The following is a 57,671-nucleotide window of genomic DNA, read 5'->3' on the forward strand; positions in this document are numbered from 1 at the left end:
TTTAAAAATACTGAAGATATGATGAAGAGATTTTTTGGTGTAGCAGAATCATTATTTATAAATGACACTTACCAATTTGATGATTATTCAAAATATGTTTCATCAATGTTTGATGAAAAACATAAAGCCCAAATAAGAGATGAACAATTTCCAAAAGACTTAAAAAAAGCTTTTGAATTAGGTACACGATTAGTTCAACAAACTCTCTAAAAACCTCATTATACCTATATATAAGCAAAGTTGTTATTTTATAAACTAAAGACCATGAATAAGTTAGGAATAGTTTTCCTTTTATTCATGGTCTCTTAATTTCAATATTTTAGTCTTTATAAATAACCCCATCAATTATCTTTCTTGCTAAAGAAAACTTCTCTGGCAAGTTTGGTAAACTATCCTTTTCAAACCAATCTGCATATAATATTTCTTTTCCATCTACCTTTATCTCCCCAGATTCATATTCTGCTATGAATCCAAGCATTAGTGAGTTTGGGAAAGGCCATGGCGAACTATTATGATATCTTATGTTCTTAATATGTATACCTACTTCTTCAAGAACCTCTCTCTTAACTGCACTTTCTAGATCTTCTCCTGCTTCTACAAAGCCTGCGATTAAGCTATACATATTGTTCTTGAAATTGCTATTATGAGCGAGTAGGATCTTATCTTCCTTCATCACTGCAACTATTATTGCTGGACAAATTACAGGGTAAATTACATGATTACATTTTGTGCAAGCTTTAGCCATTTCATCTTCTTTAATGACTGTTTTAGCCCCGCATTTTCCACAAAACATATTAGTTCTATTCCAATGTAGGATTTGATTAGCTCTCCCTGCTGCAGAAAATAAACATTCATTTGTTGCTGCTGCAAAATCTCTTAAAGTCATTAATTCAAAACCTTCAGTTAACTTGAATTCTGAATAAGTTTCTGTAGCAAAACAGCTAATTTCATTGATTTCGCCAATAAAAAACTGTTCATCATATTTTATATTTAATTGCTTTAGTTCTTTTAGCAAAGGTATTTTTATAGAATTCTCCTCTATTTTAACTAATATATTTCCATTGAAAAACGCAAACATAAAATCATTCTCTGTGCTTTTTTTAGTCACATCAGATACTATTTTAAAATACTGTTCCATATTTAGAAATCCTTTCTTTTATGCCTTATGTTCTAAGTTGACAGGCTTAGTTATTTGATATCCTCTTATATTTTAGAAACTCCTTTATTACATATATAGGATACCCTATAGCTACAAATTGAAATACAATTATAAGGAATATATAGAAGTAGGCATTTGATATATATTTAGAAACAAAGTTTATTGCAGGCACTAAAATAAGTATGAAAAACATAAAAAGATAACTTAAATCTTTTGTTTTCTTTCCTTGTTGTGAATTAACAAAATCAATAAAATTTTTCATAACAAATCTCCAAATTTTAAGTATTTTATCTATCCTATAATTATACAGCTTATAATTGTGTATATCAATTTTTTTACTTAGCTATATTTACGAATAAATATAAAGAAATTTACAAATTAATATAGTTTATTTTTATTAATCATTTTAGAAATGGCAGTAAAATAATTAGGCTATGTTTAAGAACACAGAAACAGAAGAAAACCAATGAACTTTAAATGCTCATTGGTTTATCTCAATTATCTTATTTAAAAGCTTTCTTAAATTGTCTGTTTTTAGCTTCTTCTCCTATTACACTTATTAAGCCTTGTCCAAAGAAAGAAGTTTCATTTAATACTATACGATTTACCATGATAAATTCTCCTCCCAAAATATCTTTTATAACTTATGTGCACTACCTTATTTCTTAACTCTTAAAACTATTTCTTGCTGTTTCATAGTTACAAGCTGTCAAAATTCCAAGGTAGTGCACTTTAACAACAATATACTTTATTTATTATTGTAAATATTTCTCATCAATTTCAATATTAAAACCTTTTGCTAAATCTCTGAAATCATCTGATGTTATTGTTTGTCTCTTACCACCCATAGATAATACCTTAACCAGTATTTCAGCTGATTTTTCAACAGTATCCATAAGTCCAAAGGTTAAGTCTAAATCCTCTCCTGAACAGAAGGTTCCATGATGAGCCCATATAACAATGTCATGTAACTTCATAAGTTCACCTGTAGCTTCAGCAATTTCTGTTCCACCTGGTACCATCCAAGGAACTACACCAATACCACTTGGAAATACCACTGGACACTCTGTGGCCATCTCCCATAATTCTCTTGTAAACACTTGTCCATCTAGAGGAAGAACAAAAGTTAATGCTATTAAGTTTGTAGTATGTGAATGCATTATAACTCTATGTTTTCCATTTGTTGCAGCTTTCTTTATCGAATGACTGTTAAGATGCGAAGGAAGCTCACTTGTTGGTCTTGCTCCATTTACAAGCCCCCATAATATTTTATAATTTTCGCCTTTTTCATCTATTTTGATAAGTCCAACATTTTCTTCTAAATTCACTGATATATTTCTTATAAACTTTCCGCTTCCTGTAACTAAAAAATATTCATTAGCTAAGTTTTCAACTTTTATTCCTATCGGAGTATATTCTCTTGAGTCATCTATATATTCCTGTACTCCATTAGTTTCTTCTTCTGTTAATCTATAAGTTATATTTCCACCATTTCTTTCATGCCAGCCCTTAAGCCATGCATCGTGAGTTATCTTAGTAAATGTTTTTATAAAGTTCATATCATGTAAAGCCATAGTTATACCTACTTTCTGTTTTCTAATATTGTTTTTTCGTATTGTCTAACTTCTTTTACCCATTCTTCTTTAACTGGAACATTGTTTATCTCACAGTAGTAGTTCCATATATCACCTAATGGATAAGTCTTTAATTCTTCCATCAATGCTAATCTTTCAGTGAAGTTCCCTTCTTCTTGAAGCTTTATTAATTCATCATGTGGAATTAACATTGCTGAAAGTAATGCTTTAAGCATGTTACGTGTTCCTATAACCCAAGCAGCTATACGGTTTATGCTTGCATCGAAGAAATCTAAACCTATTATTACTCTATCTAACGCATCATTTCTAACTATTTCTTTAGCTATTTCTTTAAGTTCGTCATCTAATATAACAACATGGTCACTATCCCAACGTACTGGACGACTTACATGAAGAGCAACTTTTTCAGAGAATAATAGCATTGATGATATCTTATCTGAAACAACTTCTGTTGGATGGTAATGTCCTGTGTCTAACAATGATAGAATTCCATTTTTAGCTGCATAGTTTATATAGAATTCACTTGACCCTACTGTATAGGATTCTGCACCTATTCCAAACACCTTTGATTCTACTGCATCTAAGTTATAATTTGTGTCTAGCTTTTCAGCAAATATCTGATCTAAAGAGTCTTTAAGTCTCTTTCTTGGCCCTAAACGATCACTTGGAATATCTTTGTATCCATCTGGAATCCAAAGGTTTGTTAAACAAGTTTGTCCAAGTTCCTTGCCAAAGTATTCTCCAATTTTTCTTGAAGCCACTGCATGTCTTATCCAGAAATCTCTTATTTCTTTGTCTGGATGTGACAAAGTTAATCCGTCACTAGCCTTTGGATGAGAGAATATAGTTGGATTAAAATCTAATCCTAACCCTCTTTCTTTAGCCCAATTTACCCAGTTTTCAAAGTGCTCTGGTTTAAGTTCATCTCTTTCAACTGCTTTGCCATTAGTTTCTGCATATATAGCATGTAAATTAACCTTATGCTTTCCCGGTATTAGACTTAATGCTTTATCTAAATCTGCTCTTAATTCTTCAGGATTTGTTGCTCTACCTGGATAATTTCCTGTAGCTTGTATTCCACCTGATAACTCATTTTGACTTACTTCAAAACCTGTTACATCATCACCTTGCCAGCAGTGTACTGAAACTTTAACTTTTTGAAGCTCTTCTAACACCTTATCTACATCAATACCAAATTTTGCATACTCTTGTTTTGCAGCTTCGTATTTTTCTTTTATATCCATGATAATTCTCCTTTTTTATTGTTAATTAATTCTCTATTTTCATTAATCCATGTTTTTATTACTATCCCTAATACTTTTAACCAGTCTTACAAATATTTATATAAACTGTATAGTCATATAGTCTTCAACTAATGCTTATTCCCTAATCAAGCATATCCTATTTTTTGCACAGCTTTTAATAGACTCAAACGTCACATAACCTAAGGTGTGTACGTCTTTATCTCGAAGGATTTTGCTATAAGCTTTCTTGCTTCTTCAAGGTTTGCTACTTTTTTGTAGCTTAAAAGCTGAGCAACTATGTTTCCGATAGCAGTAGCTTCCACCGGGCCTGCTAATACTTCTTTTTGTGTCACCTTTGCAAGCAGTTCATTGAGAAGTTCGTTCTGACATCCTCCGCCAAATACATTTATCCTTTTATATTGCTTTTCAAAGATTTCCTCAAGCTCTGCAATTGATTCTTTATAACTTGAGCTTAAGCTATTATAAACACAGTAAGCCACTTGTCCCACCGTTTCTGGAACTGGTTGGTTCGTTTCTCTACAATAAACTTTTATCTCTTCAATCATATTTTCAGGATTCAAAAACCTATCATGATTAATATCTATAATTGAATCAAAGCTTTCTGATTCTCTAGCTTTTATTACTAGCTCAGCAAAAGAATATTTATTTTCATAATTTCTTCTTACTTCTTGTATAATCCAGAGCCCCATTATATTCTTTAAAAATCTAAATCTATAATCTATTCCACCTTCATTAGTGAAGTTATAATTCATAGATTGAGGTACGCATATAGGAAAGTGGTTCTCTACTCCCATGAGCGACCATGTTCCTGAGCTTAGATAAACGCTGTCATTATCATTACATACTGAAGCTATAAAAGCTGAACCTGTATCATGAGTAGCAGGAAGTATAACCTCCATATCAAATCCAAACTCTTCTATTAATTCTTTTCTAAGATTTCCAAGACTAGACTTAGGAAGCTTTATTTCTTGGAATATGGATTTATCAATTCCAAGTTGCTCTAAAATTTTATGATCCCAAGTTCTATCAAAAGAATTTACCAACTGTGTACTTGTGGCGTTTGTATACTCATTTACTTTTACTCCAGTTAAGAGGAAGTTTAAATAATCAGGAACCATCAAAAATGCCTTTGCATTTTCTAAAACCTCTGGTTTTCTATTCTTAATTGCCATTAACTGATATATTGTGTTGAATCTTTGAAACTGTATTCCAGTATATAGATAAAGCATATCTTTAGGTATTATCTCAAACACTTCATCCATTACGCCTTCGGTTCTATCATCTCTATACGCAACAGTATTTCCTAAAACTTTATCTTCTTCGTCAAGCAACACAAAGTCTACAGCCCAAGTATCTATTCCTATGCTTTTAGGTAGTTTCCCCAGTTCCTTACACTTGTGAATACCTTTTTTTATTTCTTCAAATAAGCCCTTTAGGTCCCAGCAATATTCATCATCTATTTTTCTTATTCCATTTTCAAACCTATAAACTTCTTCTATCTTCATTTTTCCATCTTCTATATATCCCAAGATGTGTCTTCCGCTAGAAGCTCCTATATCAATGGCTAAATGATATTCCATAATTTATCCTCCTTAGCTTCGAAATCATTTACACAAGTAAATTATAGTTTTTGTGTGGGGATTATATAATGTCTAGGTTTGTTTAATTTATTATCCTTATTTGCACTTTGTTTATAAATTAAAATTTATTATAAAAACCTTTAGATACGAAACTCTAGATTGTTCAATGCTAAATTATCTTATTTAATAAATAGCAAAAGGAGAGCTTACGCTCTCCTTTTAAATCTAGTAAATCTATCTCTTCGATTTTGAAAATACGTCAAAAGCAACTGCCATCAATAAGACAAATCCTTTTATAGTCATCTGCATGTCACTTCCAACACCCATTATAGACATACCATTATTTAATACACCCATTACTAGAGCTCCTATTATTGCACCTATTACTGTACCTACTCCACCATAGGCAGAAGCTCCTCCTATAAAACAAGCTGCAATAGCATCAAGTTCAAAGTTTGTTCCTGATTGAGGTGCTGCAGCATTAAGTCTTGAAGTAAAAGCAATACTAGCTACAGCGCTTAATACTGCCATATTTACATATGAGAAAAATAGTACTCTATTTGTATTTATACCTGAAAGCTTTGCTGCCTTCTCATTTCCTCCCATAGCATAAAGATATCTTCCTTGAATAGTATTATTTGCGAAGAACGAATAAACGAATACTAATATACCAACTATAACAAATATTACTGGAATCCCCTTATATTTTGCAAACCAATAAAACACTAAATTCGTAGCCAAAACCACTACTGCAATTTTACCGATTAAAATGTATAAAGAATTATTTTCATACTCATTATTTTTACTTGCAGACCACTTCTTTACTTCTAAAAATATATAAACTATAGAAATTATTATTCCAGCTATAATTGCTGTTAGGTTTAATCCTGAAGCACCTTTGAAAATATCTGGTATATATCCTCCACTTAACTTTTGAAAACTCTCTGGGAATGGAGATAGAGTAAGACCTTTAAGCATAGTTATTGTAAGTCCTCTAAATATAAGCATACCTGCAAGGGTTACAATAAATGCCGGTATTCTTACATATGCAATCCAAAATCCCTGCCATATCCCAATTATTAAACCAGCTACTAGACAAAATACTATGGCCAACCATATATTCATTTTCATACTAACTATAAAAGTTCCAAGTAATGCACCTATAAAAGCACACACTGACCCAACAGAAAGGTCTATATTTCCACCAGTTAAAATACACAGTGTCATACCAATTGCTAAAATAAATACATAGCTATTTTGAAGTATCAAATTTGCTACATTCATTGGAACCAATAATATTCCATTGGTTAAAATCTGAAATATGATTATAATAACTACCAATGCTATAAGCATTGCATATTGCCTTACATTACTCCTGAAGGTACTTTTAATTACATCTAATAAGTTTTGCTTAATATTATCTCCAGATTTCTGAACTGTTTGCATTTATATAACCTCCCTATTACTATTCATTATGCATTTCATTATGGACTCCTGAGATGCATCTTTTTTATCTAGCTCGCCCACTATTTTTCCCTCATTAATAACATAAATCCTATCACAAACCCCTAGTATTTCGGGCAATTCAGAGGAAATGAATATAACTGACTTTCCACTATCCGCCAAGTCATTTATAATCTTATATATTTCATACTTTGCTCCTATATCTATTCCCCTTGTAGGCTCATCCAATATAAGAACGTCAGGTTCAGTAAATATCCATTTACTAAGTACAACCTTCTGTTGATTTCCTCCCGAAAGATTTCCTACCTCTTGTAATATTGTTGGAGTTTTTATATTAAGCTTTTGCCTATATTCTTCAGCAACATTAACCTGCTTTGTTTTATCTATAACAAAATTTTTACTTATTTTAAATAAATTAGCTATAGTAATATTATTCTTTATATTATCTATAAGGTTTAAACCTGCAGTTTTTCTATCCTCTGTAGTATAAGCTATGCCGTGTTCTATAGCCTGCCTGATGCTATTAACAGTAATTTCTTTACCATCTTTAAATATTTTCCCAGTTATATGAGTACCGTAAGCCTTTCCAAAAATACTCATAGCAAATTCTGTTCTTCCTGCTCCCATAAGACCTGAAAGTCCAACGATTTCACCCTTTTTAACTTTTATATTCATATCCTTGATAACTTTTCTTTGAGGTATCAATGGATCATTTACATTCCAATCTTTAACTTCAAAAACTACATCTCCAATATTAGGAGTATGTTCTGGGAATCTGTGAGTAAGGTCTCTTCCAACCATTCCTTTTATTATTCTATCCTCACTGATATCACCGTCGTTTTCTAATGTTTCTATAGTAGCTCCATCTCTTATTACTGTTACTCTATCAGCTACCTTCACAACCTCATTGAGTTTATGAGAAATAAGTATTGAAGAAATACCTTCTTTCTGTAGTTCCAATATCAAGTTCAATAAATGATCTGAATCTTCTTCATTTAAAGCGGCAGTAGGTTCATCTAATATTAAAAGTTTAACATTTTTAGCTAATGCCTTTGCTATTTCTACAAGCTGCTGTTTTCCTACCCCTATATCTATTATCTTCGTGTTAGGATTTTCGCTAAGACCTATCCTCTTTAGCATTTCTGCAGCCTTATCATTAGTCTCACGCCAGTTTATAAAATTATTTTTCGCCCTTTCATTTCCTAAAAATATGTTCTCAGCTATTGATAGATATGGTATTAATGCTAGTTCTTGATGAATTATTACTATACCCTTCTTCTCGCTATCCTTTATATTAGTGAATCTGCACTCCTGTCCTTCATATATGATATCCCCTGTATAAGTTCCATAGGGATATATTCCACTTAGGACATTCATTAAGGTAGACTTACCAGCTCCATTCTCTCCTATAAGAGCATGAACTTCTCCTTTTCTTACATTTATATTTACATTATTTAAAGCCTTAACCCCTGGAAAGAGTTTTGTTATATCTTTCATTTGAAGAATATAATCCTCCATCTTTTTCCCTCCCATATCGATACTTTTCTTTCTGCTGTCGTAATATGTTTATAAAGCCGAGCACCTTAGCCTTGTGCTCGGCTAAACTTATTTTTTATATTTTACTATTTCAAATCAGATTCCTTATAGTATCCGCTATCTATAAGTATTGATTTATAGTTTGAAGCATCAGCATAAACTGGATCGCATAGGAAGGATGGTACAACTTTGCTTCCATTGTTATATGTCTTTGTATCATTTACTGAAGCTTCTTTACCTTGTACTAAACTGTCAACCATTTCAACTACTTTTGAAGCAAGAGTTCTAGTATCCTTGAATATTGACATAGATTGTTGCTTGTTTATCATAGCTATTACATTTGGCTTATCGCAGTCTTGACCTGTTAATACTGGATATGGCTTATCACTAGTTCCATAACCAGCATTTTTTAGAGATGCAACTATACCTATTGCTAAGCTATCATTTGGAGAAAGTACTACATCAAGCTTTTTGTCTTTTGCATAGTTAGCTGTAATTAAGTTATCCATTCTTGCTTGAGCCTTAGCTGAATCCCAACCTTGAATTGCAATTTTAGTAAACTCTTTTTGTCCACTTGCAACAACTAACTTTCCATTATCAATATAAGGTTGTAATATGCTCATAGCACCATTAAAGAAGAAAGTTGCATTGTTATCATCTGGTGAACCACCAAATAGTTCTATATTAAATGGGCCTTTTCCATCCTTTAAGCCTAGTTGCTTTTCTATATATTGTCCTTGAATTACTCCAACCTTGAAATTATCAAAAGTTGCATAGTAGTCAACATTAGGTGTCTTCATTATCAATCTATCATAAGCTACTACCTTTACGTTATTATCTGCTGCTTTTTTAAGAACATCTGTCATTGCTGATCCGTCTATTGCAGCTACAACTAAAACCTTACAACCTTTGGTTATCATATTTTCTACTTGTTGAGTCTGTGTATTTACGTCATTATTAGCATATTGAAGCTCTACCTTATATCCTTTCGATTCTAGAGCTGATTTCATGTTGGATCCATCTTGATTCCATCTTTGAAGTGATTGAGTAGGCATAGCTACTCCAATTAATTGTTTGCTAGCAGTGGATGAGTTTGGGTCTGCAGCTTTTGTCCCCGAATTACCACAACCTGCTAAGGTTGCCATTAACCCTAAAGCTAAAATGGTAGTAAGTACTTTTTTCATTTTTATTCCCCCTTGAATTTTATTTTGACCACAGACTCATTATAGTTTTTGAATACGTTTAACTAAAGGTTTTTACTTGCTTTCTATTGGTAAACTCTTGCGGAAGTTTTTACTGCAAAAAAATACCCATATGGTAGTATCATTATAAATACACTACTATATGGGTTCATGCTTTATTTTCTATATTCTGTAGGACTTCGTCCTTCATACTTTTTAAATACTTTGCTAAAGTAATTTGGATCATTATAACCAACAGAAAAACAAACCTCTTTTATGCTAATAGAGTTATCCCTAAGAAGTTCTTTAGCTTTCTTTATCCTAAGAATATTTATATAGTCAGAAAAATTATAGCCTATAATTTCTTTAAAAGTTCTGCTAAAGTAATAACAACTTAGGTTAAATTTTGCTGCAACAGTGTCAAGATCTAATTCCTCTACCATATTATCAACTATATACTTCTCTATATCCTTAAAAAGTACTGATTTACTGCTATCTATATTGTGATTATTTTCATTAGCATTGTCTTTTATATTATCTATATGAATTATATTATTATCGCATCTCTTTTCCAGTGAAATAGTCGCTTCTTTATATGATGTATGCATAGCTGCTAGACCAGTGTAACACCTTCCTATCCCTACATTTATAGATATGTCAAATATTCGTTGTACATCTTTTCTTATATCAACAGCCAATTTTACTATGGTAATCTTTTTATCTTCATCACTATGATCTACTGGAGCCTCTATAAAATACACTAATTCTTGAATAGATTTAAATGTTCCTATTGCCCTATACTTTAAGTTTATATAGCCTTTTATATATTCTCCTACTTTTCTTTTAATTTGATTGTTAAAAAGCTCTGTATCTCTACCTTCGAGCTCTATCACCATTGAACATGTATTTTCAAAGGTTAAATTCAAGTAATTTTTATACATCTGTTCATCTATAGCCTCAAAGGTATTATTTAGTATATAATAGCTCAATTCATTTTCCATAACTGAAATTAAGTTATTGAGTTTTTCAGCATTCTCAATTTCACTTTTTCTTTTAGCTTTCTCTTTATCTACACAGGATACTGCTTTTCTGATCTTTTCAATTAGTTCTAATCTTCCAAATGGTTTTAGTATATACTCTTTTACATTATTTTTCACAGCCTCCACCGCAAAGTCAAAATAATCATATGCTGTCAATATAATAAAGTAAGTATTAGGAAGGGATCTCTTTATCTCTTCAATAGCTACCAAGCCATTTATACCCGGCATTTTTATATCAGTAATAACAATATCTGGTCTAGCCTGTTCTGATATTTCGATAGCTTCTCTTCCATTACGAGCTTCAAGCACCTCCAATTTATCACCAAACTCCCAGCTTAGTATACTTATAATAGATTCTCTTTCATACTTTTCATCATCAGCAATAAGAAGTCTTACCATGTCTACATCAACACCTTTTTAGGAATTTTTAAATAGATTTTTGTTCCAAGCCCCTTTTTACTTTCTATGGAGAATAAATTTTTCTCATCATATAGTAGCTCTAACCTATTAATCGTGCTCCTAATCCCCATTCCAGTAGTATGTCCTATGTGCTCGCTAGAATTATCTTCTGAGCTTATTTTACTAAGAGTTTCCTCATCAAATCCGCAGCCACTATCTTCAATGAGCACAATTGTATAACTTCCTTCTTCATATATATTTATCCCTATTTTTCCGCCCTCTTCCTTTGGTTCTATGCCATGTATAAAAGCATTTTCTACAAAAGGTTGAAGCGTCATTCCTGGAACCTTTACTTTTGTCAAATCAACCTTTAAATCTAACATAAAAGTAACTCTTTCATCATAACGAACCTTTTGTATAAATATATATTGCTTTACTACATCAATTTCTTCTTTCAATGTTGCATTTCGCTCCATCATTGTTAAGCTATATCTTAAAATTCCAGATACAGATTTTATAAGCTCTTCTGTGGTAGAAGCATTTTCTTTTATGGCTGTTTGATTTATACAATTTAAAGTATTAAATAAGAAATGTGGATTTATCTGGGATTGAAGTACCTTCAATTGACTTAACTTTAATGCATTTTCATATTTTAAAATAGTAATCTCATCATCTATTACTTTTCTTTCAAGCTCAGCATTTCTCTTTAGTGAATTTATATATACTTTTATATTTTTAATCATGCTGTTAAAGGCTTCTGATAACAAATCTAATTCATATATATCAGTTTTCTCTCCTCCAACCATCTCAAAATCACCATTTGAAACCTTCTTTGATGCCTTTACCAACTGCTTTAGTTTTAAGCTTATATTTCTAATAAAAACTAGTGTGGAAAGTATGCTCATTAATAGTGCCGCTGCAATATATATCATTATAATCTTATTTATATTGCGTTCTTTAATTTCATAGCTTTTATACAAAGTATCATTATAACTAATATAGCTATCTGTTAAATTCGTAATGTAACTATTACAATAAGTCTGAATTTCCTTGGTAGACACATAATGATCATAATAAGTATCAATAGGTCCTCTATTGTCATAAAGCTCTATTGTCTTCTCTCCTTCAGCTCTATAACTGTAAAGAGTATTTATTAAATCCCTTAGGATATATTGGCTTTCAACATCAGAAATATCTCTAAGCGAATTTACCTTATTTAACGCGCCATCTAAATCTTTTCTATAGTTATCTCTACATTGAGTAGTATTAGTTTGTATATATTTATTAAAATTATCTGATGCATCATTAAGCAGATTTTTGATTTCGTTTACATTGTTTAGTTTACTTAGCATGATAGAATAATTGTCATTTATTTTTCTATTTGTCAGTACTGCAGTAATATTACTAGTAGCTAACGGGATTATAATAATGAGGGCAAAAATAATGAACTTCCTTCTTAAACTATTTTTCATCCTCTACTCTCCCTGTTTTTTCTTGTACTCATTTATATTATTTTTATCAACAACTTGTACATCTGTTAAATTTATTTTATCTACTTTCTTACCTTGAGATATGTCCATTATCATATTTACAGCATTATATCCCATAAGGTATGGTCTTTGAACAATAGTGGAAGAAATTACCCCTGATTCGATAAGTTGTAGGGTTTCAGGTAAATCATCAAAAGCAACAATCTTAACTTTTCCTACAAGTCCAAGACTCGATACTGCCTTAGCTGCCCCTACTCCATCAAGTGCTGATGTACAAAATAGAGCTTTTATATTATAGTTTTTAGTTAGTATTTTTTTAGCTGCAAGTTCTGCCTCAAGCAGATATGAATCAGAAGATTCAACACTAACTATAGAGATCTTTGAATTGCTACTTATATAATCTTTAAACCCCTGCACTCTTTCAGTTTGATTAGTTACATCTTTACCACCTATGACAATACCTATATTTCCTTCAGTTCCAATCTGCCTTATCATTTCCTTAGCACCTTCAGTACCTGCACCTATATTATCTGTACCAACATATGCTAAACGTTTACTTTTATCTGCATCTGAATCTATTGTAATAAGAGGTATTCCATTGTCAACAACATTATTAATTACTGAGTTATATTTACTTTCCTCCTGCACATATGTAATTATCCCACTAACCTTAGCTGCATATGCCATATTAATAAGTCTAAGCCCGTCATCAACATTAGCATAGTCTGGACCCTCAACCTTTACAACAGCATTCCTTTGTTTAGCAGCTTTTTCAGCTCCAGCCTTTATATATTGCCAATATGGATTTGATTTTACATGGCAAATAAGTACTATCTCTGGTTTTATTTGCTCTTTAACATTGACAGGTTCTTTAAAAATTCCAAAAAGGATGAAAGTGAAAATCCCAAAAATTAAAATTGTAGCTATATATTTCAGATTATAAAGTTTCTTCATTTCTTTCCCCCTCAATGATAACTTCTACTATACACTTTTATGCTTTAATATACATGCTTATTATATAATATATTACAAAATATGTATATTAAAATTATAACTTCTTATCAAAATATTACCAGTAATTATTTGCTGTGATTCTTTGTTGTTTTAGTATCAAATTATTCTAAATCCTTTCCTTTTAGCTTAATTTCAACACGGTGCTTTAAACTTGCCAAATATATAAAGAACACTATTATTTTCTAGATATTCTGATTTTTTCTTCTTTAATGTAACTTTTTGTAGTAAAATAAGAATATAAACATATTTGAGGGAGATGATATCATGAACATTGGTAATATATTAAAGAGTAATCCTATCACTCTAAAAGTAAACGATAACATAGATAAAGCTTTGAAACTCATGGCTGAGTTTGGCTTGAATGGTATGCCAGTTGTAGATAATAACGATGTTTTAGTTGGAATGGTTGTTAAAGCAGATATATTTAGATTCATGGTAACCCCAGGCCACTATGAAGATTGTCCAGTTGATTGGGTTATGTCTAAATCAATAATTTTAGCTCAAGCTAATGAAGATATTATTGTTGTAGCAAAACGTTTAAGAAAAAACAATATTATTTCTATGCCAGTTGTAGAAAACGAAAAGCTAGTAGGAATTATAAGCATTGAAGATTTGTTAGATTATTATATCGGATTAGAATAAAATTTAGGCTATGTTTAAGAGAATTATTGAAATTAAGTGGTTATAGAGGAGATATTAGTAGTTTTATACCACTAAATATCTTCTTTTTATTCTTATGTTATTTATCTAATCCTCGTATAGCTTCTTTCCTCTATATTCCTTTGGTGTAACTCCATACTTTTCTTTAAATATCTTATAAAAATAAGTAGGATTCTCATAACCTATTAAATCTATTATTTCAATGATAGAGTACTCAGTAAGCTTTAACAACTCTATTGCCTTACTTAGCTTTTTCTCTTGAAGAAGCCCTTTAAACGTCATTTTTGTATGTTTTTTTATTAGTTTACTAAGTTTATAATGTGGTTGATTTAACTTTTTAGCAAGTTCAAATAAATTTGCATCTTTATAATATTTATCAATATATTTGAAACTTTGAATTATAAGCAGCTTATCATAATTATTGGCTGAATAAGTCTCTATATCCTTAGATCGCTTTACTAATTCAACTAAAAGTAATCCTACTAATAATTTAATGGTTGCTTTACTCATTATAGAAGGTTCGTAAAGCTCTGTTATTATTTTTTCTGAAAGCTCTTGTATATAGCTTTTATCAGCTACTTTGAAATATAAATATTCTCCCTCACTATAATCCTTATATAAGGTAGTTAGTAAAAACTTACTTATTAGGTTTTCATCATCTAAAAGAGTTATTATATAATCAAAAAACTCCGGTTTAATTATAAAATTTATTATTATATCCTCTTCTCCAGAGGCTTCTATTTCATGTGTTATATACTGATTTAAAAAAATCAGTTCCCCTTGCTTTAAAGTAATTTTCTTTTCATCTATAGTTTGAGTTAGTTGTCCTGAATATACATAATTGAATTCTATATAATTGTGTTTATGTTTCGGAAAATTTACAAATCTAGTATGTCTTCTTATATCAATTAATTCCCCTGTTTGTAGGAGCTTTTTGCTATCTACTATAAATTCACCATTATCAGTATATAAGCTTTTATTAACATTTTCTTCCCCACTTAATATTTTTTCTTCTTCCTCTGTTAATGCTATGAGTCTTTGATATATATCTTCTCTCATAGGTCCTCCTAAAAACTTTGTCTTAATTTAATCTTCAATTAATAATTTAATTATAGCACGCTTTAAAGACCTTCTCCTTAAATGCAGTAATTATTTTTTACGCTCTTTAAAGCAATGGTAAAAATCTAAAAAACAAATCTAGTACGAAGCATCACATATATAAATAAAGTACATTTTTACACTTTTCTTAGCTAAACATCTCCTTATTCTCCTAAAATCACTATTTTAGCTTCACATAATGTATTTTTATGTTATAATTGTAAGGATTATGCCTAATTATAATAAATAACATTCTAAGGGGGAGTTTTTAATGTTTTGTAGCAATTGTGGCAATGAAATAAATGATAATGCAGATGTTTGCATTCATTGTGGAGTTTCAGTGTCTAAAAAAAATAAGGACAATCCATCTCATCTTGCTGGAGCCGTTTCTTGTTGCTTTCCAATTGTAGGCTTGATTCTTTATTTCTTATGGAAAGATGACAAGCCAAAAAGCTCTAAGTTAGTTTGTCGTTGGATGATAGCTGGTATAGTACTTTGGATTCTATTCTACGTAGTTATGTTTTTACTTGGATTCATAGGGGCTATGTCTGATTCTAGTTACTCATCAATTACATATGTACTCTAATTTAGAGAAACTTTTACACTATATGTTCTTATGCCACAGACGGCCAGATAGATCATTTTTTTATAAGGGGAAACAATTTCCTATTTGTGCTCGTTGTACTGGTATACTAGCAGGATATTTTATAGGAATATTTTACTTATTTTTTATTCCAAATCGCAATCATCTTATCGAAATTTTATTTATGCTTCCATTGATTATAGATGGCACTGTACAATATTTCGGAAAATGGGAAAGTACCAATATGCGAAGATTTTGTACAGGTATTTTAGCAGGTATCTCTACTGTATGTTTATTTAGCATAGCAGGAGCATATGGATACAATCATGGAAAACATGTGGCGGATATTCTTATAAAATTTTTGCAAAAATAAAGGAAACCCACTTCTATTTTAACGGAGTGGGTTTCTTTTAATAAATAATTATTTTATATAAAAAACTCAATATATTTAACTACTAACATTATATTTTATAAATATTAGTATTCAGTTACTTCAATAATTCTAAACTAAAGTTGTATATCCTTCTAAGAACTTATCTACTTCTCTTGCACAAGCTCTTCCTTCATTTATAGCCCATACTACAAGACTTTGACCTCTTCTAACATCTCCACAAGCAAAAACTTTAGATAAATTAGTTTGGAACTTTCCGTACTGAGCATTTACGTTTGTTCTTGCATCAGTTTCTACCTCAAAGCTATCAGTTACATACTTCTCAGCACCTACAAATCCCATTGCAAGTAGTACCATATCTGCTTTCCATACCTTTTCACTGCCTTCAACTTCCTTTGGAACAAAAGCACCATTTTCATTCTTTTCCCAGTTTACATTCACTGTCTTTACTGCAGTAAGATTGCCTTCTTCATCACCTATAAACTCTTTTACAGTGATTAAGAATTCTCTAGGATCTTTACCATTTAAATCAATGAATTCTTCTTGTCCGTAGTCAACCTTATGAATTCTTGGATATTGTGGCCATGGATTAGCTTCTGTTCTGTCTTCTGGCTGTTTTCCCATGATTTCGAATTGAACTAAGGAATTGCAGTTATGTCTTAGGCTTGTAGCAACACAGTCGGTTCCAGTGTCTCCTCCTCCTATTACAATAACATCTTTTCCTTCTGCAGATATATAATTCTTATCCTCTAAGTTTGAATCTAAAAGACTCTTAGTAGTTGCTTTTAGAAAATCTACTGCGTAGTGTATCCCCTTAAGTTCTCTTCCCTTCGCCTTTAAATCTCTAGGATTTGATGAACCACAAGCTAGAACTACTGAATCATATTTTTCTAGAAGCTCCTTAGAGTCAACATTAACTCCTACATTTGCGTTAGTTACAAAGTTTACGCCTTCTTCTTTCATGATATTTACTCTTCTATCAATTACAGCCTTATCCAGCTTCATGTTAGGGATACCATACATCAAAAGTCCCCCTACACGGTCATTTCTTTCATAAACGGAAACATTATATCCTCTTTTATTAAGCTGATCAGCACAAGCAAGTCCAGCAGGACCAGATCCTATTATTGCTACTTTTTTATCTAATCTTACCTTTGGAGGATTAGGCTTAATTAAGCCTTCCTCAAAAGCTCTCTCTATAATAGATCTTTCATTTTCTTTTATAGATATTGCTGGTCCATTAATTCCAGCAGTACATGCTGATTCACAAGGTGCTGGACAAACTCTTCCTGTAAACTCTGGGAAGTTATTAGTCTTTAGAAGTCTTTCAATAGCCTTCTTCCAATTCCCTTTATATATTAAATCATTCCATTCAGGTATAAGATTATTAACAGGACATCCTGACACCATTCCGTTTATCATTATTCCTGACTGACAGAATGGTATCCCACAGTCCATACATCTAGCACCTTGAACTTGTTGTTCCTCTTTGGAAAGAGGAGTTACAAACTCGTTGTAATCTTTTAATCTTTCCTTTGGTTTTTTCTTAGCTGCAACTTTCCTATCATATTCTAAAAAACCTGTTGGCTTTCCCATAATACTCCTCCTCTTTCCTACTTTCTTACTCCTTTTATTACATCAAAGGCCATTCTTTCTGCATCTTCTTTTGAAGCTCCTGAAGCCACATATTCTTTAATTAAGGTAGTTATATTCTTATAGTCCTTAGGCATTACCTTAATAAAGCCTTTCTTATATTCTTCAAAGTTTGAAGCTATCTTCTTTGCTTCAGCTGAAGCAGTATATTTCTCATGCTCTTCTAGAAGCGAAAGTAAATCTTTTTCATCTGATGAATCTAACTCTTCTATATGAACCATGCTTTCATTTATATTTTTTCTCTTTGTTCCTTCAGAATCAAGAATATAAACTACTCCTCCTGACATACCAGCTGCAAAGTTTCTTCCTACTGGACCCAGTATAACAACAGTTCCGCCTGTCATATATTCGCAACCATGATCACCAACACCTTCAACCACTGCCGTAGCTCCAGAGTTTCTAACTCCAAATCTCTCTCCAGCAACCCCTCTTATGAAGGCCTTACCACTTGTAGCTCCATATAAAGCTACGTTACCAATCAATATATTTTCAGTAGGGTTAAGAGTTACAGTGTCTGGCTCATATACTATGATTTTACCTCCTGAAAGTCCTTTTCCTATATAGTCATTAGCATCACCTTCAAGCTCTAATGTAAGTCCGTTAGGTATAAATGCTCCAAAACTTTGTCCTCCTGCACCTTTTGTTTTTACCCAAATAGTGTCTTCTGGAAGTCCTTTTTCTCCATATCTTTTAGTTATTTCACTTCCTAATATTGTTCCAAATACTCTATCAGTGTTACCTACATTAACTTCTAACTTAACATTGGACTTACCTTCAAGAGCATCTAAAGAGTTTGGTACTAATACCTTTGAATCTAAAACATTGTATAGCTTATGGTCGTAGCTTGCTTGATATTTATAGATCCTGTCGTGTGGAACTTCTGGATTGAATAGTAATCTTGATAAATCTACTTTCTTAGCTTTCCATCCACCAATAGATCTTTGTACTAACTTATCAGTACGTCCAATCATTTCGTCTATAGTTCTGAAGCCAAGTCTCGCCATGTATTCTCTTAGTTCTTCAGCTATAAAGTGCATGAAGTTTATAACATGTTCTGGCTTTCCCTTAAATCTCTTTCTTAGTTCTTCATTTTGTGTTGCTATTCCAACAGGACAAGTATCAAGATTACATACTCTCATCATCACACAACCCATAACCACTAGTGGTGCTGTTGCAAACCCAAACTCTTCTGCTCCTAGAAGTGCTGCGATAGCAACGTCTTTACCTGACATAAGCTTACCGTCTGTTTCTATTACTACTCTTTCTCTTAAGCCATTTAAGATTAGAGTTTGATGAACTTCAGCAAGACCAAGTTCCCAAGGTAACCCTGCATGTTTTATAGAAGTTCTTGGTGATGCTCCTGTGCCTCCATCATATCCACTTATTAGAATTACATCAGCTCCACCCTTTGCAACACCAGCTGCAACTGTACCAACTCCAGCCTCAGAAACTAGCTTTACACTTACTCTAGCTCTTGAGTTTACATTCTTAAGATCATATATTAACTCCGCCAAATCTTCAATAGAATATATATCATGATGTGGTGGTGGTGATATTAAACCAACTCCAGTAGTTGAGTGTCTTGCCTTAGCTACCCATGGATAAACCTTAGTTGCTGGAAGCTGTCCACCTTCTCCTGGTTTTGCACCTTGTGCCATCTTTATCTGTATTTCTTTTGCATCGACTAGGTATTCTGAAGTAACTCCAAATCTACCTGATGCTATTTGTTTTATTGCAGAAGATCTTAAATCTCCATTTTCATCAACAACAAATCTTTCTCTTTCTTCTCCACCTTCACCAGTATTTGATCTTCCACCAATTCTGTTCATTGCTATAGCTAAACATTCATGAGCTTCCTTACTGATTGAACCGTAAGACATAGCTCCTGTTTTAAATCTCTTAACTATGGATTCAACTGATTCAACTTCATCTATAGAGATACTTTCGTTATCTAAATTTAAATCTAATAAGCTTCTTAGCGTTAAGTTATTTTTTTCATTGCTAACTAAAGAAGTATATTCTTTAAATTCTTTATAATTGCCAGTCTTACATGCATTTTGAAGTTTATGAATTGTAAGAGGATTATATAAATGTTCTTCTTTATTACTTCTAAACTTATGAGCACCTTCAGAATCAAGAGTAAAATCTATAAGTCTTGCATCAAAACCTTGTGTATGTCTTATTACAGCTTCTTTCTCAATATCTAGAAGATCAATTCCTTCTATTCTAGATGGTGTCAATGCAAAATATTTGTCTACTACTTCCTTTGATATTCCAATAGCTTCAAAAATTTGAGCTCCGTTGTAGGATTGTATTGTTGAAATTCCCATCTTAGAAATTACTTTAACAATTCCTTTTAAAGCACCCTTATTGTAGTTATAAACTGCCTTATCAAAGCTTAAATCCACAGTACCTTCTTCAACTAAAGTTCTAATTGATTCATATGCCATATAAGGATTTATGGCATTAGCACCGAAACCTAAAAGTAGCGCAAAATGATGAATTTCTCTAGGTTCTCCAGATTCTACAACTATACTAACCTTAGTTCTCTTTGCTTCATCAACTAGATGATGGTGTAATGCTGAAACAGCAAGTAAAGTCGGAATTGGCACATTATTTTCATCAACAGTTTTGTCTGAAAGAACTATAATTGAAGTTCCATCTTCTATAGCTTCATCAGCTTTTATTAGTATACTTTCTAAAGCCTTTTCAAGATTTCCTTCTTCTTCGCTCTTATTGAATACTGTTGGTATAACAACATTCTTAAAGCCTTTATTTTCAATGGATAATACCTTATTAAAATCTTTATTTGATAATATAGGATTATCTAACTTCACTCTCCTACAGTTATCCTCACCTTCAGAAAGTATATTTGACTCTGCACCTAGATACACTCTCATAGAAGTTACTATCTCTTCTCTTATTGCATCTATAGGTGGATTAGTAACCTGAGCAAATAATTGTTTGAAATAATTATATAATAACTGTGGTCTATCACTTAAAACTGCAAGTGGTGTATCAACTCCCATAGATACTAGTGGATCATCTGCATTTACACACATAGGAGTTATTGTAGATGTAACATCTTCATAAGTGTATCCAAAAGCCTTTTGTAATCTAACTAATTTAGCTTCCTCTAATTTCTCTTCAGATACAGTAACTTCTGGTATTTCTCTAAGCTTCAGCAAATTATCCTTAACCCAAGTTCCATATGGTTTTAAAGTAGAATAATTTTTCTTTAAATCATTGTCATCTATAAGCTCACCATTAACTGTATCAACAAGAAGCATTCTACCTGGTGTAAGTCTGCCCTTATACTTTACATTTTCACTTTCAACATTCATAACTCCAACTTCAGATGATAGGATTAGGTAATCATCTTTAGTTACATAATATCTTGAAGGTCTGAGACCATTTCTATCTAAAGTTGCTCCTAGTATATCTCCATCAGTAAATGCTATTGCAGCAGGTCCATCCCAAGGTTCCATCATTGTTGAATTATATTCATAGAAGGATTTCTTATCTTTATCCATTTCATGATTCTTGCTCCAAGGCTCTGGTATAAGCATCATCATTATGTGAGGAAGAGTTCTTCCATTCATATATAGAAACTCTATTGTGTTATCAAGCATTGAAGAATCTGAACCATTTTTATTGATTACTGGAAGGACTTTATTTAGTTCATTTCCAAATATATCTGACTTAAGTTCTGATTCTCTTGCGTTCATCCAATTTACATTACCTCTAATAGTGTTAATTTCACCATTATGAATGATGTATCTATTAGGATGTGCTCTCTCCCAGCTTGGGAAAGTGTTTGTACTAAATCTAGAGTGAACAAGAGCTATAGCTGTATCCATCAATTCATTTTGTAAATCCGGATAAAATTTTTCTACCTGAACTGCCGTAAGCATTCCCTTGTAAACTAAAGTTTTTGAGGAAAGACTAGCAACATATGCCTCTACTGCTTCTTTTTCAAATAATCTTCTAATTACATAAAGTTCTCTTTCAAAAGTCTTTGAATCGAAGTTATCACTATTTGAAGCAACAAAGCCCTGCATTATAAAAGGCATTGCTTCTCTAGATGCGTCTCCTAAATCCTCTGGATTAACAGGAACTTCTCTCCATCCCAAAAAGCAATGCCCTTCATTAAGAACAATATTTTCAAAAAGCGCCTTTGCTTTTTCTCTCTTTTCTTTATTTTTTGATAAGAAGAACATTCCTACACCGTAGTGTCCTTCCTTTGGTAATTCAAACTCACATACTCTTGTAAAGAAATTGTGCGATACTTGAATCAATATTCCTGCTCCATCTCCTACATTAGGATCAGCACCAGCGCCCCCTCTGTGCTCTAACTTAACAAGAATATCTAAGGCATCCTTTACGATAGCATGGTTCTTTTTGCCTTTAATATGTGCGATTGCCCCAATACCACAGGCATCTTTTTCAAAACTTGGATCATACATCCCTTGCTCTTTCGGAAAGTTACAAAACATAGCCAGTCCCCCTTTAATATTACTTTTGCTATATTAGATAAAATTGCTACATTTACTCAATAAACAATTCTTAATTCTATCATTTAAGTATTTTTATATCTCATAAATATATAATTTTTATTTCAATACAACATATCTCTTATATTATTTTTTATTATGGTAAATTTAATATACCATATGATTCATTTAAAGATGTAAAAAAATTTATATTGTGAAATAATAATATCACTAAAGTGTCAAAAAAATCAATATAATAATTAAATTTTATAAGAAAATATTAAAATTATGCAATAAAATCATAAACAAACTTCACTTTTATTACAATATACGTAATTCAACTCCTTTTGATACTAAAAACTGTAAATTGCAATTTTGCTTACCAATACTTTCAAAATCAAGTTAATAAATTATTTCAAAACATGAAAACCATTTCTAGTGATGTACTACTTCTATAAGAAATATATTTTAAAATTCTCTCACAAAATTGTAAATCCACGAAACTATTTAGCCCTTTAAATTGAAATATTCAAAAGTTACAATTATAGATTAGTTTATATGAATATATATCTATGATAAAATGATATATAAATATTTATTAACACTTCACGAGGTGATATATTTGAATAAAATTCAATGTGAAAGTTGTAAAACCAAACTTTGTGCTAGCAAAGTTCCCATATTTGCATCACTTGACAGAGATCATTTATCTAAGGTTGTTTCTAAAATAAGTCACCTTAGCTTTAATAAAGGTGAAGCAATTTGTGTTGAAGGAGATCTTTCTAACTCTTTAGTAATTATAAATCAAGGTCAGGTAAAACTCACAAAGGTCACAAAAGAGGGAAAGGAACAAATAATACGAGTTTTATCTCCAGGTGATTTTTTCGGAGAACTTAGCCTCTTTAATGAAAAAGAGAAATACAATTTCTCTGCATACGCTCTATCTTCAGTAAAAATATGTTCTTTAAGTAAAGAGGCAATGCACACTATACTTATAGAAAATCCTGAAATATCAGTAAAAATATTGACTGAAGTTTCTAAAAGACTTATGGAAGCCGAAAATCTTGCACAAAATCTTGCAACCAATGATGCTGACATAAGAGTTGCTAGTCTTATTTCTGAATTTGGAGAAAAATACGGACACAATACTGATTTAGGAATTGAAGTTAACTTACCTATGAACAGAGAGGATATGGCTAACTATATAGGGGTTACTCGCGAAACTATAAGCAGAAAGCTCACTAAGCTACAGGACTCTGGTGTAATATCTTTAGTAGGAAACAAAACTTTAATCATTCGAGATTCTAGCAGGCTAAATGATTTTATGTAAAAAATCTTATAATTTAATATTGTTGTTTAAAGCTCCTGTTTTATTTACAGGAGCTTTAGTATTTTTATATCGATGTTTTTTTATTATTTTTTAAAATTTGATTTGAATCATATTTTTAAAATCCTAATGCTCATATAATTAAGCCATAGCAAACGAAAAAATAATTTGATATAAAATTTAGGAGGCTTAATTATGATAAATAAAATGATGATTGCAGATAACATATATAGCGTAAGTAAAGTGGATGATAGAGATGTTCCATTCCATAGACTTACATTAACAAAAGGCACAACATATAACAGCTACTTACTAAATACAGAAAAACCAACCATTATAGATACTGTAGATATAAGTTTTGGAAAAGAATTCGTAGATAACTTAAAAGAAACTATAGATTTAATGAGGATTCAATATATTGTTATAAACCATACTGAACCTGATCACTCAGGGGGACTTGGAAGTCTTGCAGCTCAAGCTAAGAATGCTACTATAGTTTGTACAGAAAAAGCAGTTGAAGAATTAAAAGAAATGTATAAACTTCACAAAAGAAACTTCTTAGTAGTTAAAGATGGAGATAAATTAGATATAGGTGGTAAGACTTTATTATTCTTAGAAACACCATATCTTCATACTGAAGAAACTATGATAACTTACTGCATTGAAGATAAAATATTATTCCCTTGTGACATATTTAGCACACATATTGCTAATACAGAAGTATTTAATGATTTAGCTAAAGAAGACATATTTGAAGACTTTAAGGTTTACTACACATTAATCATGCACCCACATAGAAAGCATGTTCAATATATGATAAATAAGATAAAACATCTTGATATTAAGATGATTGCTCCATCTCATGGATATATATTAAGAACTGAAACAGAAAAATTTGTTAAGTTATACGCAGAACTAAGCAAGAATACTACAACTAATAAATCAGCAGCCGTAATCTATTCCACTATGACAAGCAACACAAAAAAACTTTCACAAAGTATCGCTGATTTCCTTAGCGCTGAGGGAATTACTGCTGTAACTGTAGATGTAAATAAAACTCCAAAGGAAGAAGTACTAGATTATATAAACAACTCTGATATAGTACTTTTCGGTAGCTCAACTAGATATGGAGATATGATAGGTGCTTTAGAAGATGTTTTAAAAGAATTGAAAGCCATGGACTTATCTAATAAAATAGTTTCAGCCTTTGGTTCTTACGGTTGGAGCGGCGAATCTATAGAAGTAATACAAGATTATCTACTTGATACAAATGCTAATGTATTAGAAACTTCTAAGGTAATAAAATCCACAGGTATGTCAGATGTAGCTTTTCCTATAAGAATAAGATTTGCTGTAAAAGAAGAGTCTCTTCATGAAGTAGAAAGAGCTTGTGAATATATTGGTAGTCTTGCACTTAATGCAATATAAAAATTTGGAGGTATATGATGATAAACAAAATAGATAAAAAAGATACTTTAGGTCAAATAGTTTCTAATTTCCCTTTAGCAAGTGAGATATTTAATAAATATAAGATTGATTATTGTTGTGGTGGACATGATAACTTGGAATCAGCTTTACTTGAAAAAAATCTGAATGTTGATAGTATTTTAAAGGAACTTAATGAAGCTTATGAGGTATTTTTACAGTCTAATAATGAATATATTGACTGGAGAAAGGAATCACCAATCAATATCATAAATCATATAGTAAGAACACACCACGCTTACACAAAAAGAGAATTACCTAATATTGATTTACTTATGATGAAAATTTTGAAAGCTCACTTTTCTCATCATCAAGAACTTCTATTAAAACTACACAAGCTATTTGGACTTCTAAAAATAGAATTAGAAGAACATTTAATAAAAGAGGAAGAAGTATTATTTCCTTTGATAGAAAAGTATTCTAATGATAAATCTAGTACCACCCTTACAAAGGTAACTGAATTTATAAAAGAAACTGAGTCTGAACATGATGCTGCTGGGGACATACTTAAAGAAATAAGAGAACTCACAAATGATTTTTCTGCACCAAAAGACACTTGCACTACATTCAGACTTGTATATGCTCAAATAGAAGCTCTTGAAAAAGACCTATTTACTCATATACATTTAGAAAACAGTGTACTATTTTCATTAGTTTCATCTGAAAAATAAAAAAGTTCCAATTATCATTGCTTTTTAAATTTGTATTAATCAATTTATAAACAATGTTAATATATTTAAACATATTGATCTCTACCCCTCTGCAAGAGAAGATAAGCCACTTCATTATTTAAATTTGAAGTGGTTTATTTTTATTTAAAGATGAAACACTTCAATCCGAAATTTATTTTCAAAACTCCTCTGGGTTCTAAGAGGAGAATTTGAAAATATAAATTTAATTATGAAGTGATTCATCTATAACATATGACATATTATTACATATAATGTATCGATGTACAATTGTTGTTAAAGTATATTGTACATGAAAGGATGATAACTATGGCTGTAAGACATTATGTTTTGCTAGCTACTGATGGAAAAACAAAATTGCCTACATCTCCAGAACTTCCTCCTAATCCTACAACAGAAGTTGAGGTTCTTATATACGGATTTGTTGGGGGATTGTATAAGGTTGATGACAAAGTAGTAGATGAAAAGCTTAATTGGGAAAACTCAGAAAACTGGAACTATTTATACGGGCTAAAAGGAAGTGCTTCTCTTCCATCTCCTATTATATGGGGAGAAGTTGGTGACAAAATCTATATTACTTTAATTAATCTTGGTATGTTGTATGTTAATATAATGGATCCTCATACAGTTCATATGCACGGTGCACATGTAGCCACTCAGTTAGATGGCTTCCCTGAACTTTCATTTGCGGTTCCTATGTGGGAGTTTAACGGAAGTAACAAACCCGAAACTTTGACCTATTATTTCTATCCAGAAAATCCTGGAACACTTATGTATCACTGCCACCAGGAAGCTTCAGAGCATGTTCAAATGGGTATGTATGGAGCATTAATAATATATCCATCTTATAAGAGTCTTGAAGAGAATGGCATAAGAAAAGATAAGCGTGGAAGATGGCTTAACAATGGAGAAATTGTTCCTAATATACCTTGCTCTGCTACAAATAGAAATTTTGCTTATAACAACATTCATTCTTTTTTCAATAAGGAATATATAATGTTATTATCAGACATCGACCAGACCTGGCACGATAGTATATTAAATGGTACTGATTTTAATCCTGTAGACTACAAACCTAATTTCTGGCTTGTAAACGGAAGACCTTTCCCTTATTCTTTACTTCCACATCCACAAACACCTACAGATGGTAGTGATACTGATTTAGCACAATTAAATTACGAGTCATATGTTCGTGTAAAAACTGGGGAAGACTTTTTACTCAGAATGATAAATATGGGTTACCAAGTAATACCTTGGCATATACACGGATGGCACTTTAAAGTTATAGGCAAGGATTCGCATGTAAGTCCATTTTTAGAGATGAATCATCCTTCAAAGGATATGGGACATATGGGACACCCTATAACTGAAATGGGCTTTACCTGCACGATTGGCTCTGGTGAAACCTATGATCTTTTGATAAATGCCGAAAACAAGAGTCCTATATACAGAAAATATATTGTTAAAGGACAGAATTCTATCCCTTCTGTTTGTAGACAAATTCATGAACTTAAAGCATATGATCCTTCACTTATAGCAGAAATTCCTACAGAGCCTATAAATGTATTAAATATTAATACAACAAATTATATAGATATCTGCGATGAATCAGAAGAAAGTCCAAATAGTAACTTCTTCCCTCAATTTTATCCAATGCACAATCATGACGATTATAAAGTCACAAACAATGGAGTTTATCCTGGAGGACAGTTGACTTATATACAAGTAGACGCTCCTGAATCCGGTGGTTTGATGGGAAGTTATTATGCCAATAAAAACTTTACTGATCTTAGGTTAAAGAGACTAGATGAAAGTATTAGCTTTAACTGGAAAACTGATAAACCTCAAGATTTAGGTGAAAGCTTCTCAGCGAGATGGACTGGAAAGCTAAAGCTTCCTATCTCTCAAAGATACAAACTACAGTTAGTTTGTGTAGGTGATGGCACCGTAAAGCTAAATGGGAAAGAAATTCTAAGAGTAAAAGATTATTATTCTCTACCAATAGATTTTGAAATGGTTGATTTTGAAGGTGAAAAGTCATATGAAATCGAAATTGAATATGTTGGAACCTCGAAAGGGGCTATTGCATTACTTTGGACTTCCTCAACAAAGGTAAGAGAAACAATTCCTCCTTATAACTTATACCCACTTTAAAATATTGGCGCTGTTAAAGTATTGTGCTGAAATTAAATGGCTAGCAATCAGATGCTTTAGTCAAGTTCTTGTATAGGAACCTTTTAGAAAAACCTCCAATAGAAAATCTGTAAAGATGTTCCATTGGAGGTTTTTGCATATTTAAATATGTTCAATAAATTACTTTAACTCTATAGATACAGGACAATGATCTGAACCAAATACCTCAGTCAGAATATCTGCTCCTTTAAGCTCTTCTAGCAGGTTATTAGATACAAAGTGGTAGTCTATTCTCCATCCCGTGTTTCTTTCTCTTGATTTGAACATATAACTCCACCAAGAGTATTTTATAGTTTCTGGATTAAAATGTCTAAAGGTATCTGTATATCCGTTAGCAATAAACTTATCCATCCATTCTCTCTCCATTGGTAAGAACCCTGAAGTCTTTTCATTGGACTTTGCATTCTTAATATCCATCGGTGTATGGGCAGTGTTATAATCACCACAGATTATAAGCTTCTTCCCTTCCTTTACTCTCTCATTACAATATTCAAGTAAAGCGTCATAGAATCTCATCTTATAATCTAATCTTTCCTCACTACTCTGTCCATTTGGGAAGTATATATTAAACAGAGTAAATCCTTCAAACTCTGTTATTAAAATTCTTCCTTCACTATCGAATTCTTCAATTCCAATACCATGACTAACACTTATAGGTTCAACTTTAGAATATGTAGCAACTCCACTATATCCTTTTTTCTCAGCAAAGGAAAAATACGAATGATACCCTTTTATATTTCTAGCTGCATCATCTAAAGTCGCTTCTTGAAGCTTAGTTTCCTGTATACATAGTATATCTGGCGAATCAGTTTCTACAAAGTTTAAAAAATCTTTTTTCATAATGGCTCTAAGTCCATTAACATTCCATGAATATATCTTCAAAAAATCATCTCCTTAAGGAATAAAGTACAATCAATAATAATTATTAATTATATGATATTATACTTTATTCCCTATTTCAATGTCCAATAATCAAGTTCTAATAATTAATCGAGCTTTAGCTGCGTGCTTTTATTGATTTAATTAATTTCTTCTTTAAAAAAGCTTTAAGCATTCTTATTTACAACGATCTTAGTATAGGAGTTTAAAGTCACAAAATAATACACACAATAGATAAGCCCATACACCGAAGCTATCACAATAAAACTATTCATAAGTTTCAAAGAAAGCATTTTGCTCAGTGCAATAGTTGCCGGTAATGAGTTTATAACAGCAACCATAAATGGTGCCCAAAATAGTAGCCCTAATTCTTTTGCAATTGAAATTTTTATTTCATGATTACTTACTCCAATTTTACTTAAGGTAACAAATTTTTCCTTGTCTTCTCTTGCTTCCATCTCCATCTTAAAATATATTATACTTCCTGTGGCAGTTATAAATAATGCACCTATAAACAACCCTATAAAGGCCATCATACCTAATAACTTTAGTCCATCTGTATAATGTTCATAGAAAGTTACGAGTCCACTTTCTTTATAAAAGTTCTTTCCTAAGTCGCTTAAGAAATTTTCTGCTTTGAAATCATTATCTAAAATATATCCTTTTAGTTTAATAATCTTTGATTTTTCAGAATTTAATTTCATAGAATCATAGATATTGTCTTTTACTACAAAAGTTTGGTTAAAGTGATCAAGCGCTATGAAAGGTTTTATATCTGTTTGAGATACCTTCAAGCTATAGTTTTTATCTTTTAAATTTATATTAACGCTCTTATTTAATGCACTTTTATTAACAGCAAAACTTTGCATTTGTATGAAGTAGCAATCATCTTCATGATTTAATTCTGCTTTTCTGTCAACATTTTGATGTTCATTTATCTTATTAAAATCACTTTGTCTAATAACATAAAAATCAGAATTAATATTATTAAGAGGATCTTCTGCATTTACTATAAGCATCTCAAGTTCATCAGAATATTTAACTGATATTTCCTTGTGATTAGCTAGAACTCTATCAAAAATTACATTTTCATCTTTTGTTTTAAAATACTCTACAGAAAAAGGTCTCATATATCTTGAGTTTTCTTCAGTTTTTGTATAAGACCCCACACATGTAACCAACGCACAAAGAGCAACCGTAGTACTTATTGCAATGATACTGAGAGTTCCAACATTTCCTCTATACCTAAAATATAGCTGTGAAGTTGCTATAAGCTTAGTACCTTTAAAAAGACTCTTTTCATTTTTCTTATTTATATATATTAAAAATGTTGTAGCAGATGTAAAGAGCAGTATCGTACCTACTACTACTAGCGCAACAACTATTGGAGCCTTAAGTATATTGCTACCTAACTCTTGAATAGCAATACTATAACCAAAATACATACAAACAACTGATACAATTGTAAATAAAAATGTTATTGCTGATACTTTTAATCCTCTCTCAATTCTTTTTGATGCATTAAATAAATCTATCAGATTACTGTTCCTTACAATAATTGAACCATGGATTGAAATAATAATATATATTGTGCCAAATATCTTTAATGTCATATTTATAGCTCTTAAATTCCACTGAAAAGGCACAAATGATGATATTTTAACCATATAAAAAAGAATCATTATGAAAAACTTACTAAAAATAAGTCCCAAGATTATTCCAGTTATCAATGCAATTGCAGTAATAAATGTATTTTCATAAAAATTAATCTTTGCAACTTGATTTTTAGACATTCCTAAAAGCATATAGGTAGCAAACTCTTTTTTCCTTGATTTTATAAAAAACGAATTAGAATACCATATAAAAAATGCCGAAAAAATCACAATCATTACTGCGCCAACATTAAATAAAGTTATAAATTTCTTCATTTCTCCAAGCTCGTCTTGAATATAAGTACTGTATAAAATAGACATAAAAAGATAGACTGAAAATATACTAAAGGATAAACTTAAAAAATATGACCAATAATTTTTAAAATTCTTTCTTATATTCCTGGTTGTAATACTAACCAATGTCATCAGTATCACCCCCTATGACAGAAAGTATCTTTAAAATTCTTTGATAAAAATCTTTTCTTGTCATATCACCTTTATATATTTCATTAAATAACTTACCATCTTTAATAAATATAACTCTCTTGCAGTATGATGCCGCAAAAACATCATGGGTTACCATAAGTATGGTAGCTTTATTATTCTCATTCAAATTATTCAAAGCTCCCAACAGTTCCTTAGAGGATTTGGAATCAAGTGCTCCAGTAGGCTCATCCCCTAGTATCAAGGAGGGATTAGAAATCATAGCTCTTGCAGCAGCTGCTCTTTGTTTCTGCCCACCAGACACTTCATAAGGATGTTTATTAAGCACTTCACTTATTCCTAGCTTATTTGTAATGTCAGCTAACCTTTTTTCTATAATTGAATAGGAAGTTTTGGATAAGGCCAAGGGTAATACTATGTTTTCCTTAAGTGTCATATTGTCTAAAAGATTAAAGTCTTGAAATATAAACCCAAGCTTCTCTCTTCTAAATTTTGATAAACTTGGCTCCTTAAGCTTTGTCACATCATTACCGTCAATATAGACACTCCCTGAAGTAGGCTTATCTATAGTTGATATTACATTCAAAAAAGTAGTTTTTCCTGAACCTGAAGGTCCCATTATCCCTACAAATTCTCCTTCATTTATCTTGAGATCTATATTATCTAAAGCTGTATATTTCACTGACCCGAATTTTGATCCGTATACCTTTTTTAAGTTTTTAATATTTAATACTTCCATATAAATACCTCCAAGTTTATTTCGTAGGTGCACCATAATTACATTGATACTATTCTTAAAATAATTCTAAAAGCTTAAGTTTTTAGAATATTATCTTTGCTGTATCTTATATTAAAAGTATATAAAAAAACAAAATGTGCCGCCATTTCTTTGGCTTACATTTTGCTTTTCAAACTTACAATTTTGTAATATATAGATAAACTACTTCAATCCTTAAACTCCAAATAAAGATTTCGATGATTCTACGAATCTTTATTTGGATAAATTCTAATATGAAGTAGTTTATATATGGATATACAACTTCATTATAGAATTTATATTTTCAAATTTAATTGGTACATCTTTATATCACTTCATTAATCACCATATACAGGAAAGTAAATATAAAATTTGGTTCCTTTTCCATATTCAGATTCTACCGTTAGTCTATGTCCTAGCTTTGTAGAAAGCTTCTTAGCAAGATATAACCCCATACCTGTAGCTTTAATGTTATTGTCCCGGCCGTTATTACCAGTAAAAGACTTAGAAAAAATTCTCTCTATATCTTCTTGCCTTATTCCTATGCCATCATCCTCCACAGTAAGCACTATTTCATTATCATTTTTAGAGGTATAAAAACTTATCCCTCCTCCATCTTTGGTATATTTAAGAGCATTTGATATAAGCTGATCTATTATAAATACCAACCATTTTTTATCTGTATCCACTGTCAACTTATCATCAACCTTATTAAAAAAACTAATATGCTTTCTTATAAAAATAATAGAATGCTTCTTCACACTTTCCTTAACAACATTATTAATGACAGTTTCGCTTATAACATAATCCTTTGAAAAATCATTACTTCTTGAGTAGTATAGAACCTTTTCAACATAATCATCAATCTTATCAAGCTCTTCCTTTAATGATATTACTGTCGTTTGTTCTTGAAAATTTATTGTATCTAATATAAGCTTGGCAGTAGTTATAGGAGTTTTAATTTCATGTACCCAGCTTATTATAAATTCACTATTCTCAGAAAAACTCTCTTCTATATTTCTCAAGGAATCTACATACTCTTTATAAAGATCAGAAATAATCATTTGATAAATTTCATCCTTACATTCAAAAGCTTCAGTAAATATAGGCGTTTTATTTTCTGACTTTTGTATTTCCTTTAAATTTTTAATACTTTTATTTCTAACGTTATAATCATATATGACGAAAAATAATAACATTATAATCGATACAGTAATCATATAGACTAAATTTGAAGTCAAAAGCTCGTTGCTCCTACCCACATATATAGTCAGTAAGATAAAAGTTAAAAGAATTACGTAAAAAACTAAAAATCTTAAATTTTCTTTTAAATATCTAAAAAAACTCATTTTATCATATACCCCTGATTCTTTACTGTTTTTATATACTCCTCTAACCCTATCTCATTTAACCTTTTTCTTAATCTATTTATGTTTACTGTTAAAGTATTATCATCTATAAAGCTCTCATCTTCCCATAGTTCTTGCATGATTTTTTCTCTACTTACTATTCTTTCATGATTCTTCATCAATACATATAGTATTTTAAACTCATTTTTTGTGAGCTCCACACTTTTATTTTCATAGTGCAGGACGTTATCTTTAAGAGAAAGTAATACCCCATTATAATTTATTACATCAATTGAAGCATCAGAGTAAGAATAAGTTCGTCTCAAAATAGCATTAATCTTGGCTATCAATACTTCCATAGAGAAAGGCTTAGTTATATAATCATCCCCTCCCATATTTACAGCCATGACTATGTCCATATTTGTGTTTCTTGATGATAAAAATAATACTGGCACCTTTGATATATTTCTTATTTGATTGCACCAATGAAATCCATCAAATACTGGTAGGTTTATATCCATCAGTACAAGACTTGGAGAATAACTTACAAATTCTCCAACTATATTACTGAAATCTTCAACGAAACAAACGTCAAATCCCCATTTCTTTAGAGAATCTGTAATTATCTCCCTTATCTTTTCTTCATCTTCTATTATCATTATCTTATACATAATTTCTCCTTACCTTAGATATCCGTTATAAAGATCAATTCATACTTATCCGAATATCCTAGCATTTGATGATTTTCTAACCTGTCGAAACAATGCTAGCTAAAAAACAATTAACTCTACTACGAAAATTATACCACTATTATACAAAATATAAAATCATCACCACACTTGATATTATAAGTCTTATAATATGATGTCCTACCTTCACCTTTCCATGAATCTTAATTCCACTAAGTATTGCAGATATATGATTGAGAACTAGCCCAACTAATAGAGTTATACATGATAAAATCGAATTGTTTTTTTCAAACATCACTGACATAATTAAAAACGCTCCACCAGTTATCATCATTAACGTAGCCAACCTTGAACTCTTCTTTTGTTTGAGTCCAAGTACTCCAGCAATTATGCTCAACAATCCATAGAGCACAGTTATTACAACGAATACAATATTCATACAAACACCTTCTTTAATTATTTGTATAATCATTTCTTTATCTTTAGGATATTTTTAAGAGTATTATTGAAATTAAATTGTTGTCAGGAGATGCTATATGAGCGAGCTATTAGAATTAAATGATTTTTTCAGATGGAATGGCGTTAATAAACTGTACTGTTCGAACGTAGTGAGTTTGCAGTTTTAGCCATGGAGTATGACAAAATCATATTAATTCTTTGCGTAAGCTCATTAAAGCATCGGAGGACTAACAATTTAATTTCGACGTTTCAACATCACCTATTTTTAATTAGACTATTAGTTTTAATAATCATCTTATTCAAAGCAGTTTTAACTATCCTAAGTTCCTCTTCTTGTCTTTCTATAGCCTTATATTTTAACTCAATCATTCCAAGACAAACCTCTATATCCTTTACACTATCGTCATTTATTTCCTCACTTTGTTCTATACTTTCCTCTAATTCAAAAAAAGCTTTTATTTCATCAAGAGAGAAATTGAGTTTTTTAAGTTTTATAATGATTAAAGCCTTTTCAACATCTTCCTCAGTATACATTCTTCTTGAATTTACTTTTGCCGGAATTAATAATTTAATCTTGTCATAATACCTTAATGTATCAATTGCTATAGCTGTAATTTTTGAAAATTCTCCAATATCCATATTGGCCTCCATATAAAAATATTTTCCAAGGTTATATTCATTAATTTAACTATAAAACCTAAATCTGGCTCCATGTCAATAGAAATATTACTTTATTATTAATTAATTCTGCAAGATTCCTCAATTCCTTATATTGATGAATAAATTACTATCTAGAGTTGAAATTATAATTATATAAATTTTTTTCATCAAACCTTCTTTTCTCATAGATGTTTTAAAAAAGGAGATTAAATATTATGCATACAATCACCAAAATCATTACTGCCACATTGATATCTACATTATTAATCAATTCACCTTATGCTGGAACTGAACTTAAAAAAGATAATTTAATTACTCATGAACAGACAAAAGCTCAAGTTGAACTTTTTAAACAAGCTCTTGATGAATTTGGAGCAACTTCTCCAGAACAGGTAATAAGTATTTGGGCTAAAACTGAAAAAACAAGGAATGGAGTTTACCACTACTCTGTTGCTTGTAAAGAATTAAAAGCAAAAATTTTAAAAGACTTAGGTGATCCAAAAGATACTTATTGGATATATGGTGTATCCAGTCCATGGCTTGATAGATATGAAGTTATTTCTAAAAACAAAATAAGTGCTACTGAATATATAGTTAAATTAAAATTCTTTTGGTCAACTTCTTCTGGCTCTTTCAATACAACAGAAAATACTCTTAGAATTATACATGCCAAAGATACCTGGTGTGTTAAGGAGGTTACTTAAGCTTAGTTCTTTAGATACTAAATCTTATATATTTTTATTTATAGTTATAAAAATGCACCATATATGAACCACTTAAAATCACTAGGTTTATCTAGTATAAAAATTATTTATCTTCCTAATATAGTAAAAAACAGTGCAGTAAAAAGCTTTACGCCTCTTACTGCACTATCCATTTTATTTATTTTTCCCAAAAACTTTATCATATCTCAGCCTTGCAATTGTAGATGCTACAATCGCTATTACATATATCCCAAGCATAAAATAAAAAACCGGTACTATTCCAAAATGCCTTAATATAAGCCCTGTTGATGCTGGTATTACTGCCGCTGCTATACCACTAGCCGTAGAAACTAAAGCTATGGTTGCACCTTTATTTCTCCAGAATAACTCTCCCATAGTTGTCTGTGCCATTTGTAATACTCCAGCAGATGAAAAACCTGCTAAGGCAAAACTTATAGTTGCAACAGTTGTTGTCTTAAATATTAATACAATTATAAGAAAAATTATCCCTATTATAGGGTAAACTGCTGTTACTAATATAGGTTTAATTGTTTTTTGAAGTAATTTTGCCAATATAAATACAGATACAATGGCTCCTATACTATAATAAGTTATAAACTTCAGAGAGGTTAGTTGATTAAGTCCCAAAATCTTCTGACCAAAAGTTGGCATCCACATTTGAAACGCTGTATATATAGAATTTGAAGTAAATCCTATTATTATTAAAGCTATTCCTTCTTTTCTAAATACAGGCTCTGATGAAAATTTTACATTTGAAGCTGCCTCATCATTAGCTGAAGCAATTTCGTTTTGCTGTGGAAATTTTCTTCCCATTATAAATAAACCATTAATAAATACAATCAAAGCTATTAAGAAGAAGGTATTTCCATAAAACATATTTCTCTCTACAAAGAAAGCTATTATAAAGGGCAATAGTGCTCCTCCAGTTGCTACAAAAGCTTTTATTAAAACATTTGCAGTACCAGGCGTCTTTGGAAAGCATTCCATTAAAGTTGGATAACTTGCAGCATCCATAAAAGCATGTGATATACCTGCAAAAGCTGAAAATACTATTGCTAAACCATAACTTGGTGAAAGAGGTATCCCTATTAAAAAAACTACCATTGTTAGTGGCGCTAAGCATAAAAATCTCTTTCTTCCAAATTTATCTGATAGTCTTCCCGCTGCATATAATGTTGCTGATCTAACTATTCCTTCTGCAGATATCAAAAAACTTATACCTGCAGCATCAGTGTTGAATTGCTTTGTTAGGAATGCCATATTTGAGGAAAGCAAAATTAAGATCATTCCTAGCATACAATAACTAATATATATCCCCAGAGCCGTTTTGAAATACTTACTTTTAAACATAAATTCCTCCAATTTAATAAAACCAACTAACCAAACACCTATCCCTTGTATTTTTTTCCAAAGAATTTAGGTGTTTGGTTATTGTGTTCTATATTTATATTGATCCTATCTTTTCTAATGTAAGGATTATATCTCTACCTTCTGTCATACCATCTATTATTTTTCTAGTTCTTGAACTATCTCCAATATTTATTACTTCCACATCTTTTTCTTCAAAATGTTTTTGTAAATCATTTAGTATTGGATTCTCAGATCTCATTCCTAAACAAACAAAGCCATAGTCAAAATCTAAATTTTGTTCTTTATCATCTTTCTTTACCTTAAAATGATCAGATGCAACTTCTATCAAAGCTGTTCCAGTATGAACATTTACTTTACTTTTTTCAATTATATCCATCATAGAAAGCTTTGTTATAACATCTAAATCTCTTCCAAGCATAGGCATCATTTCAACTATAGAAACTTCTGCTTTCTTTTCAGCAAAGTATTCTACAACATCTAGTCCTACTGCTCCGCCACCTATAACTACAACTTTCTTATCTTTAGCATCTTCAAATTTATCCATATTATTTAAAAGTCCTAAAATTGAGTATATATTTTCTTCATTTTTATCTATACGCTCAAGCAAACCTTTTATAGGAGGAAGTAGCGGTTTAGAACCAGTAGAATTTACTATAACATTTGGCTTAAGGTTCTCTATAGCTTTAATGTCAGCCTTTGTATTAGTATAAATCACTAAATTGTTTAAACCTTCTGCTCTTCTTATTAAGTATTCTGGTAAATATGAAATTCTTTTTTTATCTGGTAGCTTAGAAATTTCTTTAGCTAATCCACCTAAATATGGCTTTTCTTCAAATAGGAATGTTGTACATCCCACTTCTGCAGCAGTGCAAGCTGCTTCAAGCCCAGCAGTTCCTCCACCTATTACAACTACAGTAGTTTGCTTTTTAACTCTTAATTTCTTATATTCATCTTCATTTATTGTATCAGGATTCATAGTACATCTTATAGGTCTATTTAGTCCTATTCTATGACCAGCACACCCTATATTACAAGAAAGACATTTTCTTATAGTATCTTCTTCATTTTTCTTAACTTTTGAAACCCAATTTGGATCAGCAATAAGTCCACGACCTATTCCTATTAAATCAGCATGTCCCTCAGCTAGAATATTTTCTGCAACTTCTGGATTTCTGATGTTACCAGTTGTTATTGTTGGTTTATTAAATTTTTCTCTTACAGCTCTAGACATGTATGAACGCCATCCATCTTTAAGATTCATATTATCTATCTGATATTGCAATGAATCATTTAACGCTGCAGAAACATTGAATACATCAACTTCTTCATTTAGATATTCTAATATCTTTAAAGTATCCTCTAGAGTATTGCCTCCTTCTAAAAGTTCATCTGCACTTATTCTAAGGAAGATTGGGAACATTGGTCCAACAGCGGCTCTTACGCTATCAATTACCATTCTTGCAAATCTAGCTCTATTTTCTATACTTCCGCCAAATTCATCTTCACGTTTATTATATATAGGTGATAAGAATTGACATATTAAATATGAATGTCCTGCATGTATTTCTACTGCATCAAACCCTGCTGTTTGTACTCTTTTTGCTGCCTTGCCATACTTTTCAACTATATTGAGTATTTCTTCCTTATCAAGGGTTCTTGGTACTGCTCCACCAGTTTTAGATGGAATATTTGATGACGAAACTGCCTGACATCCTATTCTATCTGGAACTGCTGATGCACCTGAATGGTTTATTTGCATAGCTACACATGTACCATATTTATGCATTCTCTCAGTCAATTTATATAACGCTGGCATAAAACTATCATGATCAATTCTAAGCTGAGTTGTTCCATTTGATCCTAAAGGAAAATCTACAGTTGCATTTTCTACTATGATTAATCCAGTTCCACCTTTTGCTCTTTGCTCATAGTACTTTATGTGATCACTATTTATTTCACCGTTTTGACTTGCATAGTTTGTCCCCATCGGTGGCATTATTATTCTGTTCTTTATTGTCATGTTTTTAACTTTTAACGGACTAAAAATATTGCTATATTTCATAATTTTTTTGACCTCCATTTAAAAAAACAAGTAATTTAAACGTTTATTTATTTAATCTTTTGATTTTTACTGTTTTAAAACGTTATTTTTTAGTTTGTTATGCAAACAAATTATTTCTAACAACCTCAACTTAATTTGTTAAATAACAAACTAACATAATTAATTATAATATGGGCATTATCATAAATCTAATCAATATTTTATGCTTTATCCATAGATATTTTTTATGGATTGCAATATAATAATTTATATCAGATTTTAAGGAGTGATCCCCATTGAATTTAAAGCAACTTGAGTATTTTAGAGTACTGGCAGGTATTGAGCATGTTACTTTAGCAGCAGAAAAACTATCGATAACACAGCCTAATTTAACTTATGCTATATCTGAACTAGAAAAAGAATTAGGGGTGTTTCTATTTGAAAAACAAGGAAGAAATATCAAACTTACAAAGTATGGTCGTTTTTTTCTTAACTATGTGACCAATTCTCTTAACGAATTAGAAAAGGGAGAGAAAGAGTTAAAAAGACTAGTAAATCCAACTCATGGTACTATAGATTTAGCTTTTATTTATACCTTAGGACCTCATTTTGTGCCAAATATGATTAAAACCTTCTTTAACGAAGAAGCAAACAAAAATATATCTTTTAATTTTAGCCAAGGCAACACTAAAAATATTATTCAAGGCCTGAAAGAAGAAAAATTTGATTTGGCTTTTTGTTCATATGTAGAGAATGAACCTAATATTAACTTCATTCCTGTAACAGAACAAGAATTAGTTCTTATAGTATCGAAGGATCATCCACTGGCTGCTTTTGATACCATAGATTTAAAAGACACTGAACCTTATCCTTTTGTATACTATAACAAATTAAGTGGCCTGAGACCTATAATTGACGACCTCTTTGCAAAGGTAGATTTTTCTCCTAAAATCATCTGTGAAATAGAAGAAGATAGTGCTGCTGGTGGGTTAGTTTCAATCAACTATGGGATTGCTGTCGTGCCAAATGCGTGGATAATAAAGCAATTTGATGTGAAAACTCTTAAGATAATAAACCCTCCCCATAAAAGATTTATCTACCTTGCATATATGAAAAATAAATATTTAAGCCCTACTGTTCATTTATTTAAAGATTTTGTTATGAATGGAAGAGAAGATCACTTCAAAAATAGCGAAAATAGTGACTTGTTTATTTAATACTGTGTTGAAATTAATTGGTTATTCATCCGATGCTTTAATGACCTTACGCAAAGAATTAATATGATTTTGTCATCTTCCGTGGCTAAAACTGTAAACTCACTACGTTCGAACAGTACAGTTTTTTAACGCCACTACATATGAAAAAATCATTTAATTCTAATAGCTAGCTCATATAGCATCTCCTGCATAACCAATTAATTTCAACAATATTCTTAAACATATCCCAATTGAAAAATATTCTAGTTTTATATATTGAAATTCATGAATACACAAATAAGGTTATGAACCGTTGAGAGTTCATAACCTTATCTTTATTATTATTATTTACTTAGATAAATATTATTGTTGAAATCAAAATATTGATACAGTGGATACTCTATTAATTTATGCTTTTATGTAGTAACTGTAATACTCCATATAGATCTTCTACACCAATTTGTCCAGGTGCTGAAGCCTTCTTAGCAGCTCCAAAAGTTAAAGCAGATCCGAAGATTTCTCCAGTTAATCTACTTATAACACCAGTTCCAGCCATAGACATTGTAATTATCGGTCTATCAGCATACTTTTCTGACATTATTACTGTAGCTTCAAGTAATTCTAATACATCTAACTTTGATTTTGGCATAACAGCAATCTTAGGGATATCAGCTCCTAAATCCTGCATCTTTCTTAAACGATAGATTATATCATCCTTTGATGGAGTTTTCCCAAAATCATGATTTGATGCAACAACCTTAACTCCTGATGCATGTGCACTCTCAATTATATCCTTAACTACTTCGTCTCCTGTAAAAGCTTCAACATCTACTAAGTCAACTAAGCCTGTAGCAGCAACTGCCTTATTTAATTTGGCATATGTTCTTGCATCAATTGCTTTTTCTCCACCTTCTTTAGATGTACGGAAAGTAAATAGAAGTGGTATGTTATTTAAAGCAGGAACTAAATCCTTTAAAACATCCTTAACTTTTTCAATCTCAAAAACACCTTCAAACCAATCAACACGCCATTCTACTACATCTACATGTATATCCTTAAAGCTTAATGCTTCTTCTATTATATCTTCTTTAGTTTTTGCTACTATAGGTACGCATATCTTTGGAATGCCGTCACCTAATACGACATTTTTAATCTTAACTGTATTCATAGTTGCCTCCTTGATTATGCCCTAGCACTATTTTTTTCAACTGAAACATTTCTATAACTCATATTAACATATATTGCAAGTAATACTCCAACAAATGTTATTCCTATATTTAGTAATAAAACATATTTAGGACCATTTACCCCGAAAGACTTAGTTAGTGCTCCAGCTACTGATAACACTGCGTAGTTTGCTGCACTTGATGCTATCATTATAATACTTGTAATTATTCCTTTAATCTTAGGGAACATATCATTAATAGTAGAAACCGCTAGCTGTAATACACCACCTGCAGCTGAGAAACCAATTACAAATCCACCTATTAAAGTGATTTGTGGTGTCTTTACAACATAAACAATTATTAACATGATCATTGCAATTAATGGATATACAACTAGTATTCTAACAGGCTTTATAGTCTGTTTTACAAGCACTGCAGTAAGAATAACTGCAACTATAGTACCTATAGAATAGTATGATTGAATAACACTTGGATTCTTAAGACCTGTTGATTTTGCAAATTCTTGTATACAGTTCAACCAAAGTTGGAAAGTTGAAGTACATGTAAATCCAATTAATATAAGCGCAATACTTGTTGGTGTAAACTTTACTGATTTTATTTTTTGGAATAAGGATTCTTCTTTAACTTGTCCATTACTACCTAAACTTGATTTAGACATTGGCATAACTGAAACTAAAATTGCTATAACTACAAACAATGCAGACATTACAAAAAATAATGTTTTATATGACATATGATTTGCCGCTACATATCCTATCATCATTGGAAGTCCTAATTGTCCAATTGATATAAATAATTTTGTTAGTATACTTGCAAGTCCAGTAGATTCAACTAGTATTTCCATACATGCAGGTATAACTCCTGTATCTAGGAATGAGTTTGCAATACCACCAACTAAAGCACAAAGATATGCTACAGATGCATTTGGCGACAGTGCGATACCAACTAGATATATGATATAAGATGAAATCCCTATAAGTGCTGAGAATCTACGACCTATCTTATCTGAAAGCGGTCCAGCAAAAGGAAGTGCCACTAAACGACCAAGTCCAAGTGCTGCTATAACCATTACAACAGAACTGACATCATAAGTACCATTTGCAAGTAATTTTGCTCCCCATTGCGCTGCAAATTGTTGCTTGTATTGAGCTAAAATCGAAACCCCAATTCCGTGTATAAAGTAATTTAAATAAAGTACAAATGCCGTTAAATAGTACTTTTTATAGTTGATTTTTTGTTCCATTATTTTGTTCGTCCCCTTAATATATTATTCTATTGAACTTTAATCTTTAGTATTTGATTTCTAATATATCCTTCATATATTCAATTGGCATAGGCTTTCCAGTCCACATTTCGAAAGCAGCTGCTCCTTGGAATAACATCATACCAAGTCCGTTCATTGTCTTGCAGCCAACTTCCTTTGCCATTTTAAGCATTGCTGTTTCAGCTGGAGAATAAACTATATCTACTACTATAAGCTCAGGACGGAAGTAAGATTTATCCGGTATATAAGTCTTTCCTTCTAAAGGCTTCATTCCCATTCCAGTTGCATTTGTAAATAGATAACTGCTTTCTATTTCTTTCTTTAATGTATCTAAATCAGATAGATCGTATAATGTAGCTTTACAGTTTGTTTTTTCATTAATATTTCTTACAGTTTGCTCAGCTCTTTCCCAGAAACTATCCTTAATATTAAAAATTGATAGCTCAGAAACACCATCTAAAGCTGCTTGTATCTCTATAGCAGTTGCAGCACCACCTGCTCCAACAATCGTCATCTTCTTTCCTATAACATCAATACCTGCATCTTTTAAAGCAGCCATATAGCCCATTCCATCTGTGATATGTCCTGTTAAAACACCATCATCATTTACAATAGTATTTACAGCTCCGCAAAGTTCAGCTGCAGGCGACAATTTATCTAGATACTTATGAACTACGGTCTTATTAGGCATAGAAACATTACTTCCTCTTACCTTCATTGCTCTAAAACCTTTTATTGTATCCTCTAATGTACTATTATCAACTTCAAACGCTAAATAAGCATAGTCTAATCCTAGCTTTGCAAATGCCTCGTTATGCATTCTTGGTGAACTTGAATGTCTGATAGGGTATGCAATTAATCCAATAAGTTCAGTATGTCCTGTTATACGTTCTGCCATAATAAATCTCTCCTTCAAATTAGATATATAATCAATCTATTTTCAAACTAAAGATTGTCAAGTTAATCACTTAACAATCTGACATCTTTATTATAAAGGCGCTCTTTATATTAATCCAATTAATTTTTTAACCATAATTGATAAATAATATTTATGAATTATGATATAAATAATTTTCTTATATATTGCCTAAAACACTGCATTATCTAGTTTTTATAAGATATTATGAAGCAAAAGAACTTATAATCTTCCAATGTGAATTATATCGATTTCAACTAAAATACCTCATACACCGATATTGAATCGTAAAATTATACCGATTTAAAAACTAAGTTAATCCTCTACTGATTATGTTAGTTTTCGTTATATAATTAACACATAGATAATTTAACTTAATATCTCATTATTACTTTTTCTCTTTATAGGATTCCTAACTCAACTATTAAGTTATACACTGTTTGCCTTAAGCAACACCAAGTAACTTACTCTCTATAACCTTCCACTGGCCATCAATAATATTTAAGATAATCCTAAACTCACTTGCTCCAACAGGACTAACCCAGTTATATCCTTTTACCACAATTCCTCCATCAACATTTGGTTCAATGCTAGTGAACATTAGTAAGTTTCCATCTATCCTAAGAGAGCCAATATTACTCGCTAAGCCAATTTGTTGAAGCCTAAACAAAGAAGCATTTAATACTGTTTTATTATATTTTTTATTAAAGTATTGAATTGCTTTTTCTCTTTCTTCATAAGTTGTATCAGTAAAATAAAGTGATTCCATATCTAAAATTATATATTTCTTACTACTCAACCCACTATCACCTTTATACATCTCATCATAAGCCAAAATAAATGCATCTATAATTCTTGGCTGCTTATAGTCATTACTAGTAGATATACTAAAAGCGATACTTAACGCTGAAATAAGTGATATAACCGTTTCCATATTTTTTCCCTCCATATTTTACTTGTTTTTTAATAAACACTGTATTAAAATTAATCCAAATTAAATTTATTATCTTTTACGATTATGAAAACTATACATATTAATATGCTAGGTAAAAAATCATCCTAATCTAATTATTATGTTAATAGACTTTAAATTGAAGGAAAAAATAATAGAATTAATTACGCATTTATATTTAGAAAGTGAGAATACTTATGGAAATCTTTATTGTTGTGTTAATTTTACTTTTAAGTATTGTAATATCAAATATTTTAAGCAGACTTATTCCATTTGTGCCAGTACCTCTTATACAAATTACTTTTGGAATTCTCTTAGGAATATTACCTACTGGAATCCATATGCCTTTAGAACCAGAATTATTTATGGTATTATTCATAGCACCTTTACTATATAACGACGGAAAAATGACTTCTAGAGAAGAGCTTTGGAAGCTAAAAAGTCCCGTATTCTTAATGTCCTTTGGTTTAGTTTTAGTTACCGTTTTGGTAGTTGGATACATAATTAATTTAATGATTCCTGCTATTCCATTATCAGCTTCCTTTGCTTTAGCAGCTATTTTATCCCCAACAGATGCAGTAGCAGTAAGTTCATTGTCAGAAAGAATTCATCTGCCGAAAAAAATAATGACATTGTTAGAAGGCGAAGCACTTACTAATGATGCCTCTGGATTAGTTGCCTTTAAGTTCGCTATTGCTGCAACAGTTACTGGAGTGTTTTCCTTTACAAACGCTACATTAAGTTTCTTTGTAATAGCAGTTGGTGGATTTCTAGTTGGTGCTGTTTTGGCCTTAATAATTGCAAGACTTACTGCATTTATAAGAAGATTGGGACTTGAGGATGCAACTTTTCACGTATTAATGCAAATTATATCTCCTTTTGTAATATATTTAGTTTCAGAAGAACTTGGATTGTCCGGCATCCTTGCTGTAGTCTCTGGTGGTATTGTTTATTCTTTGCAATCTGATTATTCTGAGCCAATTATTTCAAAATTAAAATTTGTATCTCGCAGCACTTGGTCAGTGCTTATATTTATAATTAACGGTCTTGTATTCTTAATTTTAGGTTTACAAATTCCTGATGTGATGTCAGTGATTTTTAGAGATAATACTATAAGTAACTTTAAGGTACTTATGTATATAGTTGTTATTTCAATAGTTTTAATATTATTAAGATTTATATGGGTATATAGTTTATGGAATGAAAAATGGAGTGTAGATGAGAGTTTAGAAGAAAATCCAAATCGATTTTTAAATTCATTAATTACTTCTTTAGCTGGAGTTCGTGGTGCTATAACTCTTGCTGGTGCCTTCTCTATTCCATTTTATTTGGAAAATGGAGCATATTTCCCACAGCGTGATATCATTATATTTATATCAGCTGGTGTAATACTATTTACTATATGTATAGCAAGTTTTGTTTTACCACTGATAGTAAAAAACGAAAACATTGAAGCTGATAAAAATTCATCAAAATTAAATCAAGAGGCCCTTAAAAGTGTTATGAATGCAGCCATTAAATTAATTAATGATGAAACAAATAAAGAAAATAAACTTGCGGCATCTTCATTAATAAGCGTATGTGAAAAAATTAAAAATGACAATCCTATAAATATAGAAAATCTAAAACTCACTATAGAAGATAGAAAAATAGAAAAAGATATTTTTCTATTAGGTATAAGAGCTGAACGTAAAGAAGTTAGAAGGTTATTAGCCGATAACAAGATTCCTCCTGCTACTTATGAAAAAATTGACGATTCCTTAACTAAAGTAGAAAACTGTTTGTCTAAAACTCCAATCATTGAAACTTTAAACAGGATGGACTCAATCAAAAACCTTATCGCTAAATTTTTGAAAAAGCAGCTTAATGTTAATCCAATCAACATTAAGGATGTAAAGAAGATTAAAGTATTAACCTCTAAGGCAGCAATCTATGCTATCAAAGATCAAATTAATGATACCAATAGAAAAGCTTCTTTGGCTGTTATTGAGCACTATAATGACATCATAAGAAGATTAACTACATTCACCTTCGGTGAAGATATTAATAATGTTAATAAACAAAGAAGCAAACTCCATCTTAAGGCCTTGCAGGCTGAAAGAGATCAAGTACAGTCACTTCTTCAAAACAACGAGATAAGTCGTGAAACCGCACTGAATTTAAGGAATTTTATAAACTATATGGAAGCTACTGCAATAGAGGAGCAAAGCTTTTAATCTATATTTAATTAATGCTGTAAAATTAGAGTATCACTCATACAAAAACATATAAAAAGTACTCATCAAATATTGTCATTGTCAACCTTTGATGAGTACTTTTATTTATTACCTTATTTACTCTACTTTGATAAATCTTCGATTATAGCCTTGGCTGCTTTTCTACCAGCACCCATTGCTTTTATTACTGTTGCAGGACCCGTTACAGCATCTCCACCAGCATATACATACTGTCTTGAAGTTCTTCCTGTCTCTTCATCAATAACAACTAAATTCCATCTGTTAGTGTCTAATCCCTTAGTTGTATCGCCGATTAATGAACCTGCTTTAGTTCCTATAGCCATTATAACCATATCTGCATCTAATATAAACTCTGAGCCTTCCACTGGAACAGGACTTCTTCTTCCAGATTGATCTGGTTCACCTAGCTCCATCTTTATGCATCTTACTCCACTTACCCACTTATTTTCATCAGCTACTATTTCAGTTGGGTTTGTTAACAGGTGAAAATGAACACCCTCTTCTTTTGCATATTCTATTTCTTCTTTTCTAGCTGGTAATTCTGCTTCAGATCTTCTATAAACCATATGTGCCTCTGCACCAATCCTAAGAAGAGTTCTTACTGCATCCATAGCAACATTGCCACCACCAACTACTACTACTTTTTTACCTACTATAAGAGGTGTCTTATAATCTTCTTTATAATCTCTCATAAGATTATTCTTTGTTAAAAATTCGTTAGCTGAAACCACTCCATTAAATGCTTCACCTGGAATGCCCATAAAACTTGGCATTGCCGCTCCAGTTCCTATAAATACAGCTTCAAAACCTTCCTCTTCTAGAAGTTCGTCAATAGTTATTGTCTTACCGATCATAACATTCTTTTCAAACTTAACACCAAGTTTTTTAAGTTTTTCAATTTCATTATTAACAACAGTTTCCTTAGGAAGTATGAACTCAGGAATACCCCATGCTAATACTCCTCCAAATTCATGAAGAGCTTCAAATATTGTTACTTGGTAGCCCGCCTTTGCTAAGTCACCAGCACAAGCAAGTCCTGCTGGACCACTTCCAACAACTGCAACCTTTTTGTCTAGTATTACTTCAGGCTTGTCAAATTCTATTCCATTTCTTATGCTCCAGTCTCCAACGAATCTTTCTAGTCTACCTATTGCTACAGACTCACCTTTGATTCCCATTACACATCCACCTTCACATTGAAGCTCGTGTGGGCACACTCTACCACAAACTGATGGAAGTGAGTTTGCTGTTGCTATAATATCTGCTGCTTCTTTAAAATTTCTTTCTTTTATGGACTTGATAAAGCTTGGGATCTTATTGTTAACAGGGCATTTAGCTACACATTTAGGAATTTTGCATTGAAGGCATCTTTCTGCTTCTCTTACAGCTTCGTCTTCATCATAGCCTAAATTAACTTCATTAAAATTAGTTACTCTTATTTTTACTTCTTGCTCTCTTACTGGAACTCTCTCTAATTTAATCATTATCACTCACCTCAATTGCAGTCTCTTCTTGAATTTTATGTTCCTTACCATATAGTTCTCTAAACTCTGATTTAGCTTCGTAAGATTTATAGATGTTCTGTCTATTTCTTACCTCTTCAAAATTTATTTTATGGCCATCAAATTCAGGTCCATCCTGGCAAGCAAACAGAACTTTCCCTCCAACTGTCACTCTACAAGCTCCACACATACCAGTACCATCTAACATTAAAGTAGTTAAGCTTACTATAGTTTCAATTTCTTTGCTCTTTGTTAAATTACAAATAGCTTCCATCATATCAATAGATCCAATTGTAATAACTAAATCATATTTATCATCTTCTAGTATTTTATTTACCACGTCAATTGTAGTACCTTTTATACCTACTGATCCATCTAATGTTGAGATTATGATATCTTTTGTTGTTTCTTCCAACTTATCTATGTATACTAAACTACTTCTATCCTTAAAGTTTAGTGCTACTTTAAATCCAATTCCTAAGTCATTAAGATACTTAGCTTCAGTATAAATCCTTGTAACTGCTGAATCTTCAGCAACAAATAATATTTTTTTATCTTTTAAAATTTGTCTATCTTCATTTATCAAACGAGATGGTTGTCCATAAGGGCCTGCAAAATCAAGAAGTTTATCTCCTGATTTTAGTAAAGCTAAGTCCTTAGTTGAATGTCCTACTAATCTAAATACTATTGTTATAACTCCACTTTCTTTATCAATACCACATATTGAAAAAGGAAGTCTTTCTCCTTTTTCATCTATTCTAAGCATTACAAATTGACCTGCTCTTGCTGATTTAGCTACTCTTGGTGCACTTACCTGCATTGTAAACAAATTCTTACATAAGTTTTCTATCTTTACTATGTTATACATATATTTCTCCCCTTATTTGTCTTGTTGATAGATATTTTAAATTTATATCCTTAAAGACTCTGCTAAAAATTCAGCAGAGCTTTAAAAATATGTTAAAGTTTAAAATTATCCATACTTAATAATTATATTTCCTTAATCAATAGTTTAATCTATACTTCATCATTTCAAATTATCTTTGCCATCAATGTCAATCAGGTCAAGTATAAATATAAACACCGGTATTCCTATTATAAGTCCCCATACTCCAAAAAAGTGTTCAGATATAATAAGTATTATAAAGGTATAAAAAACCGGAAGTTCTGTCTTTGATGACATTAACTTTGGATTTAATACATATCCCTCTAAAGCATGAAGTATTGCTATTATGATAACTACATAAATAACCTTTGTTGGTCCTCCTGCTGCATATGCAGTAAGCGAAAGAGGCACTAAGGATATGAAAACTCCTGCAACTGGTATAAGACCTAAGACGAATATCATTATTCCAAGTCCTAATACATCAGGTATTCCTACAAAACTTAGAGCAATAATAGATAATCCTCCGTTTATTATTGCAATTAGTATCTGCACTTCTATTACCTTACCAAAAGATCTAATAAACTTTTGACAAAAATATTCTAGCTCTATATAAAAACTTGAAAGCTTGCTATACTTAAATTTCCTTGTGAATTGTACTATTTTGTTTTGCTCCAACAAGAAAAATAAGCTTAATATTAGTGAAACAAAAATATTAAATCCCCATTTGCTTATATCTGCAACATATCTTATTAAGGCATCTCCCCATTGATTAACAGAGCCGCCTATTTCAAATTTCTTTGTATGTTCAATTATAGAATCCAATACTACATTATCGTGTGGCGCCATATAAAAGGCAACTGCTTGCTTTACAATCTGCACTACCTGATAAACTATGATTGGCAAATATCTGCTAATACCAAATACAACAATCGCTACTAGCAATATGTATAATACAGCTATGGTTATTCGTCTATCAACCTTAACAAACTTACTAATTCTTCTGTTTATAGAACTTTGCATTCTATACATAAGATAAGCCAATATAAAGGTGATAAGAAATATGTTTGCAAATTCTCTTAGAAAATATGCTCCTACAGCAATCATAGCTAAAATAGCTATCCTTTTAAATCCTCTGTTCTTAAAAAATTCTAAAATAGTTTCCATTAAGACTCTCCCCAGAATTATTTCTTGCTTAATTTTATAGTTTAATTTTATTTTCTTACAAAAAATCTTATATGGCAAGTTTTATTCCTTAATAATTTATTAATTTAAGCTTAATTTTACAATTTATCGTGAATGATTTTTAATTTAGATAAGTAATCTTCGAATTGATGTGTTAATCAATAGTTGACATTAATCTCTACATACATTACTATACTATAATATAAATACTTTGACTATCAAAATATTTTTTTTATTCGAGAGAGGGATATTTTTATGAAACTAAAACCACTGAAAATTGGTGATTTAATTGCAAAGGTTCCAATAATACAGGGCGGAATGGGTGTTGGAGTTTCTTTATCAAACCTTGCATCTGCTGTAGCATCTTGTGGAGGTATTGGAATAATATCAGCTGCTCAAATAGGTTTTAAAGAACCTGATTTTGAAAAATCTCCATTAGAAGCAAACTTAAGAGCATTAAAAAATCATATTAAGACCGCTTTAAGTAAGGCTAAAGACGGAATTATAGGTGTAAATATAATGTGTGCTGCAAATAATTACGATGAATTAGTAAAGACATCCATTGAAGCTGGAGCACAAATCATAATTTCTGGTGCAGGTCTCCCTACACATCTTCCTGAACTTTGTAAAGGTTCTAATGTTAAAATAGCACCAATTATTTCTTCTGACAAAGCAGCTAATGTAATAATGAAGCTTTGGGATAGAAACTATAAGGTAGCTCCAGATGCTGTTGTATATGAAGGTCCTGCAGCTGGTGGTCATCTAGGCTTTAAACTTGAAGATCTAAACAACTCTGACTACTCAGTGGAAGATGAGTTAACTAAGATATTAAATGTTATTAAGATATATGAAGAAAAATACAACAAATCTATACCTCTTATAGCCGCTGGTGGTGTATATACCGGTACAGATATTGCTAAAATGTTAGCTTTAGGTGTAAGTGGAGTACAAATGGCTACGAGATTTGTAGCTACAGAAGAATGTGATGCACATATAAACTTTAAGATGGCTTATGTAAATTCTACTTTAGAAGACATAGCAATAGTTAAAAGTCCAGTTGGAATGCCAGGTCGTGCTATCATGAATCCTTTTGTTTCAAAAACAAAGGAAGGTAATATAAAGGTTACTAAATGTTATAAGTGCATAACAAAATGCAACCCTGCTACTACCCCGTACTGTATAACAAAAGCTCTTATTAATGCAGTTGAAGGTAATTTAGAGGATGCTTTAATATTCTGTGGAAGCAATGCTCATAGAATAGATAAAATTGTATCTGTTAGAGAATTAATGGATGAACTTATTGCTGAAGCTGAAAGTTATGCTTAAATTAAGACTTATATAGCTATCTCATTATGAGATAGCTTACTTTTTTTCCAAAGTAATATATATACTAAATCTATATTTTTATGATATAATCTTGAATTGTGTGATAAATGTTTAAAGTACTTATCATGTATGATATTGTACATATTTTCAAAGATAGTTTGTATAGTTTTAATATTAAACTTCTATACAACTATATAAATTAAAGTTTGTAATAACAGGCATCTTTTTATTCTTGAGGCTTTGTTTAAAACTATTATTGAAATTGAGGGGTAAGCTCATCCAAGTATCGGATGTAATTACACTTCCATTTCAGCTGGTGATTAAACATATTTTCTTTAATATGATGCTTTTAAATGTTATAAAAATTGGTAATTGAACGGAAAGGAAAGTGTAAATGATAAACGTTGTTAATGTAGGCTTAAGATATGGCGGCCGTAAACTATTTGAGGATGTAACTTTAAAATTTACTCCAGGAAACTGTTATGGTGTTATAGGAGCAAATGGTGCTGGTAAATCAACATTCCTTAAGATTTTATCAGGAGAAGTTGAGCCAAATACTGGAGAAGTTATAGTTGCACCAAATGTGAGAGTTTCTGTGTTAAAACAGGATCACTACCAATTCGATGATTCACAAGTTTTAGAAACTGTAATCAGAGGTAATGAAAGACTTTATGAGATAATGAAGGAAAAGGATGCTCTTTATGCTAAAGAAGACTTTAGTGATGAAGATGGAATCAAAGCTTCAGAGCTTGAAGGTGAATTTGCTGACATGAATGGTTGGGAAGCAGAATCAGAAGCTTCTTCTTTACTTCAAGGTTTAGGAATTGGAACTGATCTTCATTACAGAAATGTTGGAGAACTAACTAGCGGAGATAAGATAAAGGTTTTACTTGCTCAAGCTTTATTTGGTAAGCCTGGCGTACTAATACTTGACGAACCTACAAACCATCTTGATATAAAATCAATTAACTGGCTTGAAAACTTCTTAGCTGATTTTGAAGGTACAGTAATAGTAGTATCCCATGATAGACATTTCTTAAACATGGTTTGTACTAATATCTGTGACGTTGACTTTGGAAAGATTAAGCTTTATGTTGGTAACTATGATTTCTGGTATGAATCAAGCCAATTAGCTCTTGCAATGTCAAAAGATCAAAACAAGAAGAAGGAAGAAAAAATTAAAGACCTTCAAAACTTTATCGCAAGATTTAGTGCTAATGCTTCAAAATCTAAGCAAGCTACTTCAAGAAAGAAGCTTTTAGATAAGATTACATTAGATGATATACAACCATCAAGCAGAAGATATCCATTTGTTGGCTTCAAACCTGAAAGAGAAGTTGGAAATGATGTTCTTACAGTGGATGGAATCAGTAAAACAATTGATGGAGTTAAAGTTCTTGATAACGTAAGCTTCATGATTGGTAGAGAAGATAAGATAGCTTTCGTTGGTGATGAAATAGCTGTAACTACTCTATTTAAGATTCTTAACGGAGAAATGGAAGCAGATAGTGGTAGCTACAAATGGGGTATAACTACTTCTCAAGCTTATTTCCCTAAGGATAACACTGAGTATTTTAATAACTGCAACCTTAGCTTAGTTGATTGGTTAAGACAATATTCAGATGAAAAATCTGAAAGTTACTTAAGAGGTTTCTTAGGTAGAATGTTGTTCTCTGGAGAAGAAGCTTTAAAAGAAGCAAGTGTGCTTTCTGGAGGAGAAAAGGTTCGTTGTATGTTATCTAGAATGATGCTTAGCTCAGCTAATGTTTTAATTCTTGATCAACCAACAAACCATTTAGATCTTGAATCAATAACAGCTGTAAATAATGGTCTTATAGACTTTAAGAGCGTGCTTCTATTCGCTTGTCATGACCACCAATTTGTTCAAACTATTGCAAACAGAGTTATAGAATTAACTTCAGAAACAGTAGTTGATAGAAAATCAACATACGATGAATATCTAGAATTCAAAGGTATGAACTAATATAGGAACGTTAGATGTACAAAAAACTCACTGAAGAAGATTACTTCAGTGAGTTTTTAATTGTTTAATATTCTGTTTCATTAAAAAGTTCTTTTATATCATCAATATTCATAGTACTTATCACAGATGATGCTATAGCCTCTTCTTCCATCACATTATTGATTATATCCTTCTTCTTTTCTTGAAGTTTATATATCTTTTCTTCTATAGTTCCTTTAGCTATTAGCTTTATTACTTCAACACTATTTTCTTGACCTATCCTATGAGCTCTATCTGTGGCTTGATCCTCCACAGCTGGATTCCACCAAGGATCAAAGTGAATAACCACATCAGCTGAAGTAAGATTAAGCCCAGCTCCACCTGCTTTTAAAGAAATCAAAAACACAGAGCTGTCTCCACTATTAAAAGAATTTACTAATTCCAGTCTTTCTTCTGACTTTACAGCACCATCTAAGTACATATAGGATACTCCAGTTTCCTGAAGTTGTTTTCCTATATTCTTAAGCGCTGATGTAAACTGAGAAAATAATAAAATTCTATGCCCTTCTTGGATACAACTTTCTATAAGTTCATATAGAGTATCAAGCTTACTGCTTCCCCCTGTATAATCATTTATGAAGGTTGATGGATCACAGCACAATTGTCTAAGCCTTGTAAGTGCTGATAATATCTGAAGCTTACTCTTATTTACCCCATTTTTTTCTATATTAGATTGAATCTCGTTTTTAAATATCTTCACGTAAGTGGAATATAATTTTCTTTGTTCCTTATTTAGCTCAACTGCTACCTTTCTCTCAATCTTAGGAGGCAATTCACTAAGCACATCCTTTTTCTTACGTCTTAAAATAAACGGAGTAACTTTAGATAAAAGCTCATTTAATACAGTTTTATCTTCGTCCTTAATTATAGGAAGCTCATATTTCTTTTTGAAAGAATTTGAAGAAAAAAGGAATCCTGGCATTATAAAATCGAATATGGACCAAAGTTCCATAAGTGAATTTTCAATTGGTGTTCCTGTTAAGGCGAATCTATTTTCCGCTTTTAATTCCTTTACACTTCTTGAATTCTGTGAAATACTGTTCTTAATATTTTGAGCTTCATCAATAATAGCTATGTTAAAGGTATGTTTTTTCAAATCTTCTATATCTATTCTAACAATAGGGTAAGTTGTTAATATAACATCAACATTCTTAAACTCATCCTCAAGCTTATTTCTATTAGCTTTACTTCCATAATAAACTAAAACCTTCAACGAAGGAGCAAATCTCTCTAACTCTTCTTTCCAATTGTATAAAAGAGAGGTTGGGCATATTACTACTGATGGATTAGTTTTTTTGTCTTCCTTTTCTGATAAAAGTAAAGAAATTGTTTGAAGAGTCTTACCTAAGCCCATTTCATCTGCCAATATTCCTCCGAATCCATACTTTTTCAATGTCTTGAGCCACTTGTAACCATCTATCTGATAATTTCTCATCTCACAATTCAATTGTTGTGGCAGGCTTATTTCTTCCTTTTTTATATCTTCAAAAGAATCTATCAATTTTGAAAAGCTGTCATCCATCTTAACAATATTGCCACTAAGATATTTGTTTATTTTATCATTAAGATATAAAGCATTATATTTATCAAGGTCAACTGTATCATTTAGAAGACTGCTTTCCTTTACATTTAATGACTCTAAAATTCTGTTGAAATTTTGGAGCATAGGATCATCAAGCATAATAAATCCTTTATCAGATGCTTTATAATATTTTTTACCACTTCTTAAAGCTTTGATAGTGCCAACAAGTTCTTCATTGGTCAATTCATCTATATTAAAAGAAAACTCAAGCAAATCCTCTTCATTAATTCTTGTGCTCGCACTTAAAGTAAGCTTTTTTATTACCTTAAACTTTTTGAAAGACTCAGAATAATATATTTCTCCAAACTGAGCTAATTTCTCTAACCCTTCATTTTGAAGTTGAATTATTTTTTCCTCATCACTTATAACTAAATTATCTTTATTCTTTATAAATCCCATTGATATTAATAAGTTCTTAACTTCTTCTTCTTTATCTATATCCCTTATAACTGATATATCTTTAGGTACATATTTTTCTGAAACAGCATCTATTTCAACAATCTTATAGTTAAACTTAACCTTTAATTCTACATGCTTACCTACTTTATCGAAATAAAACTTACAGGTTAGTGAAGCACCTGTCTCCTCCAGTTTCTTTTTTAAAGTATCAGGCAGTTCTATGTTAGAAATCGTATTTAAAACAGGCAAGATTTTCCCTATGAACAAGCCTTTTTCCCTATTTGGTATAATGAGTTCATTATCTTCACTGCCTATAAAGAATGGGCATATAGCCTTTAATTTATTTGCATTTCTTTTATCACATCTATAAATATTTTTATCATAAAACATATATTCATAGTCAGTTGTAATTGGCACTGGCAGACTAATCTTAGGTTTAACTCGCATTCCTACTAGCTCTTCTTCAATCTTTGCTTCAAACTTTAATTCATCTGTAGATATTCTACAATTCTCATATTTATCTGAATCAATTGTTATATTTATCGCTTTATCCTTACTCTGCTCTAATACTCTTTTTAAACTTGAATCAACTAGTTTTATATATTTACCTTGAAATAACTTATTAGCCCCTCCTTTTTCTGATGCAATTTCTCCAATGGAAAGCAAATCTTGAAGAAAACAAATTAGATTATTATCGTAATCATTAAAATATTGTTCGTTTAGGTCCAAAATAAATCCCTTTCCGAACTCCAAAATGCAATCTTCTTTCTTTATATCTAAAAGAAATCTTTCAAGGTCTCTAACTGAATATAACTTATCAGTTCCAATCTTTAAATCCAATAAAGCATTTTCTTTGTTAAGAGTTAAAGCAATTTCTAATTTTACTGGTTCTTTCTGCTTTTTTGTAGTAACTAAGTTATCATATAGCTTTACCATTTGCTCTACTATACTAACTTTCTTTACTTCTTTCTTCGCTATTTTGTTTAAATAATGAAGATACCCTGCTGCTATATGGCTACATACCTTTCCATCCTTAAGATAGCTTGCACAGGTACATTTCCCTTCTATAAGCTTATTTTTAAAATCTATTTGGAAATTTACTAAATACTGATCAAAGTACTCTGATGCAACATAGCATCTTATACTTCTCGATAAATCTTCTTCTATATCTTGAATCTCAAAATCAAAAACATATTCTCCTATATAATAAGTTTCACCTTTTTTTAATATATGAGGCTTGCACAACTCACCTAAGTTTCCATATCTAAAATTCAAAGAATTCACCTCCTACAATGGATGAACAATTAAACAAATACACTATTTATAAATCATTTCCTTAAAACTTCGTTTTAATCTCTATACTTAAAGAGTTTATGATTATAAATAGCAATAAGGTTAGAAAGTCTAACCTTATTATTATATCATTATTTTCACTATGATGTTAAAAGATTTTGAGACAATATGAATTAAATTTTATACTTCTTGTACAGTATAAAAATTCTATATACTAATCTTTCTTTTCATCATAGCCTAATGCTGAAAATATAAAATTAAAAACTATAGCACCTGCTAATGCGCAAATCATATCCCATTGTGCATCCCATATGTCTCCTTGCATACCTAAGAAAGCATCGGCTTCTCCTCCTACTATATATGTAATAGCAAATTCTATAATCTCATAAAATGCACTTACAGCCA

General features: G+C 31.1%; 45 protein-coding genes (2 of these 45 running past the window's edge). 13 read left to right on the forward strand and 32 right to left on the reverse strand.

Annotated features, from left to right (window positions below; genetic code table 11):
* A protein-coding gene (locus J3477_RS12145; protein WP_206870216.1) for a flavodoxin family protein crosses the window boundary here: on the forward strand, positions 1-210 show its 3' end. Its footprint begins 441 nt before the window's first position; only the last 210 of its 651 coding nucleotides appear in the window; its start codon lies beyond the left edge, outside the window; the stop codon is at positions 208-210.
* Positions 211-319: 109 nt separating this feature from the next.
* Here J3477_RS12145 and nudC read toward each other — a convergent pair whose 3' ends face one another.
* From nudC to J3477_RS12200, 11 genes are all read right to left on the reverse strand, one after another.
* Positions 320-1,138 carry an NAD(+) diphosphatase gene (gene nudC / locus J3477_RS12150; protein WP_206870217.1) on the reverse strand — a complete coding sequence of 273 codons (819 nt, stop codon included), beginning with the start codon at positions 1,136-1,138 and terminating at the stop codon, positions 320-322.
* Positions 1,139-1,184: 46 nt separating this feature from the next.
* Positions 1,185-1,421: a hypothetical protein gene (locus J3477_RS12155; protein WP_206870218.1), complete on the reverse strand. Its 237-nt coding sequence runs from the start codon at positions 1,419-1,421 to the stop codon at positions 1,185-1,187.
* A 493-nt stretch (positions 1,422-1,914) separates the two neighbouring features.
* Entirely contained in the window at positions 1,915-2,733 is an 819-nt protein-coding gene (gene rhaD / locus J3477_RS12160; RefSeq protein WP_206870219.1) for a rhamnulose-1-phosphate aldolase, read from the reverse strand.
* A gap of 8 nt (positions 2,734-2,741) precedes the next feature.
* Positions 2,742-3,998: an L-rhamnose isomerase gene (gene rhaA / locus J3477_RS12165; protein ID WP_206870220.1), complete on the reverse strand. Its 1,257-nt coding sequence runs from the start codon at positions 3,996-3,998 to the stop codon at positions 2,742-2,744.
* A 200-nt stretch (positions 3,999-4,198) separates the two neighbouring features.
* Complete coding sequence (gene rhaB / locus J3477_RS12170) at positions 4,199-5,599, reverse strand: rhamnulokinase (RefSeq protein ID WP_206870221.1); 1,401 nt, start codon at positions 5,597-5,599, stop codon at positions 4,199-4,201.
* Between the two features lie 234 nt (positions 5,600-5,833).
* Entirely contained in the window at positions 5,834-7,045 is a 1,212-nt protein-coding gene (mmsB, locus tag J3477_RS12175) for a multiple monosaccharide ABC transporter permease (protein WP_206870222.1), read from the reverse strand.
* Positions 7,046-8,581, reverse strand: coding sequence for a multiple monosaccharide ABC transporter ATP-binding protein (mmsA, locus tag J3477_RS12180; RefSeq protein WP_206870223.1), 1,536 nt, complete (start codon positions 8,579-8,581; stop codon positions 7,046-7,048).
* A 104-nt stretch (positions 8,582-8,685) separates the two neighbouring features.
* Positions 8,686-9,783 carry a multiple monosaccharide ABC transporter substrate-binding protein gene (gene chvE, locus J3477_RS12185; protein WP_206870224.1) on the reverse strand — a complete coding sequence of 366 codons (1,098 nt, stop codon included), beginning with the start codon at positions 9,781-9,783 and terminating at the stop codon, positions 8,686-8,688.
* Positions 9,784-9,956: 173 nt separating this feature from the next.
* Complete coding sequence (locus J3477_RS12190) at positions 9,957-11,219, reverse strand: response regulator (protein ID WP_206870225.1); 1,263 nt, start codon at positions 11,217-11,219, stop codon at positions 9,957-9,959.
* Between the two features lie 2 nt (positions 11,220-11,221).
* Positions 11,222-12,691, reverse strand: coding sequence for a sensor histidine kinase (locus J3477_RS12195; RefSeq protein WP_206870226.1), 1,470 nt, complete (start codon positions 12,689-12,691; stop codon positions 11,222-11,224).
* A 3-nt stretch (positions 12,692-12,694) separates the two neighbouring features.
* On the reverse strand, positions 12,695-13,663 hold the full coding sequence (locus J3477_RS12200) for a sugar-binding protein (RefSeq protein WP_206870227.1): 969 nt from the start codon (positions 13,661-13,663) through the stop codon (positions 12,695-12,697).
* Positions 13,664-13,987: 324 nt separating this feature from the next.
* Between J3477_RS12200 and J3477_RS12205 the strand changes: the two genes are divergently transcribed.
* Positions 13,988-14,365, forward strand: a complete 378-nt coding sequence (locus J3477_RS12205) for a CBS domain-containing protein (RefSeq protein ID WP_206870228.1) — start codon at positions 13,988-13,990, stop codon at positions 14,363-14,365.
* Between the two features lie 105 nt (positions 14,366-14,470).
* On the opposite strand, the gene J3477_RS12210 is transcribed toward J3477_RS12205, so the two are convergent.
* Positions 14,471-15,442: an AraC family transcriptional regulator gene (locus tag J3477_RS12210; protein WP_206870229.1), complete on the reverse strand. Its 972-nt coding sequence runs from the start codon at positions 15,440-15,442 to the stop codon at positions 14,471-14,473.
* A gap of 310 nt (positions 15,443-15,752) precedes the next feature.
* Between J3477_RS12210 and J3477_RS12215 the strand changes: the two genes are divergently transcribed.
* Positions 15,753-16,067, forward strand: a complete 315-nt coding sequence (locus J3477_RS12215) for a zinc-ribbon domain-containing protein (RefSeq protein ID WP_206870230.1) — start codon at positions 15,753-15,755, stop codon at positions 16,065-16,067.
* A 22-nt stretch (positions 16,068-16,089) separates the two neighbouring features.
* Entirely contained in the window at positions 16,090-16,437 is a 348-nt protein-coding gene (locus J3477_RS26300) for a DUF2085 domain-containing protein (RefSeq protein WP_228731271.1), read from the forward strand.
* Between the two features lie 129 nt (positions 16,438-16,566).
* On the opposite strand, the gene J3477_RS12225 is transcribed toward J3477_RS26300, so the two are convergent.
* Together J3477_RS12225 and gltB are read right to left on the reverse strand one after the other, a co-directional pair.
* The gene (locus J3477_RS12225; RefSeq protein WP_206870232.1) at positions 16,567-18,051 is read right to left on the reverse strand and encodes a glutamate synthase subunit beta; all 1,485 of its coding nucleotides are present in this window, start codon (positions 18,049-18,051) and stop codon (positions 16,567-16,569) included.
* Between the two features lie 17 nt (positions 18,052-18,068).
* Positions 18,069-22,604: a glutamate synthase large subunit gene (gene gltB / locus J3477_RS12230; RefSeq protein ID WP_206870233.1), complete on the reverse strand. Its 4,536-nt coding sequence runs from the start codon at positions 22,602-22,604 to the stop codon at positions 18,069-18,071.
* Between the two features lie 619 nt (positions 22,605-23,223).
* On the opposite strand from gltB, the gene J3477_RS12235 reads away from it, so the two are divergent.
* From J3477_RS12235 to J3477_RS12250, 4 genes are all read left to right on the forward strand, one after another.
* On the forward strand, positions 23,224-23,931 hold the full coding sequence (locus J3477_RS12235) for a Crp/Fnr family transcriptional regulator (RefSeq protein ID WP_228731272.1): 708 nt from the start codon (positions 23,224-23,226) through the stop codon (positions 23,929-23,931).
* Positions 23,932-24,123: 192 nt separating this feature from the next.
* Complete coding sequence (locus J3477_RS12240) at positions 24,124-25,356, forward strand: FprA family A-type flavoprotein (protein WP_206870235.1); 1,233 nt, start codon at positions 24,124-24,126, stop codon at positions 25,354-25,356.
* A gap of 17 nt (positions 25,357-25,373) precedes the next feature.
* A complete protein-coding gene (gene ric / locus J3477_RS12245; protein WP_206870236.1) occupies positions 25,374-26,084 on the forward strand; it encodes an iron-sulfur cluster repair di-iron protein in 711 nt (236 codons plus the stop codon).
* Positions 26,085-26,411: 327 nt separating this feature from the next.
* The gene (locus tag J3477_RS12250) at positions 26,412-28,256 is read left to right on the forward strand and encodes a multicopper oxidase domain-containing protein (protein WP_206870237.1); all 1,845 of its coding nucleotides are present in this window, start codon (positions 26,412-26,414) and stop codon (positions 28,254-28,256) included.
* A gap of 159 nt (positions 28,257-28,415) precedes the next feature.
* Here J3477_RS12250 and J3477_RS12255 read toward each other — a convergent pair whose 3' ends face one another.
* The 7 genes from J3477_RS12255 to J3477_RS12285 form a co-directional block, all read right to left on the reverse strand.
* A complete protein-coding gene (locus J3477_RS12255; protein WP_206870238.1) occupies positions 28,416-29,177 on the reverse strand; it encodes an exodeoxyribonuclease III in 762 nt (253 codons plus the stop codon).
* Between the two features lie 164 nt (positions 29,178-29,341).
* Positions 29,342-31,252 (reverse strand): FtsX-like permease family protein, encoded by a 1,911-nt coding sequence (locus J3477_RS12260; RefSeq protein WP_206870239.1) that lies wholly within the window; start codon positions 31,250-31,252, stop codon positions 29,342-29,344.
* Positions 31,239-32,009 (reverse strand): ABC transporter ATP-binding protein, encoded by a 771-nt coding sequence (locus J3477_RS12265; RefSeq protein ID WP_206870240.1) that lies wholly within the window; start codon positions 32,007-32,009, stop codon positions 31,239-31,241. The genes J3477_RS12260 and J3477_RS12265 overlap by 14 nt, the downstream gene beginning before the upstream one ends.
* A 356-nt stretch (positions 32,010-32,365) precedes the next feature.
* Positions 32,366-33,376, reverse strand: coding sequence for a sensor histidine kinase (locus J3477_RS12270; RefSeq protein ID WP_206870241.1), 1,011 nt, complete (start codon positions 33,374-33,376; stop codon positions 32,366-32,368).
* Positions 33,373-34,047, reverse strand: coding sequence for a response regulator transcription factor (locus J3477_RS12275; protein WP_206870242.1), 675 nt, complete (start codon positions 34,045-34,047; stop codon positions 33,373-33,375). Before J3477_RS12275 ends, J3477_RS12270 begins: the two co-directional genes overlap by 4 nt.
* 139 nt (positions 34,048-34,186) lie before the next feature.
* Positions 34,187-34,504 (reverse strand): hypothetical protein, encoded by a 318-nt coding sequence (locus J3477_RS12280; RefSeq protein WP_206870243.1) that lies wholly within the window; start codon positions 34,502-34,504, stop codon positions 34,187-34,189.
* Positions 34,505-34,779: 275 nt separating this feature from the next.
* The gene (locus J3477_RS12285; RefSeq protein WP_206870244.1) at positions 34,780-35,163 is read right to left on the reverse strand and encodes a MerR family transcriptional regulator; all 384 of its coding nucleotides are present in this window, start codon (positions 35,161-35,163) and stop codon (positions 34,780-34,782) included.
* A 236-nt stretch (positions 35,164-35,399) separates the two neighbouring features.
* On the opposite strand from J3477_RS12285, the gene J3477_RS12290 reads away from it, so the two are divergent.
* On the forward strand, positions 35,400-35,888 hold the full coding sequence (locus J3477_RS12290; RefSeq protein ID WP_206870245.1) for a hypothetical protein: 489 nt from the start codon (positions 35,400-35,402) through the stop codon (positions 35,886-35,888).
* 174 nt (positions 35,889-36,062) lie between these two features.
* Here J3477_RS12290 and J3477_RS12295 read toward each other — a convergent pair whose 3' ends face one another.
* Positions 36,063-37,259, reverse strand: coding sequence for an MFS transporter (locus J3477_RS12295; RefSeq protein ID WP_206870246.1), 1,197 nt, complete (start codon positions 37,257-37,259; stop codon positions 36,063-36,065).
* Positions 37,260-37,353: 94 nt separating this feature from the next.
* Entirely contained in the window at positions 37,354-39,345 is a 1,992-nt protein-coding gene (locus J3477_RS12300) for an oxidoreductase (RefSeq protein WP_206870736.1), read from the reverse strand.
* A 272-nt stretch (positions 39,346-39,617) separates the two neighbouring features.
* On the opposite strand from J3477_RS12300, the gene J3477_RS12305 reads away from it, so the two are divergent.
* The gene (locus tag J3477_RS12305; RefSeq protein WP_206870247.1) at positions 39,618-40,538 is read left to right on the forward strand and encodes a LysR family transcriptional regulator; all 921 of its coding nucleotides are present in this window, start codon (positions 39,618-39,620) and stop codon (positions 40,536-40,538) included.
* Between the two features lie 382 nt (positions 40,539-40,920).
* On the opposite strand, the gene aroD is transcribed toward J3477_RS12305, so the two are convergent.
* The 4 genes from aroD to J3477_RS12325 all read right to left on the reverse strand — a co-directional run bounded on the left by aroD (position 40,921) and on the right by J3477_RS12325 (position 44,818).
* Entirely contained in the window at positions 40,921-41,685 is a 765-nt protein-coding gene (gene aroD, locus J3477_RS12310; RefSeq protein ID WP_206870248.1) for a type I 3-dehydroquinate dehydratase, read from the reverse strand.
* Positions 41,686-41,699: 14 nt separating this feature from the next.
* The gene (locus tag J3477_RS12315; protein WP_371876599.1) at positions 41,700-42,947 is read right to left on the reverse strand and encodes an MFS transporter; all 1,248 of its coding nucleotides are present in this window, start codon (positions 42,945-42,947) and stop codon (positions 41,700-41,702) included.
* A 46-nt stretch (positions 42,948-42,993) separates the two neighbouring features.
* On the reverse strand, positions 42,994-43,866 hold the full coding sequence (locus J3477_RS12320) for a shikimate dehydrogenase (RefSeq protein WP_206870249.1): 873 nt from the start codon (positions 43,864-43,866) through the stop codon (positions 42,994-42,996).
* 463 nt (positions 43,867-44,329) lie between these two features.
* A complete protein-coding gene (locus J3477_RS12325) occupies positions 44,330-44,818 on the reverse strand; it encodes a hypothetical protein (RefSeq protein WP_206870250.1) in 489 nt (162 codons plus the stop codon).
* A gap of 215 nt (positions 44,819-45,033) precedes the next feature.
* On the opposite strand from J3477_RS12325, the gene J3477_RS12330 reads away from it, so the two are divergent.
* Positions 45,034-47,052 carry a Na+/H+ antiporter gene (locus tag J3477_RS12330; protein ID WP_206870251.1) on the forward strand — a complete coding sequence of 673 codons (2,019 nt, stop codon included), beginning with the start codon at positions 45,034-45,036 and terminating at the stop codon, positions 47,050-47,052.
* Between the two features lie 122 nt (positions 47,053-47,174).
* Here J3477_RS12330 and gltA read toward each other — a convergent pair whose 3' ends face one another.
* The 3 genes from gltA to J3477_RS12345 form a co-directional block, all read right to left on the reverse strand.
* The gene (gene gltA / locus J3477_RS12335; protein WP_206870252.1) at positions 47,175-48,557 is read right to left on the reverse strand and encodes an NADPH-dependent glutamate synthase; all 1,383 of its coding nucleotides are present in this window, start codon (positions 48,555-48,557) and stop codon (positions 47,175-47,177) included.
* Positions 48,550-49,443: a sulfide/dihydroorotate dehydrogenase-like FAD/NAD-binding protein gene (locus J3477_RS12340; RefSeq protein ID WP_206870253.1), complete on the reverse strand. Its 894-nt coding sequence runs from the start codon at positions 49,441-49,443 to the stop codon at positions 48,550-48,552. The genes gltA and J3477_RS12340 overlap by 8 nt, the downstream gene beginning before the upstream one ends.
* Positions 49,444-49,602: 159 nt before the next feature.
* Entirely contained in the window at positions 49,603-50,625 is a 1,023-nt protein-coding gene (locus J3477_RS12345) for an AI-2E family transporter (protein WP_206870254.1), read from the reverse strand.
* Positions 50,626-50,898: 273 nt separating this feature from the next.
* Between J3477_RS12345 and J3477_RS12350 the strand changes: the two genes are divergently transcribed.
* Both J3477_RS12350 and J3477_RS12355 read left to right on the forward strand, forming a co-directional pair.
* Positions 50,899-51,969, forward strand: a complete 1,071-nt coding sequence (locus J3477_RS12350) for an NAD(P)H-dependent flavin oxidoreductase (protein ID WP_206870255.1) — start codon at positions 50,899-50,901, stop codon at positions 51,967-51,969.
* Positions 51,970-52,363: 394 nt separating this feature from the next.
* Positions 52,364-53,953: an ABC-F family ATP-binding cassette domain-containing protein gene (locus J3477_RS12355; RefSeq protein WP_206870256.1), complete on the forward strand. Its 1,590-nt coding sequence runs from the start codon at positions 52,364-52,366 to the stop codon at positions 53,951-53,953.
* Positions 53,954-54,017: 64 nt separating this feature from the next.
* Here J3477_RS12355 and J3477_RS12360 read toward each other — a convergent pair whose 3' ends face one another.
* Entirely contained in the window at positions 54,018-57,248 is a 3,231-nt protein-coding gene (locus J3477_RS12360) for a DEAD/DEAH box helicase (RefSeq protein WP_206870257.1), read from the reverse strand.
* Between the two features lie 232 nt (positions 57,249-57,480).
* On the reverse strand, positions 57,481-57,671 hold the end of the coding sequence (locus J3477_RS12365) for a DUF2238 domain-containing protein (RefSeq protein ID WP_206870258.1). It continues 415 nt past the right edge of the window; the window shows 191 of its 606 coding nt (coding positions 416-606); the start codon falls outside the window, past its right edge; its stop codon occupies positions 57,481-57,483.

The sequence above is a fragment of the Clostridium zeae genome (assembly GCF_017312485.1).
Classification (GTDB): domain Bacteria; phylum Bacillota; class Clostridia; order Clostridiales; family Clostridiaceae; genus Clostridium_AR; species Clostridium_AR zeae.

Coding starts and splice junctions, on each gene's coding strand:
- nudC (WP_206870217.1), bottom strand. CDS start 1,138: ATGGAACAGTATTTTAAAATAGTATCTGATGTGACTAAAAAAAGCACA.
- J3477_RS12155 (WP_206870218.1), bottom strand. CDS start 1,421: ATGAAAAATTTTATTGATTTTGTTAATTCACAACAAGGAAAGAAAACA.
- rhaD (WP_206870219.1), bottom strand. CDS start 2,733: ATGGCTTTACATGATATGAACTTTATAAAAACATTTACTAAGATAACT.
- rhaA (WP_206870220.1), bottom strand. CDS start 3,998: ATGGATATAAAAGAAAAATACGAAGCTGCAAAACAAGAGTATGCAAAA.
- rhaB (WP_206870221.1), bottom strand. CDS start 5,599: ATGGAATATCATTTAGCCATTGATATAGGAGCTTCTAGCGGAAGACAC.
- mmsB (WP_206870222.1), bottom strand. CDS start 7,045: ATGCAAACAGTTCAGAAATCTGGAGATAATATTAAGCAAAACTTATTA.
- mmsA (WP_206870223.1), bottom strand. CDS start 8,581: ATGGAGGATTATATTCTTCAAATGAAAGATATAACAAAACTCTTTCCA.
- chvE (WP_206870224.1), bottom strand. CDS start 9,783: ATGAAAAAAGTACTTACTACCATTTTAGCTTTAGGGTTAATGGCAACC.
- J3477_RS12190 (WP_206870225.1), bottom strand. CDS start 11,219: ATGGTAAGACTTCTTATTGCTGATGATGAAAAGTATGAAAGAGAATCT.
- J3477_RS12195 (WP_206870226.1), bottom strand. CDS start 12,691: ATGAAAAATAGTTTAAGAAGGAAGTTCATTATTTTTGCCCTCATTATT.
- J3477_RS12200 (WP_206870227.1), bottom strand. CDS start 13,663: ATGAAGAAACTTTATAATCTGAAATATATAGCTACAATTTTAATTTTT.
- J3477_RS12205 (WP_206870228.1), top strand. CDS start 13,988: ATGAACATTGGTAATATATTAAAGAGTAATCCTATCACTCTAAAAGTA.
- J3477_RS12210 (WP_206870229.1), bottom strand. CDS start 15,442: ATGAGAGAAGATATATATCAAAGACTCATAGCATTAACAGAGGAAGAA.
- J3477_RS12215 (WP_206870230.1), top strand. CDS start 15,753: ATGTTTTGTAGCAATTGTGGCAATGAAATAAATGATAATGCAGATGTT.
- J3477_RS26300 (WP_228731271.1), top strand. CDS start 16,090: ATGTTCTTATGCCACAGACGGCCAGATAGATCATTTTTTTATAAGGGG.
- J3477_RS12225 (WP_206870232.1), bottom strand. CDS start 18,051: ATGGGAAAGCCAACAGGTTTTTTAGAATATGATAGGAAAGTTGCAGCT.
- gltB (WP_206870233.1), bottom strand. CDS start 22,604: ATGTTTTGTAACTTTCCGAAAGAGCAAGGGATGTATGATCCAAGTTTT.
- J3477_RS12240 (WP_206870235.1), top strand. CDS start 24,124: ATGATAAATAAAATGATGATTGCAGATAACATATATAGCGTAAGTAAA.
- ric (WP_206870236.1), top strand. CDS start 25,374: ATGATAAACAAAATAGATAAAAAAGATACTTTAGGTCAAATAGTTTCT.
- J3477_RS12250 (WP_206870237.1), top strand. CDS start 26,412: ATGGCTGTAAGACATTATGTTTTGCTAGCTACTGATGGAAAAACAAAA.
- J3477_RS12260 (WP_206870239.1), bottom strand. CDS start 31,252: ATGACATTGGTTAGTATTACAACCAGGAATATAAGAAAGAATTTTAAA.
- J3477_RS12265 (WP_206870240.1), bottom strand. CDS start 32,009: ATGGAAGTATTAAATATTAAAAACTTAAAAAAGGTATACGGATCAAAA.
- J3477_RS12270 (WP_206870241.1), bottom strand. CDS start 33,376: ATGAGTTTTTTTAGATATTTAAAAGAAAATTTAAGATTTTTAGTTTTT.
- J3477_RS12275 (WP_206870242.1), bottom strand. CDS start 34,047: ATGTATAAGATAATGATAATAGAAGATGAAGAAAAGATAAGGGAGATA.
- J3477_RS12280 (WP_206870243.1), bottom strand. CDS start 34,504: ATGAATATTGTATTCGTTGTAATAACTGTGCTCTATGGATTGTTGAGC.
- J3477_RS12285 (WP_206870244.1), bottom strand. CDS start 35,163: ATGGATATTGGAGAATTTTCAAAAATTACAGCTATAGCAATTGATACA.
- J3477_RS12290 (WP_206870245.1), top strand. CDS start 35,400: ATGCATACAATCACCAAAATCATTACTGCCACATTGATATCTACATTA.
- J3477_RS12295 (WP_206870246.1), bottom strand. CDS start 37,259: ATGTTTAAAAGTAAGTATTTCAAAACGGCTCTGGGGATATATATTAGT.
- aroD (WP_206870248.1), bottom strand. CDS start 41,685: ATGAATACAGTTAAGATTAAAAATGTCGTATTAGGTGACGGCATTCCA.
- J3477_RS12315 (WP_371876599.1), bottom strand. CDS start 42,947: ATGGAACAAAAAATCAACTATAAAAAGTACTATTTAACGGCATTTGTA.
- J3477_RS12320 (WP_206870249.1), bottom strand. CDS start 43,866: ATGGCAGAACGTATAACAGGACATACTGAACTTATTGGATTAATTGCA.
- J3477_RS12325 (WP_206870250.1), bottom strand. CDS start 44,818: ATGGAAACGGTTATATCACTTATTTCAGCGTTAAGTATCGCTTTTAGT.
- J3477_RS12330 (WP_206870251.1), top strand. CDS start 45,034: ATGGAAATCTTTATTGTTGTGTTAATTTTACTTTTAAGTATTGTAATA.
- gltA (WP_206870252.1), bottom strand. CDS start 48,557: ATGATTAAATTAGAGAGAGTTCCAGTAAGAGAGCAAGAAGTAAAAATA.
- J3477_RS12340 (WP_206870253.1), bottom strand. CDS start 49,443: ATGTATAACATAGTAAAGATAGAAAACTTATGTAAGAATTTGTTTACA.
- J3477_RS12345 (WP_206870254.1), bottom strand. CDS start 50,625: ATGGAAACTATTTTAGAATTTTTTAAGAACAGAGGATTTAAAAGGATA.
- J3477_RS12350 (WP_206870255.1), top strand. CDS start 50,899: ATGAAACTAAAACCACTGAAAATTGGTGATTTAATTGCAAAGGTTCCA.
- J3477_RS12355 (WP_206870256.1), top strand. CDS start 52,364: ATGATAAACGTTGTTAATGTAGGCTTAAGATATGGCGGCCGTAAACTA.